At 36.4% G+C, this 57,671-nt stretch carries 54 protein-coding genes and 1 pseudogene (1 of these 55 running past the window's edge); 39 read left to right on the top strand and 16 right to left on the bottom strand.

What is annotated here, in order from left to right:
* The 3 genes from BAQ44_RS26500 to BAQ44_RS26490 form a co-directional block, all read left to right on the top strand.
* On the top strand, window positions 1-563 hold the end of the coding sequence (locus tag BAQ44_RS26500; RefSeq protein ID WP_071724687.1) for an isopeptide-forming domain-containing fimbrial protein. 2,464 nt of this gene lie to the left of the window's left edge; 563 of the gene's 3,027 nt are visible here — the last part of the coding sequence; its start codon lies beyond the left edge, outside the window; the stop codon is at window positions 561-563.
* A 23-nt stretch (window positions 564-586) separates the two neighbouring features.
* Window positions 587-2,287 (top strand): SpaH/EbpB family LPXTG-anchored major pilin, encoded by a 1,701-nt coding sequence (locus tag BAQ44_RS26495; RefSeq protein ID WP_071724685.1) that lies wholly within the window; start codon window positions 587-589, stop codon window positions 2,285-2,287.
* Window positions 2,288-2,397: 110 nt separating this feature from the next.
* Window positions 2,398-3,216, top strand: coding sequence for a class C sortase (locus BAQ44_RS26490; RefSeq protein ID WP_071724683.1), 819 nt, complete (start codon window positions 2,398-2,400; stop codon window positions 3,214-3,216).
* A gap of 50 nt (window positions 3,217-3,266) precedes the next feature.
* Here BAQ44_RS26490 and BAQ44_RS26485 read toward each other — a convergent pair whose 3' ends face one another.
* The 3 genes from BAQ44_RS26485 to BAQ44_RS26475 form a co-directional block, all read right to left on the bottom strand.
* Window positions 3,267-3,647 (bottom strand): VOC family protein, encoded by a 381-nt coding sequence (locus BAQ44_RS26485; RefSeq protein ID WP_071724682.1) that lies wholly within the window; start codon window positions 3,645-3,647, stop codon window positions 3,267-3,269.
* 42 nt (window positions 3,648-3,689) lie between these two features.
* Complete coding sequence (locus BAQ44_RS26480; RefSeq protein WP_071724681.1) at window positions 3,690-4,847, bottom strand: acyltransferase; 1,158 nt, start codon at window positions 4,845-4,847, stop codon at window positions 3,690-3,692.
* A 249-nt stretch (window positions 4,848-5,096) separates the two neighbouring features.
* Window positions 5,097-6,314, bottom strand: coding sequence for a dicarboxylate/amino acid:cation symporter (locus tag BAQ44_RS26475; protein WP_061679350.1), 1,218 nt, complete (start codon window positions 6,312-6,314; stop codon window positions 5,097-5,099).
* Window positions 6,315-6,536: 222 nt separating this feature from the next.
* Here BAQ44_RS26475 and BAQ44_RS26470 point away from each other — a divergent pair, with 222 nt between their 5' ends.
* The 3 genes from BAQ44_RS26470 to BAQ44_RS26460 are packed head-to-tail and all read left to right on the top strand — an operon-like array spanning window position 6,537 to window position 8,482.
* Window positions 6,537-6,839: a PTS sugar transporter subunit IIB gene (locus BAQ44_RS26470; protein ID WP_071724679.1), complete on the top strand. Its 303-nt coding sequence runs from the start codon at window positions 6,537-6,539 to the stop codon at window positions 6,837-6,839.
* Window positions 6,840-6,853: 14 nt separating this feature from the next.
* Complete coding sequence (gene celB / locus BAQ44_RS26465) at window positions 6,854-8,155, top strand: PTS cellobiose transporter subunit IIC (RefSeq protein ID WP_063262265.1); 1,302 nt, start codon at window positions 6,854-6,856, stop codon at window positions 8,153-8,155.
* Window positions 8,156-8,164: 9 nt separating this feature from the next.
* Complete coding sequence (locus BAQ44_RS26460; RefSeq protein WP_000379646.1) at window positions 8,165-8,482, top strand: PTS sugar transporter subunit IIA; 318 nt, start codon at window positions 8,165-8,167, stop codon at window positions 8,480-8,482.
* A gap of 232 nt (window positions 8,483-8,714) precedes the next feature.
* Here the strand turns inward: BAQ44_RS26460 and speD are convergent, their stop codons facing one another.
* Window positions 8,715-9,086, bottom strand: coding sequence for an adenosylmethionine decarboxylase (gene speD, locus BAQ44_RS26450; RefSeq protein WP_071724677.1), 372 nt, complete (start codon window positions 9,084-9,086; stop codon window positions 8,715-8,717).
* An 18-nt stretch (window positions 9,087-9,104) separates the two neighbouring features.
* The gene (locus BAQ44_RS26445; RefSeq protein ID WP_071724675.1) at window positions 9,105-10,262 is read right to left on the bottom strand and encodes a polyamine aminopropyltransferase; all 1,158 of its coding nucleotides are present in this window, start codon (window positions 10,260-10,262) and stop codon (window positions 9,105-9,107) included.
* 416 nt (window positions 10,263-10,678) lie between these two features.
* Between BAQ44_RS26445 and BAQ44_RS26440 the strand changes: the two genes are divergently transcribed.
* The 5 genes from BAQ44_RS26440 (at window position 10,679) to chbG (ending at window position 14,894) form a co-directional block, all read left to right on the top strand.
* Complete coding sequence (locus BAQ44_RS26440) at window positions 10,679-10,981, top strand: PTS sugar transporter subunit IIB (protein WP_001023569.1); 303 nt, start codon at window positions 10,679-10,681, stop codon at window positions 10,979-10,981.
* 16 nt (window positions 10,982-10,997) lie between these two features.
* Window positions 10,998-12,305 carry a PTS cellobiose transporter subunit IIC gene (celB, locus tag BAQ44_RS26435; RefSeq protein WP_063262262.1) on the top strand — a complete coding sequence of 436 codons (1,308 nt, stop codon included), beginning with the start codon at window positions 10,998-11,000 and terminating at the stop codon, window positions 12,303-12,305.
* Between the two features lie 183 nt (window positions 12,306-12,488).
* Window positions 12,489-12,812 carry a PTS lactose/cellobiose transporter subunit IIA gene (locus BAQ44_RS26430; protein WP_000989050.1) on the top strand — a complete coding sequence of 108 codons (324 nt, stop codon included), beginning with the start codon at window positions 12,489-12,491 and terminating at the stop codon, window positions 12,810-12,812.
* A gap of 3 nt (window positions 12,813-12,815) precedes the next feature.
* The gene (celF, locus tag BAQ44_RS26425) at window positions 12,816-14,141 is read left to right on the top strand and encodes a 6-phospho-beta-glucosidase (RefSeq protein WP_000145768.1); all 1,326 of its coding nucleotides are present in this window, start codon (window positions 12,816-12,818) and stop codon (window positions 14,139-14,141) included.
* A 48-nt stretch (window positions 14,142-14,189) separates the two neighbouring features.
* Window positions 14,190-14,894: a chitin disaccharide deacetylase gene (gene chbG / locus BAQ44_RS26420; protein ID WP_071724673.1), complete on the top strand. Its 705-nt coding sequence runs from the start codon at window positions 14,190-14,192 to the stop codon at window positions 14,892-14,894.
* Between the two features lie 41 nt (window positions 14,895-14,935).
* Here chbG and BAQ44_RS26415 read toward each other — a convergent pair whose 3' ends face one another.
* Window positions 14,936-16,117 carry a chromate transporter gene (locus BAQ44_RS26415; protein WP_071724669.1) on the bottom strand — a complete coding sequence of 394 codons (1,182 nt, stop codon included), beginning with the start codon at window positions 16,115-16,117 and terminating at the stop codon, window positions 14,936-14,938.
* Window positions 16,118-16,306: 189 nt separating this feature from the next.
* On the opposite strand from BAQ44_RS26415, the gene exsM reads away from it, so the two are divergent.
* A complete protein-coding gene (gene exsM / locus BAQ44_RS26410) occupies window positions 16,307-16,720 on the top strand; it encodes an exosporium regulatory protein ExsM (protein WP_071724668.1) in 414 nt (137 codons plus the stop codon).
* A 141-nt stretch (window positions 16,721-16,861) separates the two neighbouring features.
* On the opposite strand, the gene BAQ44_RS26405 is transcribed toward exsM, so the two are convergent.
* The 3 genes from BAQ44_RS26405 to BAQ44_RS26395 form a co-directional block, all read right to left on the bottom strand.
* Complete coding sequence (locus BAQ44_RS26405; protein WP_063262258.1) at window positions 16,862-19,537, bottom strand: sigma-54-dependent transcriptional regulator; 2,676 nt, start codon at window positions 19,535-19,537, stop codon at window positions 16,862-16,864.
* 104 nt (window positions 19,538-19,641) lie between these two features.
* Window positions 19,642-20,379 carry a polysaccharide deacetylase family protein gene (locus tag BAQ44_RS26400; protein ID WP_071724667.1) on the bottom strand — a complete coding sequence of 246 codons (738 nt, stop codon included), beginning with the start codon at window positions 20,377-20,379 and terminating at the stop codon, window positions 19,642-19,644.
* A gap of 207 nt (window positions 20,380-20,586) precedes the next feature.
* Window positions 20,587-21,660 carry a UDP-N-acetylglucosamine--undecaprenyl-phosphate N-acetylglucosaminephosphotransferase TagO gene (locus tag BAQ44_RS26395; RefSeq protein ID WP_061679337.1) on the bottom strand — a complete coding sequence of 358 codons (1,074 nt, stop codon included), beginning with the start codon at window positions 21,658-21,660 and terminating at the stop codon, window positions 20,587-20,589.
* Between the two features lie 521 nt (window positions 21,661-22,181).
* Between BAQ44_RS26395 and BAQ44_RS26385 the strand changes: the two genes are divergently transcribed.
* Both BAQ44_RS26385 and wecB read left to right on the top strand, forming a co-directional pair.
* Window positions 22,182-23,552: a UDP-glucose dehydrogenase family protein gene (locus BAQ44_RS26385; protein WP_084669650.1), complete on the top strand. Its 1,371-nt coding sequence runs from the start codon at window positions 22,182-22,184 to the stop codon at window positions 23,550-23,552.
* A 74-nt stretch (window positions 23,553-23,626) separates the two neighbouring features.
* Window positions 23,627-24,742 carry a non-hydrolyzing UDP-N-acetylglucosamine 2-epimerase gene (wecB, locus tag BAQ44_RS26380; RefSeq protein ID WP_071724664.1) on the top strand — a complete coding sequence of 372 codons (1,116 nt, stop codon included), beginning with the start codon at window positions 23,627-23,629 and terminating at the stop codon, window positions 24,740-24,742.
* Window positions 24,743-24,782: 40 nt separating this feature from the next.
* On the opposite strand, the gene BAQ44_RS26375 is transcribed toward wecB, so the two are convergent.
* Window positions 24,783-25,910, bottom strand: coding sequence for an LCP family protein (locus tag BAQ44_RS26375; protein WP_063262256.1), 1,128 nt, complete (start codon window positions 25,908-25,910; stop codon window positions 24,783-24,785).
* Window positions 25,911-25,984: 74 nt separating this feature from the next.
* The gene (locus BAQ44_RS26370) at window positions 25,985-26,620 is read right to left on the bottom strand and encodes a YigZ family protein (RefSeq protein WP_071724663.1); all 636 of its coding nucleotides are present in this window, start codon (window positions 26,618-26,620) and stop codon (window positions 25,985-25,987) included.
* A 239-nt stretch (window positions 26,621-26,859) separates the two neighbouring features.
* Here BAQ44_RS26370 and BAQ44_RS26365 point away from each other — a divergent pair, with 239 nt between their 5' ends.
* The 16 genes from BAQ44_RS26365 (at window position 26,860) to BAQ44_RS26285 (ending at window position 45,081) form a co-directional block, all read left to right on the top strand.
* On the top strand, window positions 26,860-27,702 hold the full coding sequence (locus BAQ44_RS26365) for a DegV family protein (RefSeq protein WP_061679332.1): 843 nt from the start codon (window positions 26,860-26,862) through the stop codon (window positions 27,700-27,702).
* A 171-nt stretch (window positions 27,703-27,873) separates the two neighbouring features.
* Window positions 27,874-28,188, top strand: a complete 315-nt coding sequence (locus BAQ44_RS26360; RefSeq protein WP_000400858.1) for a winged helix-turn-helix transcriptional regulator — start codon at window positions 27,874-27,876, stop codon at window positions 28,186-28,188.
* Between the two features lie 252 nt (window positions 28,189-28,440).
* Window positions 28,441-29,733, top strand: coding sequence for a C40 family peptidase (locus BAQ44_RS26355; protein WP_071724661.1), 1,293 nt, complete (start codon window positions 28,441-28,443; stop codon window positions 29,731-29,733).
* A gap of 127 nt (window positions 29,734-29,860) precedes the next feature.
* Window positions 29,861-31,210 carry an ATP-dependent helicase ComFA gene (comFA, locus tag BAQ44_RS26350; RefSeq protein WP_071724660.1) on the top strand — a complete coding sequence of 450 codons (1,350 nt, stop codon included), beginning with the start codon at window positions 29,861-29,863 and terminating at the stop codon, window positions 31,208-31,210.
* A complete protein-coding gene (locus BAQ44_RS26345) occupies window positions 31,210-31,914 on the top strand; it encodes a ComFC family protein (protein ID WP_071724658.1) in 705 nt (234 codons plus the stop codon). The genes comFA and BAQ44_RS26345 overlap by 1 nt, the downstream gene beginning before the upstream one ends.
* 126 nt (window positions 31,915-32,040) lie before the next feature.
* Complete coding sequence (gene cspC, locus BAQ44_RS26340) at window positions 32,041-32,238, top strand: cold shock protein CspC (RefSeq protein ID WP_001990088.1); 198 nt, start codon at window positions 32,041-32,043, stop codon at window positions 32,236-32,238.
* Between the two features lie 320 nt (window positions 32,239-32,558).
* The gene (hpf, locus tag BAQ44_RS26335) at window positions 32,559-33,101 is read left to right on the top strand and encodes a ribosome hibernation-promoting factor, HPF/YfiA family (RefSeq protein ID WP_000671193.1); all 543 of its coding nucleotides are present in this window, start codon (window positions 32,559-32,561) and stop codon (window positions 33,099-33,101) included.
* A 274-nt stretch (window positions 33,102-33,375) separates the two neighbouring features.
* Window positions 33,376-35,883: a preprotein translocase subunit SecA gene (gene secA / locus BAQ44_RS26325; RefSeq protein WP_061679328.1), complete on the top strand. Its 2,508-nt coding sequence runs from the start codon at window positions 33,376-33,378 to the stop codon at window positions 35,881-35,883.
* A gap of 134 nt (window positions 35,884-36,017) precedes the next feature.
* Window positions 36,018-37,116, top strand: a protein-coding gene (gene prfB, locus BAQ44_RS26320) for a peptide chain release factor 2 (protein WP_097863750.1) whose coding sequence is annotated in 2 segments (ribosomal slippage) — window positions 36,018-36,089 and window positions 36,091-37,116 — 1,098 coding nt in all. Because the reading frame shifts where the segments join, the coding sequence is not laid out codon by codon here.
* 584 nt (window positions 37,117-37,700) lie between these two features.
* Window positions 37,701-38,024: a cytochrome c551 gene (cccB, locus tag BAQ44_RS26315; RefSeq protein WP_000727965.1), complete on the top strand. Its 324-nt coding sequence runs from the start codon at window positions 37,701-37,703 to the stop codon at window positions 38,022-38,024.
* A 317-nt stretch (window positions 38,025-38,341) separates the two neighbouring features.
* Window positions 38,342-39,028, top strand: coding sequence for a cell division ATP-binding protein FtsE (gene ftsE, locus BAQ44_RS26310; protein WP_071724655.1), 687 nt, complete (start codon window positions 38,342-38,344; stop codon window positions 39,026-39,028).
* Window positions 39,018-39,911 carry a permease-like cell division protein FtsX gene (gene ftsX, locus BAQ44_RS26305; RefSeq protein ID WP_000645023.1) on the top strand — a complete coding sequence of 298 codons (894 nt, stop codon included), beginning with the start codon at window positions 39,018-39,020 and terminating at the stop codon, window positions 39,909-39,911. The genes ftsE and ftsX overlap by 11 nt, the downstream gene beginning before the upstream one ends.
* 118 nt (window positions 39,912-40,029) lie before the next feature.
* Entirely contained in the window at window positions 40,030-41,466 is a 1,437-nt protein-coding gene (locus BAQ44_RS26300; protein WP_080349976.1) for a S41 family peptidase, read from the top strand.
* Window positions 41,467-41,575: 109 nt separating this feature from the next.
* Window positions 41,576-42,760 (top strand): PDZ domain-containing protein, encoded by a 1,185-nt coding sequence (locus tag BAQ44_RS26295; RefSeq protein WP_116758421.1) that lies wholly within the window; start codon window positions 41,576-41,578, stop codon window positions 42,758-42,760.
* Window positions 42,761-42,988: 228 nt separating this feature from the next.
* Window positions 42,989-44,704 (top strand): ABC transporter ATP-binding protein, encoded by a 1,716-nt coding sequence (locus BAQ44_RS26290; RefSeq protein ID WP_071724650.1) that lies wholly within the window; start codon window positions 42,989-42,991, stop codon window positions 44,702-44,704.
* Window positions 44,705-44,769: 65 nt separating this feature from the next.
* Window positions 44,770-45,081 carry a heavy metal-binding domain-containing protein gene (locus BAQ44_RS26285; RefSeq protein WP_000637523.1) on the top strand — a complete coding sequence of 104 codons (312 nt, stop codon included), beginning with the start codon at window positions 44,770-44,772 and terminating at the stop codon, window positions 45,079-45,081.
* A gap of 113 nt (window positions 45,082-45,194) precedes the next feature.
* Here the strand turns inward: BAQ44_RS26285 and BAQ44_RS26280 are convergent.
* The 4 genes and pseudogenes from BAQ44_RS26280 to BAQ44_RS26265 all read right to left on the bottom strand — a co-directional run.
* Window positions 45,195-45,854, bottom strand: a pseudogene (locus BAQ44_RS26280) (ATP-binding cassette domain-containing protein); the annotation flags it as partial.
* Window positions 45,848-46,393 carry a flavodoxin family protein gene (locus tag BAQ44_RS26275; protein ID WP_071724649.1) on the bottom strand — a complete coding sequence of 182 codons (546 nt, stop codon included), beginning with the start codon at window positions 46,391-46,393 and terminating at the stop codon, window positions 45,848-45,850. The gene BAQ44_RS26275 and the pseudogene BAQ44_RS26280, both read right to left, overlap by 7 nt.
* 4 nt (window positions 46,394-46,397) lie before the next feature.
* Window positions 46,398-46,766, bottom strand: a complete 369-nt coding sequence (locus BAQ44_RS26270; protein WP_001219208.1) for a MerR family transcriptional regulator — start codon at window positions 46,764-46,766, stop codon at window positions 46,398-46,400.
* Window positions 46,767-46,817: 51 nt separating this feature from the next.
* Window positions 46,818-47,711, bottom strand: coding sequence for a LysR family transcriptional regulator (locus BAQ44_RS26265; RefSeq protein ID WP_071724647.1), 894 nt, complete (start codon window positions 47,709-47,711; stop codon window positions 46,818-46,820).
* Window positions 47,712-47,863: 152 nt separating this feature from the next.
* Here BAQ44_RS26265 and BAQ44_RS26260 point away from each other — a divergent pair, with 152 nt between their 5' ends.
* The 8 genes from BAQ44_RS26260 (at window position 47,864) to BAQ44_RS26225 (ending at window position 52,073) form a co-directional block, all read left to right on the top strand.
* Entirely contained in the window at window positions 47,864-48,886 is a 1,023-nt protein-coding gene (locus BAQ44_RS26260) for a YeiH family protein (protein ID WP_061679318.1), read from the top strand.
* A gap of 235 nt (window positions 48,887-49,121) precedes the next feature.
* Window positions 49,122-49,319 (top strand): helix-turn-helix transcriptional regulator, encoded by a 198-nt coding sequence (locus tag BAQ44_RS26255; protein WP_061679317.1) that lies wholly within the window; start codon window positions 49,122-49,124, stop codon window positions 49,317-49,319.
* Between the two features lie 11 nt (window positions 49,320-49,330).
* Complete coding sequence (locus BAQ44_RS26250; protein ID WP_071724645.1) at window positions 49,331-49,720, top strand: hypothetical protein; 390 nt, start codon at window positions 49,331-49,333, stop codon at window positions 49,718-49,720.
* Window positions 49,721-49,738: 18 nt separating this feature from the next.
* Entirely contained in the window at window positions 49,739-49,960 is a 222-nt protein-coding gene (locus BAQ44_RS26245) for a hypothetical protein (protein WP_029440982.1), read from the top strand.
* Complete coding sequence (locus BAQ44_RS26240) at window positions 49,957-50,349, top strand: ATPase (protein ID WP_071724643.1); 393 nt, start codon at window positions 49,957-49,959, stop codon at window positions 50,347-50,349. The genes BAQ44_RS26245 and BAQ44_RS26240 overlap by 4 nt, the downstream gene beginning before the upstream one ends.
* 17 nt (window positions 50,350-50,366) lie before the next feature.
* Window positions 50,367-50,594: a hypothetical protein gene (locus BAQ44_RS26235; protein ID WP_000524124.1), complete on the top strand. Its 228-nt coding sequence runs from the start codon at window positions 50,367-50,369 to the stop codon at window positions 50,592-50,594.
* 100 nt (window positions 50,595-50,694) lie between these two features.
* Entirely contained in the window at window positions 50,695-51,456 is a 762-nt protein-coding gene (locus tag BAQ44_RS26230) for a MerR family transcriptional regulator (RefSeq protein ID WP_071724641.1), read from the top strand.
* On the top strand, window positions 51,453-52,073 hold the full coding sequence (locus BAQ44_RS26225; protein ID WP_071724639.1) for a hypothetical protein: 621 nt from the start codon (window positions 51,453-51,455) through the stop codon (window positions 52,071-52,073). Before BAQ44_RS26230 ends, BAQ44_RS26225 begins: the two co-directional genes overlap by 4 nt.
* A gap of 20 nt (window positions 52,074-52,093) precedes the next feature.
* Here BAQ44_RS26225 and BAQ44_RS26220 read toward each other — a convergent pair whose 3' ends face one another.
* Window positions 52,094-53,506, bottom strand: coding sequence for an HTH domain-containing protein (locus BAQ44_RS26220; protein ID WP_084669648.1), 1,413 nt, complete (start codon window positions 53,504-53,506; stop codon window positions 52,094-52,096).
* 218 nt (window positions 53,507-53,724) lie between these two features.
* Here BAQ44_RS26220 and BAQ44_RS26215 point away from each other — a divergent pair.
* Window positions 53,725-57,671 (top strand): leucine-rich repeat domain-containing protein (locus tag BAQ44_RS26215; protein WP_071724632.1); only part of this gene is annotated, 3,947 nt, incomplete at its 3' end.

The following is a 57,671-nucleotide window of genomic DNA, read 5'->3' as shown; positions in this document are numbered from 1 at the left end:
GAAAAATAATAGGGAAACTCGGAGACATTCAAGATACAGAATGGCATACAATCGTATTTCAAGTGAAGATAAAAGATGGTTATGAAGATAAGAAAATACTGAACGTAGGTACGGTAACAGGAGATAATATTTCTCCCCAAAAACCGTCGGTAGAAATAGCGGTGGAACCTCCTCCGTCAGGGAAGATTGAAATTGAAAAAGTAGACGCAAAGGATCATACATTGAAACTGAAAAATGCAGAGTTTCAAATTATTGATAAAGATGGCAAGGTAGTTGGAACTTTAATAACCGACGAAAATGGGAAAGCAATTTCTGAACCGCTAGTATTCGGTAAATATGAAATTAAAGAAATAAAAGCACCGACAGGTTACATGATTTTGAAAGAGTCAATCCAGGTAGAACTTACATCACCTTTGCAAAAGTTGAAAGTAGAGAACAACAAGAGTGAATGGGTCATTCCGAATACAGGAGGATTTGGAACGAATCTTATTTACTTATTTAGCACATTACTCATTGTGTTAACGCTACTTCTCTATTTCCGAAAAGGGGACAGTAATTTATAAAATATAAAGGGGGCAATACAAGTATGAAAAAGGTATTTAGTATGGTTTTAGCATTTATATTAATGTTTTCAACGTTGCCAAGCGCATTTGCAGCGAACGAGGTTAAAACGAAGGGATCTTTAACAATTCACAAATATGCGCATGAAAAAGATGGGCAAAAAGGTGAAGAAGGAACTGGTGAACCTGGCCAGAAAGTTCCTGAAGGGGCAACACCGATAAAAGGAGTAAAGTATGAAGTTGTAAAAATTGCAAATTTTAAAGTGATTGAAAGAAATGGAGAAATCGTAAAAGAAGCTGTTGAGAAAGTTGACAATGCAACGCCTATTAGCGACGTAACAGGTGATGATGGTACAGTAACTTTTAAGGACCTTCCAATCGGCCGTTACTTAGTGAAAGAAGTTAGTGGTCCAGATAACGTAAATATAAATACAGAGCCATATACAATTGATATTCCAATGACTGATAAAGAGGGTAAAAAGTTAAACTACGATGTTCATATTTATCCGAAAAATGAAATCAAGCGTGGAGCAGTAGAATTAACGAAAGTAGACGATGCAGGCAAGCCATTAAAAGATGTAGAATTCACGTTATATCACAAAGGTACTGATAAAGTAGTAGTAGATAAAGCAGGAAAAGAATTAACGGGTTTAAAGACAGATAAGGATGGTAAAATCCGTGTTGACGGTTTATTGTATGGAGAATATTACTTCAAAGAGTCAAAAGCGCTAGAAGGATATGTTTTAGATCCTAAAAAATATGAATTCAAAGTTGAAAAATCAGGTGCATTCCCGAAAGATGGTCAAGCAGGCTATGGGGAAATTGTAAAACTAGATAAAATTACAAACTATAAAAAACCGACAATTGATAAGAAGATTAATGGTAATTTAAATGGTTTACCAATTAACGTAGATGAAGAATTCACATATGACATTAAGACGACATTACCAGGTGATATTCATAAATACAAAAAATATGTGATAACAGATAATGTCGATCCGAAATTAACAATTATTGGTACGCCAATTGTTACAATTGATGGTGAAAAGGTATCTTCTGACGTAGTGAAAGTAACACTAGGTGAAAAGACTCCTGCAGGTCAATTAGTAACAGTTACTGTAGAGAATTTTAAAGCTTTAGAAGGTAAAAAAGAACTGCACTTACAAATTAAGGCGAAAGTAAATGGAGATATTAACGGCGGAACAGAAATAAAAAATATAGCAAAAATTGATTATGAAACTGGTGATGAAGTAACGCCGCCAGACGAGGAAACAACAACGCCCCCTGTAACGGTTATAGTAACTGATGGTAAAATTTCATTGAAAAAAATTGACGGTGACACTAAAGAAGCTTTAAAAGGTGCAAAATTCGAATTACGAAAAGATGGTAAAGTTGTGAAAGTAAAAGGTGTTGACGTTGTTGGTGTAACTGATGAAGCGGGTATGATTAATTGGGGCAACATCCCTTACGGTGAATACGAAATCGTCGAAATTGAAGCACCAACTTATAAGAATGATAAAGGTGAAGTGAAATCTTATCAAAAATTAAGAGAAGCTATTAAAGTAACAATTAATAAAGATAACCAAACAGTAAATTTAACTGTAGAAAATAATAAGAGTGGCTGGATCCTTCCTGCAACAGGTGGAATTGGGACAATCCTCTTCACAGTAGTTGGCCTTGTATTAATGGGCGCAGCGTTCATGTTCTTAAGAAGAAAAGCTCAATAAGCGTACGAGTATAGGGGGAAAAGAGGGAGAAAGAATATCTTCCTCTTTTCGCTATTTATGGGCAGTAGTGAGATAAGTGAAACCACATATGCATAATAAAGGGGTATATTATGAAACGTAATATTATTTTTGGATGCATCTTTTTAGTGGGACTTAGTATTTTTTTATACCCGACGGTGAGTAATTGGTTAGCGACAAGAGCGCATTATTCTGAAGTAAGTACATATGACAAAAAGGTGAAAGAGCTGCAAAGTGAAGAGATTGCACGTAAAGAAAAAGAAGCGAAAGAGTACAATGAGAAACTACAAAATGAGAGACAGACTGTTACAGATCCATTTAGCTCAGAGGGAAGTGGAAATTCTAGTTCTTATGTAGATATGTTGAATGTAGGAGAAGTAATGGGCTATGTAGAAATTCCTAAAATTAATGTGAAGCTTCCTATATATCATGGGACGTCTGAGGATGTTTTAAGTAGAGGGGTAGGTCATATAGAGAATTCCTCCTTGCCAGTTGGTGGAGATGGAACACATTCTATTTTGACTGGGCATAGGGGATTACCATCTGCTGTACTATTTACAGATCTGGATAAATTAGAAGAGTCGGATGTTTTTTATATTCATTCTTTAGATAAAGTATTGGCATATAAGGTAGATCAAATTAAAGTAGTGCTCCCAGAAGAAACGGATGATTTAACAGTTGCTGAAAATCAAGATTATGTGACGTTAATTACATGTACGCCATATGGTGTGAACACGCATAGGTTGCTCGTTCGAGGACACCGTGTTCCTTATGATCAAAAAGAAAAAGAAGAGATTAAGGAAGTTGTTGGAGTAGATAAACGAATGATAGGAGCAGGCGCTATTATTGTAGGCGCATTTCTATTCGCTTTATATAGAAGAAAGAAGCGTAAAGTTATAGAGAAAATATAAAATGGTTCTCCTTTCAATTGATATCCATGAAAGGAGAACCATTTTTTCTGTTACTTGCGTTGCATTACCGCAAAGTAATTGTTTTCATTATCAGCAAAGTTAAATGCTCTACCAGTAGGTAAATCTACAACTTGTCCAACTGTAACATTTTTCTCAGAAAGATCTTTATACAGTTGATCTAAGTTATTAGAGAAGAACATAAGTGAAGGCGTATGTAAGTTTAATTCAGGTTGCATCTTCGCAATTAACGCTTTATCGTGAAGGACGATGCTGGTGCCTCCTTCTTTCGTTGGTGCAATTTCAATCCAGCGAAAGCCTTGTCCGTTATTTTCTTCCGCAATAATTTGGAATCCTACTGTCTCAGTCCAAAATTGTACTGCTTCATCTTGATTATTTACATATAACATAATTTGTCCAATTTGATTAATCATAGGTGTGTCCTACTTTCTTTTCTTGTATGGAATTCTATTATATCAAAGATATGGTTTGAATACCTTTTCGTGATTTTTTCGAAGTATAATCTTAGCCCATCTCACATTTTTCGTAGGTGAAGGTCCTGCAATCCACGTATGAAATGGTAGTGTACTGCAAATGACCATTGCTGAAATTGAGATTGTGGCCGTTATTATAAATAATAATAGGCTATATATTATTGTGTTTTCTTGCAGTGTGAATAAAGAAAGAAATTTTGTACATAGTTGCAAGAAGAAAAAGTGAGCTAAATAAGCACCGTACGTGTAATTCCCGATAAATCGTAAAGCTTTATATAAGAAACCGCGTCGCTGTACGATTGTAATAGACAGCACGTAAAGTATAATAATTTCGCATACGATATATAAAAACATAGACGGTTTTAAATAAGTCGAAACGGTTAAATGAATCGAGTTGGCTCCGTAAAAACTAAATAACTCATAATTGATGAATAGAAATAAGATGAAAAATAACATTGTTATAAGCGGGATATGTTTCATGACAAATGTACGCCACGTTTTGAGTGCTACAGCAGCGATTCCTCCCATGACGAAATAGAATGAGTAGAAGAAGAAGGAACGATCTGTATAATGTAAAATGGTTGAGCTAGTCAATTTCTCTCCATTAAAAATGTAGTGAGAAGAATACCACATTAAGAGGAAATATAGAGAAGCAAAGATGGTCATATATTTATATATGTCTTTTTTATTTTCTGTTCGTTTTTGAAACCAATAAAATAGTGTGCACAGCAAAGGGAACAATAAGTGAATTTGGAACATCATAATCACGTACCAAAGATGGGGCGCGGCTGTTCCGAGTAATAAACTTTTGATTCCGCTTTGTAGTGTAATCATATCGTTTGTTGTTAATAAGTAAAGAATAGACCAGAAGAAATAAGGAATGAGTAAATGTGCGGCTTTTTCATAAATGTATTCTGTGTAGGCTAGTTGCTTCGTATATTGCCGAATTAAGTGAAAGCCGACGATAAATATGAATGCAGGTGCTGAAAATTTTGCAAGGTTAAATAGCATCCCCATAATAAGGGATTGCTCAAGTAAAACATTTCCTTGATTCATTGTATATAATAAGGAACTTTGCAAAACGACAGCAAGAAATGCAATACTTTGCAAAACTTTAAATTCTGGTGCGCTTTGAGTCATTAGATCCATCTCCTTTTCCATACATGATTATAGTACGGAGAATGGATGATGGGTGTGGAATATTTGTGAAGATTATAACAAATTTGTGGCGGAATAGATTATATCGACGATTTTTCGGATATATCGTTCATAACGTCAAATATATCAAAGATTTTTTCAATATATCGACGTTTCGACAAGGGATATCGACTTATCAACAAATAACGACAAAAAGAGGATGCTCCAAATGAGCATCCTCTTTCTATTTTATTAAGCAAATTTGTTTTTGATCCAGTTCTTACCTTCTACAAGGCGAGCTGTCATTACGGCACAAGCGTTATCTGCTGTTACGTTTAACACTGTTGCAGGAGGATCAATGATTGTACTAATTGCTGCGATAATGGGCAATGCTTCTGGCGGGAAGCCGTATAGAGAAACGATTAACATTTCACCAATCATACCACCACCTGGAATAGCGCCCATTACTGTTCCTACTAAAAGAGAAACAACAAGTGCAATTGCTAATGTTTTCGGTCCTTCGAATTCCATGTTGAAAATACCGAATAAGAAAGCGATTTTTAGTACGCCGCCTAAAACAGATCCGTCTTTATGAAGTGTAGATCCAAGAAGGACAACTGTTTCACGAACGTCAGAAGAGATACCCATTTTCTTCGTTGCTTCCAAGTTCGCTGGAATACTAGCAGCACTACTACAAGTTGCAAGTGATGTAACTGTAGGGGATACCATGTTCTTCCAAAATACTTGTACACCTTGTTTACGACCTGCAAGGTATGCATAGAACGTGAAGAATACAAAGAAGTAAATTAGAGACGCTGGATAGTATACCATTGCTGCTCGGAAGTAAGTTCCAAGAAGTTGTGGTCCGAATTCACCAACTAATGCTGCGAAGTAAGCAGCAAGTCCGATTGGAGCGTAGTACATAATGAATGATACAACTTTCATTGAAATTTCTGCACCAGCTTGTAAGAATGTAGCGAATGGTTTTCCTTTTTCACCAACTGCTGAAGTTGCAACCCCCATTAAAATAGAGAAGAAAATAAGAGCTAACATATTTTCACGAGATAGTAACTTTGAGAAGTCAGATACTGTTATAATACCAACGATTTGATCTGCAACACTAACTGCTTTTTCAGCTTTATCAGGCTGCGTTAGTTCCAATACAACACCTTGTGCTGGCGGGAATACTTTCACGACAATAATCATAAAAATAGCAGCTAAAATACTCGTAAATAAGAAAGTCCCAGCCATGCTAGACATAATTTTACCAAAACGTTTTAATCCATCCATATTAGCAATAGATGACGCGATGCTAAAGAACACTAAAGGTACAACAATCGTAAACATTAAGTTTAAGAAAATGTCACCAAGCGGCTTTAAAGCAACTGCATCGGCACCCATGAAATAACCAATGAAACCACCAATTAGGATAGAAGATAATAAAATAAGTGGAAAGCGATATGCCTTCATAAATATATCCTCCTATCAATTAAAAAATCATACTGAATTATTATAGCGAGTTAGAGTCCTCTTTACTAGGAGAATAATGATAGATAGAATAGCGTGAAAACCGAGAAATTTTTGTTTTTAAGCTCGGCATACAGCAGGCAATCTAGACATATATATTTGTAACCTAGTGGCGGCAAGGGATGCGTCGTAATTTAGGTTTGGAAAAAGGGGGAGGGAAACGGAATGAATATTTTACTTTGCTGTGCAGCGGGAATGTCTTCCAGTTTGATTGTTACAAAAATGGAGAAAGCAGCAGAGGCAAAAGGAATAGAGGTAAAGATTTGGGCAGTATCAGGTTCTGAAGTAAATAGTCACATAGATGAAGCTGATGTGCTTTTACTTGGACCGCAAGTACGTTATTTATTACCGAAAATGAAAGAATTATGTAAGGAGAAGGGCGTACCTGTTGAGGTCATTCAATCTGCCCATTACGGGCTTTGTAATGGAGAAGCTATCTTACAAGCAGCTTTGTCAATGAAACCATGAGGAGAGTGGGATAGATGATACGGTTTTTAGAGAAATATGTAATGCCGGTAGCAGGAAAAGTTGCAGAACAGAGGCATTTGCTAGCAATTCGTGATGGACTTGTATTGACGATGCCTTTCTTAATTATAGGATCATTTTTCCTCATCATTAGTGCTTTACCAATACCAGGTTATAATGATTTTATGGCAGGTTTGTTTGGGGAGAATTGGCAGAGGGCTTTGGGGTATCCAGTTAGTGCAACTTTTAATATAATGGCTTTAATAGCTGTTTTTGGAATCGCTTACAGACTTGGAGAATATTATAAAGTGGACGCTTTAGCATCCGGGGCATTGTCGCTTGTGACGTTTTTACTTGCGACGCCATTTCAAGTTGCATATATTATACCAAGTACAAAAGAGAGTGTACTTGTAGAAGGTGCTATCCCAGCTGCGTTAATGGGAAGCCAAGGGTTATTTGTAGCAATGATTATTGCACTTATATCTACTGAACTTTATCGGTTTATTGTACAAAAAAAGATCATTATAAAGATGCCAGAGACAGTTCCGCCAGCTGTGACACGTTCATTTGCCGCGCTTGTTCCAGGATTTATTGTTGTAACGGTTATTTGGATTTTACGCCTAATTATAGAAAATACTTCTTTTGGCAGTATCCATAATATTGTGGGGCAAATTTTACAGGAACCACTTAGTGTACTTGGTGCTAGTCTTTGGGGTGCAATAATAGCTGTTATTCTCGTTCATGTTCTTTGGTCATGTGGAATTCATGGAGCTACTATTGTTGGTGGTGTAATGAGTCCAGTTTGGTTGTCGTTAATGGATCAAAACCGAATTGCTTACCAAGCAGGGCAAGATATACCAAATACGATTACTGCCCAGTTTTTTGATTTATGGATTTATATGGGCGGATCTGGTGCGACACTTGCTTTAGTTATTGGAATGTTATTGTTTGCACGAAGTCAGCAATTAAAAAGTTTAGGTAGATTGTCAATTGCACCTGGTATATTTAATATTAATGAGATGGTAACTTTTGGTATGCCGATTGTCATGAACCCAATTTTACTAATTCCATTTATATTGGTTCCGGTTGTGTTAACGATTGTTTCTTACTTTGCAATGGAATGGGGATTAGTTGCTCGTCCGAGCGGGGCTGCTGTTCCTTGGACGACACCAATTCTATTTAGTGGATATTTAGGATCGGGCGGGAAAATTTCAGGTGTTGTGTTACAACTTGTTAACTTTGCGCTTGCATTCTTCATTTATTTACCGTTCTTAAAAATATGGGATAAACAAAAAGTGGCGGAAGAAAAGGGGGAGTAAAGAACTAAAATGGATACGATAGAGACAAAGGCTTTTCATTTAATTTTGCATGGGGGAAATGCGAGAAGTTGTTCAATGGAAGCAATTGATTGTGCAAAGCGTGGAGAGTTTACAGAAGCGGAAGCGAAATTACAAGAAGCGTTAGAGGAATTAAAAGAGGCGCACCGTGTACAAACGGAGCTCATACAGAAAGAAGCTGGTGGTGAAAAGACCGAAGTTACCCTTCTGATGGTGCACGCGCAAGATCATTTAATGAATGCGATTACGGTGAAGGAATTAGCGAGTGAATTTGTAGAATTATATAGGAAGATGTCAGTATCGGAATGAACCTTGCGTATGCAAGGTTTTTTTATGTTTTGTAAAGATACTTTCATTATTACTTGCGTCGTTTGTGGTTTATGATGACGTTATATTGGAAACGAAAAATCACAAAACTAAATCATCAATTAAGATGAATAAATTATGTATGTGTGCGTACCATCAGTGGAGTGTTATGAGCTCCACTGATGGTATTTTCATATTAACAAACCTCCTTGTTCGTGGAAAATGGGAATGGTAATTAATCGATAGTAACAAATTCTCCTACACCACGAATTAATTTTTTTATATGCATACGCTCTGGTTTTAATACGCTTATTATAGAATCAATGGCTTCTTGAGGATCGACAGATGTGCCACAAGTATAACAATCAATTGCTGCAAATCTCTTTTCAGGATAAGTGTGAATAGAGAGATGGCTTTCTGATAATAAAAGTAATACCGTTACTCCATATGGGTGGAATTCTTTGTTATTTACATTTAAAACGTGAGCACCAGAGCGATTCGCAGCATCTATTAGATGATGCTCTAAAAAATGAACATCATTTAATAGAGAAAAATCCACACCCCATAAATCTACTATTATATGACGCCCGAACGTAGAATATTCCATATATTTATACCCTCCTTGTCAAAACTCCATTTCTATTTGATAGCAATGATGTAGGGTAAGATTAGATTCAGAATTTAAAACGGCATGGTTACGGTGTTCTAAAACTTCTTCTTTAAATTGAAACAAAGGAGCAAGAAGAGAAGGTAATGTTCGAGGAGTTGGAACAACATATAATTGCTCAATTTGATCGAGTACATAGGCAGAGTTAGCAGCGATATGAAATCCCCAGTCAGTTCCGAAAGAAGGGACAATTGTATGATAACTTTTCACAGTTAATCCGGCATGTTCAATTGTGTTACCGATACCCCAATATACAAGAGGTGCATCAGCAGGTGAATTAGATTGACAGACGAATGCCCCATCTTCTGTTAAAAACGTAGCTATACGAGCAAATAGTTCACTTGTATATAAAGTACTTAATAATTCCGTCGCTGGATCAGGAAAATCAATAATAATTACATCATATAAAGAGGAAGGAGAGTTCAGAAATTCTTTTGCGTCACATACATGTACATTTGCACGCTCATCAAAAAATGCACGTTGGTTTAAAGAAACTAATTCTGGAACATTGCGAGCCATCGTAATCATTTCTTCGTCTAAGTCGACAAGGTCTACATGTAGAACTGTTTCATATTTTAAAACCTCTCTTAAAGCAAGACCGTCGCCACCGCCTAAGATGAGAACGCGTTTAGGATCTATTACCTTTGACATAATCGGATGAACAAGTGCTTCATGATAAATTTGCTCATCGACGGAACTAAATTGTAGTTGCTTATCCAAATATAGACGAATGTCGCTTACTTGGAGTAAATTAATGTTTTGATAATTACTTTTTTTTTCAAATAAACTTGTATGTTCACCAGTTTGTATTTCTTTTAGAGAAATTTCATCCCATACATCTAAGCTTTGTGAATTTGTGGGTACTATTATTACATTTTCCGATTGTACTTGCTTGTCATGCTCATCGTGTTTATCTGATTTAGCCGGTTCGTCAGGTCTGTCTTGTTTATCAGGTCTGTCTTGTTTGTCCTGTTTGTCTTGTTTCTCTTGCTTGTCCTGTTGATCTAGTGTATCCGTGTTGGGATTTAATTCAGAATCCTCTTCTTGTTTATACCATTTATTTGGAACCTGTATTCTATAAATCTTCATTCTATTCTTTTTTCTATGCTTTGGCATTGGAATCCCCTTTCAAAATACTTTATTTTCTTCTATTCTATGTAATTTAATAGAGTTTGACTGGACAATAACTAGACGAGTGTCTTCAATAGGTATTTGTTTTTGATTTGAGTTGAAATATAATATTTTTACGCTTTTTTTAAAAAAATTACTGTGTTTTTGTTTTAAACACAACTAGACAACTAAACACTAATCTATTTTCATACAGTTATGTGTTAAAAGCGTGTTGTTTTATAACACACTGTGTGTTTTTGGGGTGACACACTAATTGAAAGCGTTAACACACAAAGAAAACAGTCGAAAAAGTGCTGATTTTAGTGGTTTTGAAAAGTTGGCACGCTAATTGCATTAATAAATAGCGTAAAGAAAAATAAATAAAACATAAATTTTTTATACTACACAAGGGGGATTTTCAAATGAATATTTTATTATGTTGCTCAGCAGGGATGTCTACAAGTTTACTAGTTACAAAAATGGAAGCGGCTGCAAAAGCTCGCGGTCTAGAAGGAAAGATTTGGGCTGTATCTGGGGATGCAGTAAAAACAAATATCGATCAAGCAGATGTATTATTACTAGGACCACAAGTTCGTTACATGCTTTCTTCAATGAAAACGCTTGCTGATGAGAGAAATGTTGGAATCGATGTTATTAATCCAATGCACTACGGCATGATGAATGGAGAAGCAGTTTTAGATCACGCATTAACACTTAAAAAATAATTAGGGGGGAAGCAAAATGCAAAAGTTTATTGCATTTATGGAGAAGTATATTGTTCCTGTCGCTGGTAAAATCGGATCGCAACGTCACTTAGCTGCGATCCGTGATGGATTTATTGCAGTTATGCCACTTATTTTAGTTGGTGCACTGGCATCACTAATTAATGGTTTTCCGTCTGAAGTTTTCCAAGATTTCATGAAAGGTTTGTTTGGTGAAACGTGGAAACAAGTTGGCGGTGGAATGTGGACTGGTTCTTTCGCAATTCTAGCACTAATCATAGCATTTACAACAAGTTATAACTTAGCAAAATCTTACGGCGTTGATGGTTTGTCAGCAGGTATTATTTCATTTGGTGCGTTAATTATTCTTACGCCAACAACACCGAAAGAAGGCGGATTGAACTTAGCTTGGACAGGTGCACAAGGGCTATTCGTAGCAATTATCGTGGCACTTCTTGTTACTGAGGTATTCCGTTTCTTTGTACAAAGAAACATTACTTTTAAAATGCCTGATGGAGTACCACCAGCAGTTTTAAGATCTTTCGCAGCTATAGTTCCAGCATTTGTTATCTTAACAGTAGTTGCAGGTATTCAATTAGCAGTGAAATTAGCTGGTACAAGTGTTCATGAATTTATTTTTAATACGATTCAATCACCACTGCAAAGTTTAGCAGGGACATTACCAAGTGCAATTATCATTGTAATCCTTGTTCATCTTCTTTGGTTCTTCGGTTTACATGGGCCAAATATCGTTGGTGGTATTATTGAGCCATTATACTTACCGGCATTAGAGAAAAACATGAATTTATTCAAAGGTGGTACATCTGCATTTGATGTTCCAAACATTGTTACAAAACCATTCTTTGATACTTTCGTATATCTTGGTGGTTCTGGTGCAACATTAGCGTTCTTAGTCGTTGTATTACTTGTAGCGAAAAGTGCGCAATTACGCGGTGTATCTCGTTTATCAATTGGTCCTGGTGCATTCAACATTAACGAACCAGTAATCTTTGGTACACCAATTATTTTAAATCCAATTTTATTCTTACCGTTTATCATAACACCAATTGTATTAGTAATTACTTCTTATACAGCTATATCTATTGGTTGGGTACCAAAAACAGTTGTGATGATCCCATGGGCAACACCACCAATTATTAGTGGTTATCTTGTAACAGGTGGACATCTTTCAGGTGCACTCCTACAGTTATTCAACTTTGTAATTGCGATGGTAATCTACTATCCATTCGTTGTATTATGCGACCGTTCTGTTGTTCGTACTGAAAAAGCAGCAGCACAAGGAAATAACAACTCTGTACCTATGTAACATAGTAATTGTTCTCACAGATAGTGTTATCTGTGAGAACAATCACCTTTATATCATGTTCAGAAAGATGAGAACCATCTACAAGAACACCAAACTATCATTCATAAAATAATAATGTAATAGAAATGTTCAAACTGAAGGGGTATTTCAATCGGTTGAACCATAATAGAGAGGGCGGTAATTATGATGACTACAGCAGAACAAATTCCATTTCAATTAATTTTAAATAGTGGTAATGCACGAAGCTTTGCAATGGAGGCACTTCAATTTGCCAAACAGGGGAAAATGGCAGAGGCTGATGAAGCGATGGTAAAGGCGAAAGAAGCGATTAATGAAGCGCATCATTTCCAAACAGAGCTCATACAATCAGAAGCAAGAGGAGAAAAAACAGAGATTAGTGTTCTTTTAATTCACGCACAAGATCATTTAATGAATGCGATTACAGTGAAAGAATTAGCAGCAGAATTTATTGACCTTTATAAAAAGTTAGAAGCGAAAGGGGAATAAAGCATGACTGGAATTAAAATTGCTACAATCGGCGGTGGATCTAGTTATACACCAGAGTTAATTGAAGGATTTATTAAGCGTTATGATGAGCTTCCTGTTCGTGAAATTTGGTTAGTAGATATTGAGGCAGGAAAAGAAAAGTTAGAAATCGTTGGTAACTTAGCGAAACGTATGGTGAAAAAATCTGGTTTACCAATCGAGGTACATTTAACACTTGATCGCCGTGAAGCATTAAAAGGTGCTGATTTCGTAACAACGCAGCTTCGCGTAGGTTTATTAGAAGCTCGTGCAAAAGATGAAGCAATCCCGTTAAAATATGATGTAATCGGTCAGGAAACGAATGGTCCTGGTGGTTTATTCAAAGCGCTGAGAACGATTCCTGTTATTTTAGATATTTGTAAGGATATGGAGGAGCTTTGTCCGAATGCATGGTTAATTAACTTCGCGAACCCAGCTGGTATGGTAACAGAAGCTGTCCTTCGTTATACAAATATTCAAAGAGTAGTTGGTCTATGTAACGTTCCAATCGGAATCCGCATGGGTCTTGCAAGATTACTTGAAGTAGATGCGAGTCGTGTCCACGTTGATTTCGCAGGTTTAAATCATATGGTATACGGACTAGATGTATATTTAGATGGCGTAAGTGTAATGGATCGTGTGTTAGAGCTTGTAACAGATCCAGAAAAGCAAATTACGATGGAAAATATTGCAGCGCTTAACTGGGAGCCAGACTTTATTCGCGGCCTTCGCGCAATTCCATGTCCATACCACCGTTATTACTACAAAACACGTGAAATGTTAGAAGAAGAGAAAGAAGCTTCAGTTGAAAAAGGTACACGTGCAGAAGTAGTAAAACAATTAGAAGATGATTTATTCGAATTATATAAAGACCCGAACTTAGATATTAAACCACCACAATTAGAAAAACGTGGCGGCGCTTATTATAGTGACGCAGCATGTAGTTTAATTACGTCTATTTACAATAATAAAGGTGATATCCAGCCTGTTAATACACGAAACAACGGAACAATTGCAAGCTTACCACATGATTCAGCTGTTGAAGTGAACTGTATTATTACGAAAGAAGGTCCAAAACCAATTGCGGTTGGAGATCTTCCAGTACCAGTTCGCGGTTTAGTACAGCAAATTAAATCATTTGAGCGCACAACAATTGAAGCTGCTGTTACAGGTGATTATCATAAAGCGCTGCTTGCTATGACAATTAATCCACTTGTACCATCAGATAAAGTTGCAAAACAAATTTTAGATGAAATGTTGGAAGCTCATAAAGAATATCTTCCACAGTTCTTCAAAAAGGTAGAAAAATAAAGCGGCGCTATTTAGCCCGCTTTTTTTATTCTATTAGGAGGTATTACGATGATTAAGTTAATTGTAAATGCAGATGATTTCGGTCTTACAGAGGGTACAAATTACGGCATTATTGATGGGCATATAAATGGACTTGTAAATTCAACGACGATGATGATGAATATGCCAGGGACAGAGCATGCGGTACGCTTAGCGAAAGAGCATAACCTACTCGGAGTAGGCGTACATCTCGTATTAACAGCAGGAGAACCACTTCTTGGAGATGTACCATCACTTGTAAGTAGCGATGGATTGTTTCATAAACAAAGCGTCGTATGGAAAGGGAATGTAAATCCAGAAGAAGTTGAGAGAGAGTGGACTGCTCAAATTGAGAAATTCCTATCTTATGGATTAACACCAACTCATTTAGATAGTCACCATCACGTGCACGGCTTACCGATTTTGCACGATGTTCTTGAGAGATTAGCGGCTACATATAATGTTCCGATTCGTCGTTGTGAGAAAGAGCGAGCGGTACGCCCATTTTCTGACGTATTTTACAGTGACTTTTACGCGGATGGTGTGACGGAAGATTACTTTGTGAAGTTAAAAGAAAGAGTACAAGATGAACAAACGGTAGAAATTATGGTTCATCCAGCTTATATTGATCCAGAGCTTGTGAAGCGTTCTTCTTACGTAATGGATCGTGTGAAAGAATTGCGTATTTTAACGGAGAGCAAGTTGCCTGAAGGAATAGAACTTGTGAAGTTTTAATAGAAAAACGACGGCTATATCATGCCGTCGTTTTTTTGTACTTACAAGATGGATAGAATATATCCGCCGAAGGCTCCGAGTATAACGATAACCCAAGGTGGTGTTTTCCAAAAAGCGAGCAAGCAAAATAGAAGAGACGCAAAAACAAAATCTACAGCGTTCATAATGGTGCTTGTCCAAATAGGATCATAAAAAGCTGCTAATAAAATACCAACAACAGCTGCATTGACCCCAAGTAGTGCACCTTGTATGAAAGGTATTTTTCTTACACTATCCCAAAATGGTAAAACACCAATAACGAGTAAGAAAGCAGGAAGAAAGATCGCGATTGTTGCGAGTGTGGCTCCAAGCGTCCCATTTAACACTGCTCCTATATAAGAGGCGAATGTAAATAGTGGGCCTGGTACGGCTTGTGTTAATCCGTATCCAGCTAGGAACTGTTCTTTCGTCAGCATTCCGTTTTGTACGAACTCACCTTCAAGAAGGGGAAGCACGACGTGTCCGCCTCCAAATACAAGTGCACCAGAGCGATAAAAACTATCAAATAAAGCGATGTAATAGGAGAACGGTCTTAATATTGGTAGCAGCAGTAATAGTCCAAAGAATAAGACGAGACAAGAAACTGCTATCTTTTTTGAAATAGGTACTTTTATATGTTGAGATTGGCTAATTGGTTGGTTGCGATATAAAAACCAGCCGATAAAGCCAGATATTATAATGAGGATAACTTGTGTCCAGCTACTTGGCCATAATAAGGCGATTGCGGCAGTTACAATCGCAATCGTCGCGCGATTTCGGTCTGGCGTTAATTTTTGCGCCATTCCCCATATGGCATGAGCAACAATAGCGACTGCTACAAGTTTTAGCCCGTGAATCCAGCCAGCACTTCCAAGATCGAACTGATTAAGGAACGAGGCGAAGAAAACCAAAACAAGCACAGACGGTAAAGTGAATCCGATCCATGAAATAATAGCTCCTAATACCCCGCCCCTTAATAATCCAATCCCCATACCGACTTGACTGCTAGCAGGGCCAGGAAGGAATTGGCATAGTGCTACTAAATCTCCATAGCTTCTTTCATCCATCCATTTTCTTTTTTGTACGTATTCGTGGTGGAAATAGCCGAGATGGGCGACAGGACCACCAAATGAAGTAAGTCCTAATTTAAATGAGACGAGAAAAATCTCTAATAATGTGCGAAAAGTGTATGTGTTATTTTCCAAAATGACCTCCTAGGATGTTTTTCTAAGTGCATTATACAAGAGGTAGTAAAGCAAAAGGAACGATTCTAATGTAAAGATTGTGTGAATCTTTTCTTCGTAATTAAAACTTGAAAAAGTCATAAATGATTATGTATAAACCATAAAGTAGTAGAAGTAGTGCTGGGAAATTTATATAAGGAGAATGCCCGTATGACAACACATTTCTTTGCGAGGTTAACAGGCAAGAGGGAAATACCTCCTGTAAATACAGAAGCTTATGGCGTAACAGAGTTTATATTTAGTGATGATTTAAAGAAATTACAATATCGGGTCATATTGAAAAACATCGAAAAAGTTACATCATGCCAAATTCATTTAGGGAAAGCGGATCAAATTGGTCCAGTTGTTTTGAATTTGTTTGGTCCGCTAAAGCAAGGTATTAGTGTAAGTGAAGGAGTCGTGACCGGTGTAGTCAATGTGGAGGATTTTGAAGGGCCTTTACAGGGGCGAGCGTTTGATAACTTACTTCAAGAAATCATTCAGGCGAATGTATATGTAAATGTGTATACGAAGTCCAATAAGAAGGGCGAAATCAGGGGGAGAATCAGGAAAGTAAAGAAGTAGAAAAAAGGCTGTCCATATTTTGGAACAGCCTTTTTTGCTATTAGGTGCAAATTGTAGCGATTATTGCCGGTAAATCGATATATTTGAAAAAGCGCTGATATAATTCGTGTTACGGTCGATATACTTAAACAACTGCCTCGATTAATTTTTTACAGGCTGATTTTTAATGAAGAAGTCCATGACATAAAACACTTCGTCATCAGGTATTTGTATTTCAAATGTATTTTCAATTGGTTGTAATGCTTTTTTCACTTTCATATACATCCAGTACTCATCTTGTCTTCGTTTTTCTTTATCTGGATGAGGGAGGAGGCTTTCTCCTTTTTGAAGACGGTCAACCATACAGCTCATATGCAGAATTACACCCATTAAGCTGTCGGGAGTTAGCTGTAAGGAAATTAATTCTTGAATTGTATTTAATGCGTAACGAATTGTTTTAATAAGTAATGCTCCGTCGTTCCGCTGCATTTGTTGTTCAAGAATATCAGCCATTTTTGCATATGTTTCTTCATACGTAATTAATTCTTGAATTGGCTGAATCGCTGTGTAGTTTACAATGTCTTGGAAATGATATGTCAAGCATGGCACTTGCACATCGAAATTTGTGACGATACAAATGATATTCCGCTCTTTTTTTATGTTCTCAATCATTTTTGTTAAATCTTTTTCATGGACGATACTAATCGGAATAATTTCAATTAAGTCTTTGTCAAATCGCAAATAGTTCTCTAACATTTTTTGAATAGCTAAAGCGCTGCCTTCCCCAGTTAAACAAGCTGTCAAAATAACAGATTTCATTGGTGATAGCGGCTTTTTCTTTTCTTCTTGTACGTTTAAGTAAAACGGTGTTAAGTTCTTCACTGTTTCATATAATGCATCTAACGAGTAGCCGAGCTGTGCTTTTCGAGCTGCTTCTAGTGCATGTGGGGTGCTTGTCATGGAAAGAACACGTACCGGGATTTTGAACTCAGTTTCTAATATATCCCCAATATAAGCGAGAGAGCCCATATCAACGAGTAAGAGAAGCCCATTTACATTTTGGAGTGTTTTCATATACACTTTCACACGCTCTAGGAAATCTTTCGGCGATTCATGTAACGGCATATCAATACCAGTTACTTCTTCAATGCCGAGAAGTTCGTTTGCGACGTTTGCCATCTCTGTTGCGATGCCGTTACCGTGCGCTAATATTAATACTTTTACTTCTGTTTGTGAGGCAGGAATTGGATCAACAACGAAGAACATTGTTAAAAAGCCTGCTTCATCAATAGGCATTGTTATTTGTAATTCATCCTCCAGTAGTTGAATGCATTGCATCGCTACGGAAAAAGCTTCTTTATATTTTGTACGAATTTGATTTAATTGTGGGTGATGAATTTGTTTTCCAGCTTGCAAACGTTGTAGAGTTGTCTGTACATGTAAGCTTAAAGCGAGAAATACTTTTTCGTCAAACGTCTTAGATAAATGCTTCTCAGCAAGTAACGCAATTTTTTCGCAAACGGAAACGATATTACGATCCACAATTTTAAAAACATTTTCATGACTTGTTTTTTTAGAAATTTGGTTAAAATATTGTACGAAAAAGCTTTGAATATCATTTTCTATTAGTAATTCTAATTCGTCCTCTTCAATACCGCGAGCTTGAAGTTCTTCATATTTATAATCAATATAATCGTATATAGAAGATTGTTTTTCATTTTCTATTTTATGATTACTCCAACCTTCATTACCCGTAAATACAAATGTTTCATTTGGTATTTGGTATAGATGACGGCTCTTTCTTTCAATGAATAGCCCTTCTTTCATATACCAAGGTAAATCTGTACTTGAAACATAGACAGAATCACGTTTCTTTGTCACGAAGTCAGAATAGGCTTTCGCACAGGCAATTTGTACATCCGTTTTTAATTGACCGATGTTATTGGGACAATTGTAAAAGACGAAGGCACGCATTGTATTCGGGCTAACGTGAATTTCTTTTCGCAGACGTATCGCTTCGTTTGTGAAAAATAGTTGCAGTAAAGCAAATCGTTCTTTATGTGTACGCTCACGAAGTGGTGGTAGCGTAACGGTCATCGGTATACGTCTTGTAAATGTTTTTAATAAAAATGAATTTGGTTCTTCTGTTGTTGCAGTAATGATTAGTACTTGTGCTTTACGCTCGTTTTCTGTTTCTCCAAGGCGGCGGTATACCCCGCGGTCAATAAAGGTGAAAAGCATTTCTTGTCCCTCTGGAGGAAGACGATGTACTTCATCTAAGAAAAGGATCCCTTCATGTGCTTTTTCAATTAACCCTTTTTGATCACTTGCCCCTGTATAAGCTCCTTTTTTAATCCCAAATAACTGCCCCAGTAGTAGCTGTGGATTATTTGCGTAATCAGCACAGTTAAAGACGATAAATGGTGCATTTTTAGGAAGCTGTTCAACTTCAATTGCATATTCGTGCATTAAAGAAGCGAACATAGATTTTCCGACTCCTGTTTCTCCTAGCAGCAAAGTATGCATACCGTTGGGAGGATAGAGAATAGAAGCTTTCGCTTTTTCGATTGCGATTTTAAGGCTTGTATTTTCAATTGCAAATGTATCTAATGAAGTTGTTTCCTTTGAATGCGTTTCCAACGAAGCGTTCGTTTCTATATAAAAACGAACAGGACGCGTATTTGTTTTTAATAAACGTTTATCTTTTACAAGTTTGTTTAAGTCGCTACTTACATTGGCGCGATCTAGTTGCAACAGGGTAGCGAGTTCTGATGCGGTTACACCTTCTGTATAATTGCCTTCTTGTATTGCGTTAAAAATGAGATCTATTCGTTTCATTTCTATTCACCTCGAAACTTCATCACTATTTAAAATTTTACACAAAAATGGGAAGGGTGGGAAGAGAAAAATAAAACAGCTTTAGCATATAGGCACTAAAGCTGTTACAATCTTGTGTCTTTCCAAAAGTTCACTTCGAGATGGGAAGACGGATTATAGGGAAGAAGTTTGTATCCTTGTGACTGTAAGTAATCAATTACTTGTGGCAGTATTTGTACGGTTACACTCGAATCATGCATTAAAATCACTTCGACTTGTTCATCGCTCTGATTACGTACTCTTTCTAATATGGCAGAAGGATTGTCATAGCTTTTCCAGTCATATGTATCGATTGTCCAATCCCACATTTTATACTGGGCGGATACAAGTGCATCACGGTAATTCTTTTTTAAGTAAGGCATGCTACCGTACGGGACACGAACGAGATGTGTATTTAATTTTGTAACTTGCTGAACAATGGTTTGTGTTTGTTCCATTTCTGTAATTAAAGCAGATGGATCACCAGTATAAAGGCGTTTTACATCGTGTGACATACTGTGAAGTCCGATATAATGTCCGTCTTTAATTAATCGTTGCATTGTTTTTTTATAATGTGGCACTTTTCCACCAATAACAAAGAAAGTTGCTTTTCCGTTCTTTTCTTTTAAGATGTTTAAAATTTGCGTAGTATATTTGTTTGGTCCGTCATCAAATGTTAAGTACGCGATTTTTTGGATAGGAGAGGTAGTTTCAGTATTTGGATGATGTTCAGCAGGAATCATTGTAGTTGCCCTTGCATGAGATGACGCGTACATAGTAATTGTTAAAAATAAAATAATGTATTGAAATACTCGCTTGATCATAACATTCACCCTCAGTTTGACAATCAAGATGTAAAAAAGAAAATATAATCCTTTTCTTATTATGTATATCTTTCTCCAATAGTGGGACTCTCAAACAAACTATATTTTGGAAATATGAAATGAGGAGTAAAAAATAAAAAATAGCATCCTCTTATAAGAAAGAGGATGCTATTTGAATATTTCATAATTGTAAAGGCTATACTACAATTAGTCTTCGCGTTTTTTCACTTTTTTATAGAAGGAAATAAGTGGTTTGTAACGTTCATGTACAAGCCCAATTACTTCAGCAATAATCTCTGTAAAGAAGATTAAAACGAAAAGAAGAATAATGGATAACCATAATGTCGCACTAGAGAAAATGATTGCATTTACACTAAAGAAAATACCAAATGCGTATATAATTAGTACCGTTTTACGATGAGAGAAGCCCATTGCAAGTAAACGGTGATGTAAATGCGATTTATCTGGTGCTGAAATAGGTTTTTTATTTACGATACGGCGGATAATTGCAAATGTCGTATCAAATACAGGTACGCCTAAAATGATAACTGGAACGATAAAGCTGAATAACGTTACACTTTTGTATAATCCAAGTAACGATATGACAGAAATACAGTATCCTAAAAATAGTGCGCCTGTATCTCCCATGAAAATTTTTGCTGGATGGAAGTTGTAGAATAAAAATCCAATTGTACTTGCTAATGTAATTAATGCTAGTGGTAAAATAATAGCAGCTCCAGTGCCCCATGGGCTAGTGAAGGCCATATATGCTAGCGTTGCAAGTACGATAGATGAAATACCAGCAGATAACCCATCTAAGCCATCAATTAAGTTGATTGCATTTGTAATACCTACAATCCAAAATACTGTAATTGGATAAGCAAGCCATCCCAGTTCAGTATCCCCGAGGATTGGAATATATAATATTTGCACTAATAATCCACTTTTTACAATCATCATGGCAACTAATAGTTGTCCACCGAATTTTACCTTCGCAGATAACTCGTACATATCATCTAAAATACCGATGATTACAATGATAATCGCACCTAGCGTTATCGATAACATTCTTTGTTCATATAAGCCGCCGACAACAAATCCTACAGCTACACCAATGAATATCGCTAATCCGCCAAGACGAGGCATAATTTTTTGGTGCACTTTACGCGCGTTTGGCTTATCTGTTGCTCCTATTTTAAAAGCTAACTTAATAACTAAAGGAGTAACGACGAGTACAGTGATGAAAGATGCCAAAATGGCATAAATCACTTGTGAGTCCATTAATACCCCACCCTTTTATAGTCTAACGTAATTTTTTTAAAATGTATTTATCTGAAAATTATGATGTTTATTTACAGGCTCATAACATATGGTATCACAAAAAGATTAGAATTCAATCTTTTTTTCTTTGTACGGCAAATGGAAGCAGATAGAATATATGACAATTGTATACAGAATGTTGAATCGTTTGAGAAGGTTAATCGTATTGGGCTTTGGAATATGACATTTTTTCTATTTCTTCGATAGTGAATACTTTTATTTCAGTATTATAAGTGTTACACGTAGAAATGAGTAAATCCCGTGTTAAAATGTGGGAATTTATCTGCATGAACGGGCAGTAAGGTTTCCGCCTCAAAATTTAGTTGGGGATGAATGCCCTCACTGAATAAAGTTGCATTACATATTCTTGCATGCAATTTTACAAAAACTTAAAAAAGAATGGAAAAAGTAATTCATATAATAAAGAAGTAAAGGAGTTTTCTCATTTTTAATGTGAGAGGGGGAAGCACAGGGAGAATTCTATGTATTCGTATATTTTCTATTGTATATTCCTGTGCGAAAAGGAAATGAAAATTACGATAATTGGTACCGGATACGTTGGATTGATTACAGGAGTAGGATTGGCAATGTTAGGCCATTCAGTCACATGTTTTGATATAAATGATGAGAAAATTGAACGGATAAAGCAAGGGGATTTGCCTATTTATGAAGCGGGTTTATATGAATTAATAAATGATGCGTGTGAGAATGATTGTTTAACTTTTACAACAAGTAGGGTAAAAGCATTTTACGATGCAGAATTTATATTTATTGCAGTTGGAACTCCATCTTTATTAGATGGGACAGCGGATTTAACATATATTCGAAGTGCTTGTGATGATATCGGAACATATGCGACGAACGACATTACTGTCGTTACGAAAAGTACGGTTCCTGTAGGTACAAATGATGTTATGAGAGGATGGATTGAGGAAAAATTACAAAATAGATATGAATTACATATCGTATCGAATCCAGAATTTCTAAGGGAAGGTTCAGGAATTTACGATTTTTTTCAGGGAGATCGTATTGTAATTGGAGCAGATAATGAGGCAGCGGCACGAAAAGTGGAGAATTTGTATAGTGAATTACGCTTGAAAATGTATGTTACAGATATAAAAAGTGCAGAGATGATTAAATATGCATCGAATGCTTTTTTAGCGACAAAAATTAGTTTTATCAATGAAATTTCAAATATATGTGAGAAGGTAGGAGCCGATGTATTAGACGTTGCACAAGGGATGGGAATGGATAAGAGAATTGGGGCGTCATTTTTAAATGCGGGTATTGGTTATGGGGGATCGTGTTTTCCGAAAGATACGAAGGCCCTTGTGCAAATTGCAGGGAATGTGGCGCATGATTTTCGTTTGTTAAAAGCAGTCATTGAAGTGAATAATAAACAACAGTTGTTATTGATTGAGAAAGCGAAGAAAGTATTAAATATGAACAAGAAACGGATTGCGGTGCTGGGAGCGGCATTTAAACCGAATACGGATGATATAAGAGACGCACCGTCTCTTATTATGATACAAGAATTAATTCATATAGGTGCGGACGTAGTTCTATATGATCCGAAGGCGATTCCAAATATGAAAAACATCTTTGGAGAGACTATACAATATAGCGAATGTATAGATGAATCGATTAGAGGGGCGTGTGCGGCTTTTATCATGACAGAATGGGAGGCTATCCGAGCTTATCCGTTAGAAAAGTACGAACAACTTATGAGAGAGCCTATTTTATTCGATGGAAGAAATTGTTATACTGTTGAGGATGTCAAGAAACAAGGGATAGATTATTATTCGGTTGGAAGAGAAAGTATTTGTAAGAGAGACTTATCCATTATTCGTTAAAAAGGTATGTATTCATGTATATTCTTATATGTCATAATAGAATTTGTAACTAGTGAAAGAAAAGAGGCAATGAAATGACTGAACGTTTAAAAGTAATGACAATTTTCGGGACACGTCCAGAAGCAATTAAAATGGCACCTCTTGTGTTAGAGTTGCAAAAGCATCCAGACAAAATTGAATCGATTGTGACTGTAACAGCACAGCATCGTCAAATGTTAGATCAAGTATTAAGTATCTTTGGAATTACGCCAGATTTCGATTTGAATATTATGAAGGATCGCCAAACTTTAATTGATATTACAACGCGTGGGTTAGAAGGTTTAGATAAAGTAATGAAAGAAGCAAAGCCGGATATCGTACTTGTACATGGTGATACAACGACAACATTTATTGCAAGTTTAGCTGCTTTCTATAATCAAATTCCAGTAGGTCATGTCGAGGCAGGACTTCGTACATGGGATAAATATTCTCCATACCCAGAAGAAATGAATCGCCAACTAACAGGTGTAATGGCAGATCTTCATTTCTCACCTACATCAAAATCAGCAACGAACTTACAGAAAGAAAATAAAGATGAGTCACGCATTTTCATAACAGGAAATACAGCGATTGACGCACTAAAAACGACTGTAAAAGAAACATATAGTCATCCTGTACTAGAGAAACTTGGAAGTGATCGTCTTGTACTTATGACAGCTCACCGTCGTGAAAACTTAGGAGAGCCAATGCGTAATATGTTCCGTGCAATTAAACGTCTTGTTGATAAGCATGAAGACGTACAAGTTGTGTATCCTGTTCATATGAACCCTGTTGTTCGTGAAACAGCGAATGATATTCTAGGCGATCATGGTCGTATTCATTTAATTGAGCCGTTAGATGTAATTGATTTCCACAATGTTGCAGCTCGTTCATACTTAATGTTAACTGACTCTGGTGGTGTACAAGAGGAAGCACCGTCACTAGGTGTACCGGTTCTTGTTCTTCGTGATACAACAGAGCGTCCAGAAGGTATTGAAGCAGGTACATTGAAATTAGCAGGAACAGACGAAGAGACAATCTTTGGTCTTGCTGATGAATTGTTATCAGATAAAGAAGCTCATGATAAGATGTCAAAAGCATCTAATCCTTACGGTGATGGCCGTGCATCAGAGCGTATTGTAGAAGCAATTTTACAACACTTTAATAAGTAAATAAAAAAGAGCCAAATCGTATACGATTTGGCTCCTTTTGTTATTGCTGATTTCTCATAATCCACTCTGCATGAGCATTCGTAGAAGGAGGTGGCTCAATTGGTGTTTTGTTCTGATTCTGGTTTTGGTTCGTTTCTTTCTTTACTTTTTCGTTAGAGTTAGGATTTGATTCGGTTTTTGTAGTTGGATTTTCTTGAGTGTTCGCTTTTTCTCCTAACTCTTTTTTAATTTCGTTACGTACTGTCTCTACACCGATTGGATCTGGAAGGAAGTAATAAATACCGCCTATTTTTTTGTCTTCTCCTTCGAGTTTGAGTGTTTGTATTGTAGAAGGATCAAACCCAGATAGTTTATTGTAAAGAGCAAGTCCGTCTGAAATAGGAATATCAGTTTTTATATATTTTCCAACGACTGTCGTTAAATCTTTAATTTTAAATACAGTAGAGGCTGAATTTAGTTTTTGAGCAACAGCTGCTAGTAATTGTCTTTGTCTAGCGGCCCGACCATAATCGCCGTTTGGATCCTGCTTTCGCATACGTACGTATGCGAGTGCTTCTTCACCATTTAAGTCTTGTTGTCCTTGCTTAAATTCGATTTTTTTGTAGTAATCCATGTCCGAACGCTCCCAAAAATCGAATGGGACATCAACGGTAACACCGCCAACAGCATCAACAATACCTTTAAAGCCTTGGAAATCAATTTTAATATAATGGTCTACAGGAACTTTTAGAAAACCTTCGACCGTTTTGATTGCCATTTCTTCTCCGCCGTAAGCATGTGCAGCGTTAATTTTGTCCTCTTTGTTCTTACCAACAATTGGAACGCGACTATCACGAGGGATACTCATAAGCGAAATCTTTTTCGTTTTAGGATTGACTGTCGCAAACATTAATGAATCTGTACGACCGTTTTGACCGTCCGTTGCATAATCTTCTATACCCATAATGAGGAGTGTAAAAGGCTCTTTTGTAATTTCTACATCTTCGGTTCTCAAGTCCGATTTTTGACGAGTAAAACCACTATACATCCCCATGAGAGAAGAGTAGGAATTTAATATATAAAGTCCTACACCGCCAAATAAAAATACGAAAATAAGGAAGTAGAAAAACTTTCTTCTTCGTTTCTTTTTTATTCTGCTATTTTGGAGATGATAATAACGTTCTTCCATATATAATCTCCTTAGTTCATTTGTAGGGAAGTAATTCACTACATTAATCTTTAGAGGTGATAATATAGTTATTCTTAGATAACATCTTGTTCTAAGTACAACATATCTCCTTCTGTAATTGTACATTTCCCATTTGTTAATTCAATCATCCAATCTGTGAATGCTTGTTTTCCATCTTCTTCTACATACGTATCAAATGTGACATTTTCGAGATAATGTATATCTTTAATGGCATATTTCGAATTACGTAATTCATTTTCAATTTTGCCAAGTAATGTGTAATCAATTTCGGTCTGCATAACACGCATTAGTTTTCGCTGAACGACACCAATATGATTAATACCCTCACTTGTACATTTTCCATATGCGCGAATTAATCCACCTGCGCCAAGTTTGATGCCGCCAAAATAGCGAGTAACGACAACGACGGTATCTTTTAAACCGCGTTTTTTTAGGACCTCTAACATAGGTACACCAGCTGTGCCGCTAGGTTCTCCATCATCATTTGCTTTTTGGATTTGATCTTGTTCGCCAATCAAATACGCAGAACAATTATGTGTGGCATTCCAATTTTGTTTTTTTATTTTTTGTATAAATTCTTGAGCTTCTTCTTCAGTTGTAGCTCTGCTAACATAACAGATAAATCTTGATTTTTGAATGACAATTTCGTGTTCACCGTAGTCTTTGATTGTTAAATATTGTAATAACACTCGTATACGCCCCTATCTATCAAAATGACTAGTACTTTACATTTTAAAAGCGGGCGTTTTTATATTCAAACATTTTTTATAAATAAGCTGAAATTTTTGGTGAGTATTTCACCTTTTTGTTGTAATTTGTCGAGGTGGTTAGTATAATTTCAAATCGGCATTTTCATGTATGGATGCACCATTTTTAGTTTTCGTGTAAACTTAGGGAATAAAAACTTTTTTATAAGGCAGGTACGCAAATGAAAACAGCTATTGTTACTGATAGTACAGCATATATACCGAAGCATATTCGTGATGAACTCAATATATATATGATTCCATTAAACGTTGTATTTGGAACGGAATCTTATCAAGAAGAAGCTGAAATTTCAGTAGATGATTTCTATGTAAAAGTACGTGAGCAAGAAGAACTTCCGAAAACTTCTCAGCCAGCAATCGGAAAGTTTGTTGAGTTATTTGAAGAACTATCGAAGGATTATGATGCGGTTATTAGCATTCATCTTTCAAGTGGGATTAGTGGTACATATCAAACGGCAACGACAGCCGGGCAAATGGTAGAGGGTATTGATGTATATACGTACGACTCTGAAATTAGCTGTGAAGTACAAGGATTCTATGTACGTGAAGGGGCAAAATTAGCAAGCGAAGGAAAAGATCCGAAAGAGATCGTTGCCCGTTTTGATGAAATGAAGAAAACGATGGACGCTTATTTTGTAGTAGATGATTTACATCATTTACAACGTGGCGGACGATTAAATAGTGCGCAAGCCTTCATTGGTAGTTTGTTACAAGTGAAGCCCGTTTTATATTTTAGAGATAAAATCATTATTCCATTTGAAAAGATTCGTACACGTAAAAAGGCGTTAAAACGAATTGTTGAAATTTTTGATGAGCAAGCAAGTAAAGGTGTACCTATGGAAGCAGTTATCATTCATGCACAACGTGAAGAGGAAGCGAATGAATGGAAGGCAGAATTAGAAGCAAAATATCCTCATGTCACAATCCGCACAGGTTATTTCGGTGCTGTAATTGGTACGCATTTAGGTGAAGGTGCGCTAGGTCTTGGGTGGTATACGAAGTAATAAGATATAAAAAGCTCTCTTTTTAAGAGGGTTTTTTTACGGATATTTTACGTGTAGTTGACAAGTTAATATTTGGAAATGGTAAAATGTACGTAAAATAAATTAACGAGGAAAGTTTTATAACTTACTTTTTACAAGAGACTATATTATAATGGAGGAGAGGTGAAACATATGGAGCATAATTCTTGTTTATGTCCAAAGTTTGAGTCAGCTTTTACTTTGCTTAGTAAGAAATGGACTGGCTTAATTATTAAATCTTTGCTTGAAGAGTCAAAACGTTTTAGAGAAATCGCAGATATTATACCAAATATGAGCGATCGTATGTTGTCAGAGCGTTTAAAGGAATTGGAAAGCGAAGGCATTGTAGTTCGTAATGTTTATCCAGAAGTACCAGTTCGAATCGAGTACGGCTTAACTGAAAAAGGGAAAGCATTAGAAAGTGTTATGGATGAAGTCCAAAATTGGGCTGAGAAATGGATGAAATAACGTTTTGATTTCATTTGTATTAGTGTATGTAACAAAACGTAAGGGAAACCTTGCGTTTTTTTTTTGCTTATAAAAAGCTTTTAAAATTCTACACACATATACAAAAATATGCATATTTTGAGATAGAGTTACATATAATATTACATTTGTTTTACAATAGCGTAACATTAGCAAAAAAAATCCCGAATTATGGTATAAATTTTATAGGTTATATACGGAAAAAAGACAAAAGAAAGCGGTGTAAAAAATAAAATGAAAAAGCTAAAAATGGCATCTTGCGCATTAGTTGCAGGGTTAATGTTTTCAGGACTAACACCAAATGTATTTGCAGAAGATAAAATTACTGACGTGAAATCACAAATTAATACACAAAATGACACTTTACATAAACAACAACAAGAACGTGATGAATTACAAAAACAAATGAATGACTTAAACAAAACAATTCAAGGTTTAGATAAGTCTGTTCAAGAGAATGCTTCAAAGCTTGATGAAACAACGAAAAAAGTTGCTGATACGGAGCAATTAATCGAAAATAAAAATAAAGATATTGCAGAACTACAAACGAAAATTGCAAAACGTGAAGAGTTATTAAGAAAACGTTTAGTTGCGCTTCAAGAACAACCAAACACAAATGTTGTAACAGAAGTTCTTGTAAACTCTAAAAACGTTGCAGATCTAGTTGATCGTTTAGCTTCTGTTTCTAAAATTCTTGAGTCTGATGAAGATATCATGAAAACACAACAAGAAGATCAAGCGAACGTGAAAAAAGACGTTGAAACGGTAAAAACAAAGCAAAAAGAATTAAAAGAAGCACAAGCTCAAATTGAAACTGCTAAGAAAGAACTTGACGCTGAAAAAGCGAAAAAATCAACAGCAGTAAATGATTTAAGCGGCAAAATGGATACAGTTGTAACTTCAATGACAAGTACGGAAAGTCAATTGAAAGATCTTGAAAAACAAGCACTGCAATTACAACGTATTGCTGAACAAGAAGCACAAGAAAAAGCTGCACAAGAAGCTGCTGCTCAAAAACAAGCAGAGCAAGCTGCTAAAGATGCGCAAGCTCAACCAGCACAAGCGGCACCTGCTCAGCCAGCAGCACCAGCTCAAAAAGAAGAACCTAAAAAAGAAGAGCCTAAAAAAGAAGCACCTAAGCAAGAAACGAAAAAACCAGAGCCAGCACCAGGCCCAGCTCCAGCTCCTGGCGTAATTGGTAAAGCACAACAATATTTAGGTTTACCGTATGTTTGGGGAAGTGCATCTCCATCAAACGGTGGTTTTGACTGTAGTGGATTTATTTCTTACGTCTTCGGTGTAGGACGTCAAGACGTTGCAGGTTACTGGAATTCAGTTTCTAAAGTAAGTAGCCCACAACCTGGAGATTTAGTATTCTTCCAAGGTACTTATAAGCCAGGTCCATCTCACATCGGTATTTATGTTGGTAATGGCCAAATGATTCATGCTGGTGATAAAGGGATTGCTTACGCTAGCTTAAGCAGTAGCTACAACCAAAAACATTTCTTAGGATACGGTAGATTCTAGGATTTATAAACGAATAAAACATGTGTATAAAGTCGATAGCTTACTATTTTATAAGTAGGTTATCGGCTTTTTTGAGTTTTTACGAGATTATGAGAAGGGTTTATAGTAGTGCTGGAGGTGGTTGCTGATGCTTGCTGGAAAACAGTTGCTATTAGAAGAACTTTCTTCAGATTTACGGAGAGAATTAAGTGATCTGAAAAAGAAGGGAGAGGTCGTATGTGTACAAGGCATAAAAAAGAAGCCTTCTAAATATATATGTCAGCGCTGCGGAAATATAGAGCAGCGACTATTTGCATCATTTTCATGTAAAAGGTGCAGTAAAGTGTGTACGTATTGCCGGAAGTGTATCACGATGGGAAGAGTTAGTGAATGTACTGTACTCGTTCGTGGGATCGCGGAAAGAAAAGGTGAAACAAGTTTAAATTCGTTACAGTGGAACGGAACTTTGTCTACTGGTCAGGAGTTGGCCGCGCAAGGTGTTATAGAAGCGATTAAGCAGAAAGAATCTTTTTTTATTTGGGCTGTATGCGGGGCTGGAAAAACAGAAATGTTATTTTACGGTATTGCAAAGGTACTTCAAAAAGGAGAAAGAGTTTGTATTGCAACGCCAAGAACAGACGTTGTACTGGAATTAGCACCGAGATTACAAGAAGTGTTTCCTAATATAAATGTAGCTGCTTTATACGGAGGGAGTGTAGATCGTGAAAAAGATGCAGCGTTAGTCGTTGCAACGACGCATCAATTGTTACGTTATTATAGAGCGTTTCATGTCATGATTGTAGATGAGATTGATGCCTTCCCGTATCATGCAGATCAAATGTTACAGTATGCAGTGCAACAAGCGATGAAAGAGAAAGCGGCACGTATTTATTTAACGGCAACTCCCGATGAAAAGTGGAAACGTAATTTCAGAAGTGGAAAGCAAAAAGGTATCATTGTCTCTGGACGATATCATCGTCATCCGTTACCAGTTCCTCTATTTTGCTGGTGCGGAAATTGGAAGAAAAGCCTCCATCATAAAAAAATCCCTCGAGTTTTACTACAATGGTTAGAAATGTACGTAAACAAAAAACATCCTATTTTTTTATTTGTTCCTCATGTGCGATATATAGAAGAAATGAGCCTATTATTGAAAGTGTTGGATCATAGAATCGATGGTGTACATGCAGAAGATCCGATGAGAAAAGAAAAAGTAGCAGCTTTCAGAAAGGGAGAAATTCCATTATTAGTTACAACAACAATTTTAGAGAGAGGAGTAACTGTGAAGAATTTACAAGTTGCGGTGTTAGGGGCGGAAGAAGAAATCTTTTCGGAAAGTGCACTCGTACAAATTGCAGGCCGAGCAGGTCGTAGTTTTGAAGAACCGTATGGCGAGGTCGTTTATTTTCATTACGGTAAGACAGAGGCGATGGTACGTGCGAAAAAACATATTCAAAGTATGAACAAAAAGGCAAAAGAACAAGGATTAATCGATTGATGCATTGTCTACTTTGCGATGAGTATATATTGGAAACAGTTAGTTGGTACACCTTCTTTGTAAAGCCTCATAAAAAATATATATGTGATAGATGTGAGCAGAAACTTTCCTATATTATAGGAGACATTTGTATGGAATGTGGGCGACCTTTAGAGGGCTTGCCTTCCGAATATAAAGAAAATGATATTTGTGTAGATTGCATAAGATGGATAAACAAGGAGAAATATCGTCCTTTTAAAAATCGTTCTTTGCACGTGTACGATGATGAGATGAAAGAAATAGTAGCACAGTTTAAGTTTCGGGGGGATGCAGAGTTAGTTCATATTTTTCATCGATCTTTTCGGGAGTTATTTCAAAAGCATTTTACGAGTGTTTCAAGTGTTATTGCTGTTCCACTTAGTAGGGAACGGGAATATGAACGTGGTTTTAATCAGGCAGAGTTATTAGCAGCTTGTTTACCTGTCAAAATTTCTTATCCATCATTAAGAAGAAGAGAAACAGAAAAGCAAAGTAAGAAGAAACGTAAAGAAAGGCTTTCGGGAAGTAATCCTTTTTATTTTCAGGGAGAAGATATGTTTCATGACCAACATATCTTACTCGTTGACGATGTATATACGACAGGAATTACAGTTAGGCAAATTGGAAGTCTTTTATACGATAGAGGAGCAAGGGAAGTTTCTAGTTTGACGCTCTGTAGAAGTTGATCTGTAACTGTCGAAAGGGATAATAAAAAGGCGATAAGTCTCCTTTGACTTCGTAAGTTGTCATTCGTTATAGTCAAAGTATGGGGCGAATGCCCTGATTTTTAGAGTGAAGGGAATGGAATGAACATGCAAGGAAGAGTGAAATGGTTCAATGCAGAAAAGGGATTTGGGTTTATTGAGCGTGAAGATGGTGATGATGTGTTTGTTCATTTTTCTGCTATTCAACAAGATGGATATAAGTCATTAGAAGAAGGGCAACAAGTTGAGTTTGACATTGTAGATGGAGCACGTGGACCACAAGCAGCTAATGTTGTAAAACTGTAGGAATATTGTTTTTGGGAAGAGAAAGCTGCGTTTGTGGCAACGTTATATATATGGTAGAACCTCTTGTTTTTTACAGGGGGTTTTTGTTATGAATCAAGTTGTCAAAAAATTGTTTCTTTTCTGTAACGAATTGTCCACAGTTATATTCGTTATTCACGATGTTAATAGGATAAAATAAAGATAGAAACGATGCATCTTTTCATTTCAACAAAAAACGATAAAAAAATCGCAATTCCACTAATTTTTTTAAAAAAGTTAGAAGGAGTTTTTAAGCCAATGTCGAAATTATAGTACATAGGCTTGAAAGGAGGAATTCATCTATGAAATTCAACATTCGTGGTGAAAATATTGAAGTAACTCCAGCATTAAAGGAATATGTAGAGAAAAAACTAAGTAAGTTAGAGCGTTATTTTGATACATTCCCAGAGATTAAAGTTAATTTAAAAGTATACTCTGACAAGCAACGTGTCGAGGTAACAATTCCATTTACTGATTTATTACTTCGTGCAGAAGAAACTAATAGCGATATGTACGCTGCTATCGATTTAGTAGTTGATAAACTTGAGCGACAAATTCGTAAACATAAAACAAAGGTAAATCGTAAGTTACGTGAGAAAGGTTCTGTGAAAACGAACTTTATCCTTCCAGAAGCAGTAGCTGTTCTGGATGCGGTAGAAGAGGATGAATTAGAACTTGTACGTACAAAACGATTCGATTTAAAACCGATGGACGTCGAAGAAGCGATCCTACAAATGGATATGCTAGGACATAATTTCTTCGTCTTCACAAATGCTGATACAAATGAAACTAATGTTGTATACGGCCGTAAAGATGGGAAATACGGTTTAATCGAAACTAAATAATAATTCAAAAGCGCAGCCGAAATGGCTGCGCTTTTTTTGCTGAAAATAGATTTTTTTAAAAAGTTTCCTTAATTTAGAACGAGACATTCGGCCGATTGTTGTCATAGTTATAAAACAAGTGTTACAATTATCATTAGGTATATACATTTTAGTTTTTTTAATTAGGAGAAAAATTGGCATAACATACATTTGATTTTTATAACGACTGATTGTAATAGAAAAAGAAAAAACAATCGGAAGTTTTATTTTAATAAAAAAGAGGAGCGTATTTCCTATGATCGGTATTTTAAAAAAGGTATTTGATGTAAATCAACGCCAAATTAAACGTATGCAGAAGACAGTTGAGCAAATTGATGCATTAGAATCATCTATTAAGCCACTAACAGATGAACAATTAAAAGGAAAGACGCTTGAATTTAAAGAACGTCTAACAAAAGGTGAGACAGTAGATGATCTACTACCTGAAGCTTTTGCGGTTGTTCGTGAAGCTGCGACTCGTGTTCTTGGAATGCGTCCGTATGGCGTACAGTTAATGGGTGGTATTGCCTTACATGAAGGGAATATCTCTGAGATGAAAACGGGTGAAGGTAAAACGTTAACATCTACATTACCTGTATATTTAAATGCTTTAACAGGAAAAGGTGTTCACGTTGTTACAGTCAATGAATACTTAGCACAACGTGATGCGAACGAAATGGGACAACTTCACGAGTTCCTTGGCTTAACAGTAGGAATTAACTTAAACAGTATGTCACGCGAAGAGAAACAAGAGGCTTATGCTGCTGATATTACGTATAGCACAAATAATGAGCTTGGATTCGATTACTTACGTGACAACATGGTTTTATATAGAGAACAGTGCGTTCAGCGTCCACTTCATTTTGCTATTATCGATGAAGTCGATTCTATCTTAGTCGATGAAGCGCGTACGCCGCTTATTATTTCAGGACAAGCACAAAAATCAACAGAGCTATATATGTTTGCAAATGCATTCGTTCGTACATTAGAAAATGAAAAAGAATATTCATTTGATGTGAAAACGAAAAATGTAATGTTAACAGAAGATGGTATTACGAAAGCTGAGAAAGCTTTCCATATTGAAAACTTATTCGATTTAAAACATGTAGCACTTCTTCACCATATTAATCAGGCGCTTCGTGCACACGTTGTTATGCATCTTGATACAGATTATGTTGTACAAGAAGGCGAAATCGTAATTGTAGACCAATTCACTGGTCGTCTTATGAAAGGTCGTCGTTATAGCGAAGGTTTACATCAAGCTATTGAAGCAAAAGAAGGCGTAGAAATTCAAAATGAAAGTATGACACTCGCAACAATTACGTTCCAGAACTATTTCCGTATGTATGAAAAGTTATCTGGTATGACTGGTACAGCGAAAACGGAAGAAGAAGAATTCCGTAGTATTTACAATATGAATGTTATCGTAATTCCAACGAACAAAGATATTATTCGTGATGACCGTGCTGATTTAATCTTCAAATCAATGGAAGGTAAATTCAATGCAGTTGTTGAGGATATTGTAAATCGTCATAAACAAGGGCAACCTATTCTTGTTGGTACAGTTGCAATTGAAACGTCAGAGCTTATTTCAAAAATGTTAACACGTAAAGGTGTACGCCATAACATTTTAAACGCGAAAAACCATGCGCGTGAAGCAGATATCATTGCAGAAGCTGGTATGAAAGGTGCTGTAACGATTGCGACGAATATGGCTGGTCGTGGTACGGATATTAAGCTTGGAGACGATATTAAAAACGTTGGTCTAGCAGTTATCGGTACAGAGCGTCACGAAAGTCGTCGTATTGATAATCAGTTACGTGGTCGTGCTGGTCGTCAAGGGGACCCTGGTGTAACGCAGTTCTACTTGTCTATGGAAGATGAACTAATGCGCCGCTTCGGTTCTGACAATATGAAAGCGATGATGGATCGTCTTGGTATGGATGATTCACAGCCAATTGAAAGTAAAATGGTTTCTCGTGCGGTAGAATCTGCACAAAAACGTGTAGAAGGAAATAACTATGATGCACGTAAGCAGTTACTGCAGTACGATGATGTACTTCGTCAGCAACGTGAAGTTATTTACAAACAGCGTCAAGAAGTAATGGATTCTGAGAACTTACGCAGTATTATTGAAGGTATGATGAAATCCACGGTAGAACGTGCTGTTGCGCTTCATACTCAAGAGGAAATTGAAGAAGATTGGAACATTAAAGGTCTTGTTGACTACTTAAATACAAACCTTCTGCAAGAAGGCGATGTAAAAGAAGAAGAGTTACGTCGTCTTGCTCCAGAGGAAATGAGCGAGCCAATTATCGCGAAATTAATAGAGCGTTACAACGACAAAGAAAAGCTTCTGCCAGAAGAGCAAATGCGTGAGTTCGAAAAAGTTGTTGTATTCCGTGTAGTAGATACGAAATGGACAGAGCATATTGATGCGATGGATCACCTTCGTGAAGGTATTCATTTACGTGCTTACGGTCAAATTGATCCACTTCGTGAGTATCAAATGGAAGGGTTCGCAATGTTCGAGTCAATGATTGCTTCTATTGAAGAGGAAATCTCTCGTTACATTATGAAAGCTGAAATTGAACAAAACTTAGAGCGTCAAGAAGTTGTCCAAGGTGAAGCTGTTCATCCATCTAGTGATGGCGAAGAGGCGAAGAAAAAACCAGTTGTAAAAGGTGACCAAGTGGGCCGTAACGATTTATGTAAATGTGGTAGTGGCAAGAAATATAAAAACTGCTGTGGCATTGTAAGCTAATAAAAAATGCGGCTGCTGAATTCAGCTTGTTTTGCAAATTATAATAAAAAGGATTAAACTCTCTCCCTAGTAAGTGGAGAGAGTTTCCCTTGTTTTCATACGAAAGTAACAGCAATTACATAGAGGTGAAGGAAATGGAATTAGTAGAAATTAGACAAGAATTAGAGAAAATGGCTAAGAGATTAGCGGCTTTTAGGGGGTCTCTTTGACCTTCCTACTAAGGAAAAACAAATTGCAGAATTAGAAGAGACAATGATGGGTGCTGGATTTTGGGATGACCAACAAGGCGCACAAGTTGTAATTAACGAAGCTAATGCACTGAAAGAGATGGTTGGAAAGTTCCGTCAGTTAGATGAAACATTCGAAAATTTAGAAATCACGCATGAGCTTTTAAAAGAAGAGTATGATGAAGATTTACATGAGGAGCTTGAATCGGAAGTGAAAGGCTTAATTCAAGAAATGAATGAGTATGAGCTTCAGTTACTACTAAGCGATCCTTATGATAAAAATAACGCGATTTTAGAATTACACCCAGGTGCTGGTGGAACAGAGTCACAAGACTGGGGTTCTATGCTATTACGTATGTACACACGTTGGGCTGAAAAACGTGGATTTAAAGTAGAAACGGTTGACTACTTACCAGGTGATGAGGCTGGTATTAAGAGTGTTACTTTATTAATTAAAGGTCATAACGCTTACGGTTACTTGAAAGCAGAGAAAGGTGTACATCGTCTTGTGCGTATTTCACCATTCGATTCTTCAGGCCGTCGTCATACATCGTTCGTATCTTGTGAAGTTGTACCTGAGTTCAATGATGAAGTTGAAATTGAAATACGTTCAGAGGACTTGAAAATTGATACGTACCGTGCAAGTGGTGCAGGTGGACAGCATATTAATACGACAGACTCAGCAGTTCGTATTACACATACACCTACAAACACAGTTGTAACGTGTCAGTCAGAGCGTTCACAGATTAAAAACCGTGAGCACGCGATGAAAATGTTAAAAGCGAAATTATACCAAAAGAAATTAGAAGAGCAACAAGCAGAATTAGATGAAATTCGCGGTGAACAAAAAGAAATCGGATGGGGTAGCCAAATTCGTTCTTACGTATTCCACCCGTATTCTCTTGTGAAAGACCACCGTACAAATACAGAGGTTGGTAACGTGCAAGCAGTTATGGATGGAGAAATTGATCCATTTATTGATGCTTACTTACGTTCTCGCATCTAATAAAGTGAAACTTTAATCAGTGGGGGACATCCCCACTGATTATTAGCCTTCACCAATCGGGCTTTTACGGACAGTTGATTCCGCACCTAACTTCTTTGCTTTCGCTGAATTTTGAGTTGGGGATCTTACTGCCCGTTAATGCGGGGTAAGTGAAAAAAAGCCAACAGAGTTGTCGGCGTATGCTGAGGGTAATCGAGGATATAAAGAATTTGATTTTATTTCTATAAATGAAGTAAAGAGGAAGAGAAGTTGGAAACGACAACTTCTCTTTTTGATGGGATTATATGTAGCATATAATGTTGTATATTGTTTTGTAAAAAGAAGAGAATAGTAAAACAGAGCGGCAATAGAGTAAGACTTTAACAGAATTTTTCTGATTTTCTGTTCAAAAAGAATTCTTTATAGAAGTTTTTACGTTGTTCACAGAATTGAAACAACTTATGAAAGCTTTATATTATCAGGATTCTTACTGTATTTTTGAAGAATATGAAATATACCTTAGTTTTTCTATATAAAGATAATGCTTATAATGAAAATGAGTGTGTTAGGAATGAAAAGAATATCAACAATGGGGAGCGATAGAAGTGAAAAAGAAATTGTTGGCTATTGCGCTAGGAACATCAGTTGTTTTTGCTTTAGGAGCATGTGGAAATAAAGAAGAGAGTAAGCCTTCGAAACAATCTGCAAGCACGGATAGCGCAGAGCAAATTTACCAAAAAAGTTGTATAGGCTGTCATGCGAAAGATTTATCGGGAGCAACTGGACCAGATTTACGAAAAGTGGGACAGAAATATGATGCAGCAGAGATTGAAAAGATTATTGAAAAAGGTCGCGGTTCCATGTCACCAGGAATTATTCAAGGTGAGGATGCGAAAAAAGTAGCTGAGTGGTTAGCTGAACATAAATAAAAAGGGTAAAATGGACGAGTTGATTACATAATCTTATCCCAAAATGATTTTGGGTAAGAACTATGGCAGCTCGTTTCCTTTTTTTGGAGTGTAACATAACTGTAACAAAATTGTATCCGAACTGGAAACCGTTTGATGTTACAATGGGGTTTGTAGAATTTTGCTGAAATATATTACATAGTAGTATTGCTTATAAAAAGATTGTAAGTAGACTACCTTCAACAAGAGTGGTTAAGCGAGAATAAAAGGTTATCTTTTATTTTTAGATGTACAGAAAAGTATTTCGAAAAAAATCATTAAGTATTGGGTGATAAATAATGATAAAAATGACGAATGTTTATAAGGAGTACCCGAATGGTATGAAAGCCATTGCTGGTCTCACAGTTAACATTAAACAAGGTGAGTTTGTATACGTAGTTGGACCGAGTGGAGCCGGGAAATCTACATTTATTAAAATGATGTATCGTGAAGAGAAGCCATCTACAGGATCGATTAATGTAAATGGACTTGTTATTGAAACATTAGCAGAAAGAGATGTTCCATATTTCCGTCGTCAATTAGGCGTAATTTTCCAAGATTTTAAATTGCTACCTAAGTTAACGGTATATGAGAATGTTGCGTTTGCCTTAGAGGTAATTGAAGAAGAAAAAGAAGCTATTCGCGAGCGTGTAACAGAAGTTTTAGGTCTTGTAGGTCTTGAAGATCGTGCAGACGCACTTCCAAGTGAACTTTCAGGCGGAGAGCAGCAACGTGTTGCGATTGCGAGAGCAATTGTTAATAGACCAAAGGTTGTAATTGCCGATGAGCCAACAGGTAACTTAGATATTGAAACAGCTCTTGATATTATGAAGATTTTCACACGCATCAATGAACGCGGTACAACGATCGTTATGGCGACACATAACGCAGATATCGTAAATACAATCCGTCATCGTGTAATCGCGATTGAAGGCGGAAAAATTGTTCGAGATGAGATTGAGGGAGGATACGGATATGAAGGCTAAGACCCTTAGTCGACATTTGCGAGAAGGTGTAAAGAATCTATCACGTAACGGATGGATGACGTTTGCTTCTGTTAGTGCAGTAACAGTTACATTATTACTTGTAGGTGTCTTTTTAACAGCGATAATGAATATGAACCATTTTGCGACGAAAGTAGAGCAAGATGTAGAGATTCGTGTACACATTGATCCAGCAGCAAAAGAAGCTGATCAAAAGAAATTAGAAGATGATATGAGTAAGGTTGCAAAAGTAGACTCTATTAAATATTCTTCTAAAGAAGAAGAGCTAAAACGCTTAATTAAAAGCTTAGGTGATAGCGGAAAAACGTTTGAGTTATTTGAACAAGATAACCCACTTAAAAACGTATTCATTGTAAAAGCAAAAGAACCAACAGATACAGCGACAATCGCGAAAAAGATTGAGAAAATGCAGTTTGTAAGTAATGTTCAATATGGTAAAGGGCAAGTTGAAAAATTATTTGATACTGTAAAAACAGGACGTAATATCGGTATTGCGTTAATTGCAGGTCTTTTATTCACAGCGATGTTCTTAATCTCTAACACAATTAAAATTACAATTTATGCTCGTAGTACAGAAATCGAAATTATGAAACTGGTAGGTGCAACAAACTGGTTTATTCGTTGGCCATTCTTATTAGAGGGATTATTCTTAGGAGTATTAGGATCAATTATTCCAATTGGCCTAATTCTAGTTACGTATAATTCATTACAAAGTGTGTTTAACGAAAAACTTGGCGGAACAATTTTCGAACTTCTACCATACAGTCCTTTCGTGTTCCAATTAGCTGGTTTATTAGTGTTAATCGGGGCTTTAATCGGTATGTGGGGAAGTGTAATGTCAATTCGTCGCTTCTTAAAAGTATAAAAAGTTGCAAACATAATTCGTACAAGCTTATCATATAGTAGAAATAGGTAAAGGCATCACACACTGTGTGATGCCTTTTGCTACACCACCTGTGTGTTTTGGAAAGGGGAATTCCGCATTGAAACGTAGAGTTGCAATTATTGGAATGGTTGTTGCATTTTTAATTGGTGCTGGCGGAATGTTTGCAGGTATGTCTTTATTTGGGGTTAACCCAGCAGAAGTAACGCAAACAATTTCGAGTGGAAACGCTAGCACCGCGCAAGGGAATTTGGCAAAAATTAATGAGGCGTATGCACTAATTGATTCACGTTATGTGGAAGACGTGAAGGATGACAAGTTAGTCGAAGGTGCAATACAAGGCATGTTGTCTACGCTGAAGGACCCTTATTCCACGTATATGGATAAAGAAACGGCTAAACAGTTTAGTGAATCACTTGATCCTGAGCTAGAGGGGATCGGGGCTGAGGTGAACAAAACGGACGGTAAGCTTATTATCGTATCTCCAATTAAAGGCTCACCGGCAGAAAAGATTGGAATTAAACCGAATGACCAAATTTTATCTGTAGATGGAAATAGTGTGAAAGATTTATCACGTGAAGAAGCAGTATTAAAGATTCGTGGTAAAAAAGGAACGACTGTCGCGATTGAAATTAAGCGTGCAGGAGTAGCTGATCCGATTGTATTTAAAATTAAGCGTGAAAAAATTCCAATCTTCACTGTGTTCAGTTCTGTGAAACAAGAGAGCGGAAAAGATATCGGTTATATGCAAATCACTTCTTTTGCTGAAAATACGGCGAAAGAATTTAAGGATCAGTTAAAAGAGTTAGAGAAGAAAAATATCAAAGGCTTAGTTATTGACGTGCGTGGTAATCCTGGTGGCTACTTAAATAGTGTAGAAGAGATACTAGGGGAAATTATGACGGATAAAAAGCCGATGCTACAAGTAGAGCAACGAAATGGTGAGAAAAAGAAATTCTCTACGGAACTGAAAGAGAAAAAGCCATATCCAATTTCAGTATTAATTGATAACGGAAGTGCTTCTGCCTCAGAGATTTTAGCGGGTGCGCTAAAAGAGGGAGAAGGTTACGATTTAATTGGTGAAAAAACGTTTGGTAAAGGCACTGTTCAGCAAGCTGTTCCATTTAAAGATGGTAGCAACATTAAATTAACGATGTTTAAATGGTTAACACCGGATGGAAACTGGATTCATAAAAAAGGAATCGCGCCAACAGTAGAAGTGAAGCAACCAGATTATTATCATGCTACACCAATTCAAATTGAAAAAACACTTTCATACAATTCAAATGATGTGCAAGTAAAACACGCGCAAGAAATGCTTAAGAGCCTAGGATATGTACCGGGGCGTGAAGATGGATACTTTAGTAAAGAGACAGAATCAGCGCTGAAAGCATTCCAAAATGCGAATGAGATGGAAGCGACAGGACAGCTAGATAAAAAGACAGCTGAGGCGATTCAAACTAAAATTATTGAAAAAATCCGTTCTGGAGAAAATGATCTACAATTACAGTCCGCATTAAAATTAATAGCGAAATAAAAAGAAATACAGGCAGTTTGCTGCCTGTATTTTTTTGTGTTAAACAAACGTTTGTCTAGTTATGATAATATAAAAAGAAAGAATGATATAAATGGTGGTGAATGGGTTCGTGGAGGCATGGATTTTTGAAATAATGCGGGCAGTTGGACGTTTTTTCTTACACCCTGCTGTCTATGTATTTTTAATAAGTAGTATCTTCGTTGGATACTTACGTATGTTACGTGAACGAAAGGATTTTTCCTTTAAAGTTTATGATATTTGGTTTGAACTGCGAACATCTCTATTCGCAGGAGTTAAATACGGATTAATCGTATCTATTATTACGATTGGACTTGGACTTGTTGTTTCTAAAGCAAGCTTATGGGTCATCTTATTATGGACGTTTCTATTTGGATTAACTTCTATGTATCGATATTTATCAGTAGCTTATACGTTTAGTATCGCGATTGTATGCGTTCTATTATCTTCTAAGCTACCAGTTTCCTTCTTACAGCTTGGAGAGGGTGAAGAGAATACGATTGTATCTCTTGCTATTTTACTAGGCGTCATGCTCGTTGTAGAGGGCTTGTTGATTTCTAAAAATGCAGTAGGATATTCGACGCCGAAGATTAGGAAGGGTAAGCGCGGATTAAAGATTGGTTTACACGAATCAAAGCGTTTATGGATCGTTCCTATTTTTATTCTTGTACCAGGTGACGCGGTAACACAATTTATTTCATGGTGGCCTGTCGTTTCAATAGGTTCAGATACATATTCTCTATTCCTCGTTCCATTTTTAATTGGATTTATGAGAAGGATTAGAAGCTATGAGCCAACGGAAGCTTTATTATTTACAGGAAGACGTGTGTATGGATTAGCAGGACTTGTGCTTGTTTTAGGAATCGCAAGTTATTGGTGGCACGTACTTGCCATTATCGCGATGGGAGTTGCGATGCTTGGACGTTTCACGATTTCCATGCAAGAAAAAATTGCCGATGAAACAAGACCGGCGTATTTCGCTGCACGTAATGATGGACTTGTTGTATTAGATACAATCCCAAATACAATTGGGGCAGAGCTGAATTTGCTGCCTGGAGAAGTGATTACGAAAGTAAATGGAGTCATTCCAAGAAGTGCTGAGGAATTTTATGATGCGCTTCAAACGAAGACGACAGGAGCATTTTGTAAGTTAGAAGTATTAGATACAAATGGAGAGCTTCGCCTTGCCCAAACGGCATTATACGCTGGGGGACATCATGAATTAGGTGTTGTGTTTGTTCAGCAGGAGCATGAGTGGGATTCGGAAGCGATGTAATAGAAGAAAGGGTATCACCTTGTGGTGATACCTTTTTTGGTTGTGAGGGGGTGGGGGTGGTAGTAAATGAGATTTGTATCGGCGATTATTCAAATATATCGACTTTCCGGCAAAAAACGACAACTAGCGCAAACATTCTTTTTAGTTTCATAGACGGATAACTTGAATAATTATTTGATAATGGTTATCATTTAGAGGTGTTTTAATTTTGGAAAATGGAGGTAAGATATGCTACGTAAATTTTTTTCTTACTATAAACCGTATAAAGGTTTATTTATACTCGACTTTTCTTGCGCAGTTGTCGCAGGGTTATTAGAACTTGGCTTCCCGCTTATCGTAAATCAATTTATTGATAAGTTATTGCCAGGGCAAAACTGGACGCTTATTTTATGGGCTTGTTTCGGTTTACTTGCAGTGTATATTTTAAATGCAGGCTTACAATACGTCGTTACATATTGGGGACATATGCTTGGCGTTAACATTGAAACGGATATGAGGCAGAAATTATTTGATCACATTCAAAAGCTATCATTCAGATTTTTTGACAATAATAAAACAGGTCATTTAATTTCACGTCTTACAAACGACTTAATGGAAATTGGGGAAATTGCTCACCATGGGCCAGAAGATTTATTTATCGCTGTTATGACTTTAGTTGGGGCATTCTCATTTATGATGATGATCAACTGGAAGTTAGCGTTATTAACGTTCTTCGTCATTCCATTCTTATTATGGTTAGCACTTTACTTCAACAAAAAAATGACAGGTACGTTTAGACGTTTATTCTCAGATGTTGCTGATTTCAATGCATGTATTGAGAACAACGTTGGTGGTATCCGCGTTGTACAAGCATTTGGAAATGAAAAGTTTGAGAAAGAGCAATTTGCTGTTAACAACGCTCGTTTCCGTACAACGAAATTAATGGCCTATAAAATTATGGCGTTAAATTCGTCGATTAGTTATATGCTCATGCGTCTCGTAACGCTATTCGTCTTAATATGCGGTACATGGTTTGTTCTGCAAGGTGAATTAACGTACGGTGGATTTATCGGATTCGTTTTATTAACGAATATTTTCTTCCGTCCAATTGAAAAAATTAATGCGGTAATTGAAAGCTATCCGAAAGGAATCGCTGGTTTTAAGAGATATGTAGAGCTTCTTGAAACAGAGCCAGATATTGTAGACTCTAAAGATGCGATGGAAGTTAAACATGTACATGGTGATATTCAATATAGCAACATTACGTTCGGATATGAAAATAAAGACCCGATTTTAAATGATATTAGTTTGAAAATACATGCAGGTGAAACAGTTGCGTTCGTAGGACCATCAGGAGCAGGGAAAACAACGTTATGTAGTTTACTCCCACGCTTTTATGAGCAAGCATCTGGTTCAATCCAAATTGATGGTATTGATACGAAAGATATGACGTTATCTTCACTTCGTAAGCAAATTGGAATTGTGCAGCAAGATGTGTTCTTATTCTCAGGAACAATTCGTGAAAATATCGCTTACGGAAACTTAAAGGCGTCAGAAGCTGAAATTTGGCAGGCAGTAAAACGTGCGCAGTTAGAAGACTTAATTTACTCACAACCAGACGGTTTAGATACTGTTATCGGTGAGCGTGGTGTGAAACTTTCTGGTGGACAGAAGCAACGTCTAGCGATTGCTCGTATGTTCTTGAAAAACCCGCCAATTTTAATATTAGATGAAGCGACTTCTGCATTAGATACAGAGACGGAACTAGCGATTCAAAAATCACTTGCTGAACTATCTGTCGGCCGTACAACATTAGTTATCGCCCATAGACTTGCAACGATTAAAAATGCAGATCGTATCGTCGTTGTAAATAAAGATGGTATTGCAGAACAAGGTTCGCATGATGAACTAATTGAGCAAGGCGGAGGATATAGCCGCTTATATGAAGCTCAGTTCAGTTCGTAAATATAATTTCTGCTGAATTAGTGCACCATAAGTAAGTGAAAATCTTATATGGGAGGCTATGAAGCATGATTGTAACAACAACGTCTACAATTCAAGGGAAAGAAATTATTGAGTATATCGATATCGTCAATGGAGAAGCGATTATGGGCGCGAATATCGTTCGTGACCTTTTCGCTTCTGTCCGTGACGTTGTCGGTGGTCGTGCAGGCGCTTATGAAAGTAAATTAAAAGAAGCGCGCGACATTGCAATGGAAGAGATGAAAACTTTCGCAAGACAAAAAAATGCGAATGCAATTGTTGGTATCGACGTGGATTATGAAGTAGTTCGCGAAGGAATGCTAATGGTTGCAGTGAGCGGGACTGCTGTCCGTATTTAAAGTAAAAAGCCGTGCTGATGCACGGCTTTTTACTTTTATTGATGCTATTCTATGTCGAAGCTTCAATATTTCTTGGGAAATGTGGAAGGCCTTGTCGACATATAGGGAAGACTTTAGAGCGCTTCTTTACATTTCCGGATTTGAATTAATAATGTTTCGTATTCTTGTTCGAGAGATGGGATATCATCATGATGATTTCGTATGGAAATTCGGCCGATGATTTCTGTTAATTTTGTTTGTAATCGTAATAATTCTTGTTCAGTAACGTTTACAGAATCCCCAGTCGTTCTTTTGGTGTATTGCTCGTAATTACCGTGGAATACTCTAGGTTCACTCTCATCTACTTGTAGAATATGGTCGGCAACAGAGCGAATAAAGGCACGGTCATGGCTAATGAAAAGTATTGTGCCAGGATACTCTTGTAACATGCTTTCTAATTCTTCTTGTGTTGCTAAGTCTAAATAGTTTGTCGGTTCATCAAGCAGAAGCATATTATAGTTTCCTAAAAATACTTTTGCGAGTGCAACCTTCATTCGTTCACCACCGCTTAGAACGTGCACAGGTTTATGAACATCTTCACGGCGGAATAGGAGCCTTGCAAGTATTGTTCGAACGAACGATTCAGTATAATTTGTTTCTTCTAGAACGTTTTCTAAAATAGTTTTATCTGTTTTTAAAATGGATAATGTTTGTTCGAAGTATCCAATTTTACAACTTTTTGAAAGCTGCATGCCACGCTCGTTTGCGAGGAGCATGTTGAACAAAGTTATTTTTGCTTGTGATTTTTGAATTCGTTATTATACAGTTGTGCCTTTGCTAGTGCTTCAGCATCATTTTTGATTTCATCCAATCCATTCGCATCCCCAATAACATACCCTTCAAATGATGAACCAACAAAATCAAAGATGTATTGAAACTGAGCGATAAGCGGTAATGCTTTCAGCTTTGGATTGTCTCCGCCAACGATGACAACGTACATTTTTTTGTCTTTCATTTTTTCTTTGAAATGAAGGGATGTATCACGCAAGCTTTGTGACCAGCGATCGACGAAGTTTTTCATATGACCGCTCATTCCGTACCAGTATAGCGGTGTAGCAAAGATAATTGTGTCGTGCTCTAACATATGCTCGATTAACTGCTCGTAGTCATCATTTACAGGTTGGAATCCTTCTGCATCATGGCGCTGATCTATGATTGGGTGGACGATATGATTACGCAAGTAAATTTGTTCTGTTTCAATTCCATCAATCACCATATGTGTTAAAGCTTCTGTATTTCCGTTTTGTCTTGAACTGCCATGTATAACAAACATGTAATCATCCCTTTTCTTTTGTTTGCTTTAGGAGTGAAACGTGTTTTTGCAAATTCGTTTGAATGCTAGAAAGTAATGAGATTTGCTTCGTTACTTCATTAAGTTTATCTTCATAAAGCGTAAGGATACTGCTGCAAGGATTTTCGTACAGGTGCGGCTCTATTTCGAGGCAGCGCAGCATCCTTTCCGTCTCTTCTAAATTTAAGCCAATTTGTAAGTACATTTGAATAAGCTCCACCTTTTCAATGGCACTTTCATCAAAGTCACGGTAGCCATTTGCAAGGCGCTTAGAAGGGAGTAATCCCTTTTCTTCATAATGTCTTAGTGATCTTTCGCTAACCCCGGTTTCTTTTGATAATTCTCCAATTCGCAATGTGTTTCACTCCCTTTACATGTATTGTAAACCTTCACACTAATGTGAAGGTCAATGCTGTTTTTTCGCAAAAGAGTCTACATGATTTAAAAACACCTGAATGGCTTTAGACAGGATGAAGTATTTGCCGCGCACGATGGAGAATGGGCGAATTAGTTGTTCATTTGGAACTTCGACGTGGAATAGCTCTTTTGCCAGTAGCTCTTTTCGTACAGTCCAATCAGAAAGTATAGCGATGCCAAGCCCGGCACTAACTGCTTCCTTTACGCTTTGGATACTACTAAATGTAAAGAATCGTTTCATTTTCAAATGGTGTTGATGAATAAAGCGGTCACTATAAGCGCGTGTACCAGAACCACTTTCTCTTAATACCCATACTTGATCTTGGAGTGTACTTTCATTTATTTCATTTGTGCGGAGCAGTGGATGATTTGGAGGGACGACGAGCTTCATTTCATCTTGCATAAACGTTTCAACGTCAACATCGGCGTATACGACTTGCCCTTCCACCAAGCCAATATCAATTTGATTAGAGCGAAGGCTTTGCAAAACGTCTTCTGTATTTGAGATAAAGGTATGAACTTCGACGTGTGGATTTTCATTCGCATAGTTAGCCAGTATTTTTGGAAGTAAGTATTCGCCAATTGTAAAACTAGCGCCGATGCGAAGATTTCCTGTTACAACGTTATGTAGTTCGTTAATTTCTTGCTTAGCATCTTCATAAAGAGAGAGCATTTGCTTAGCATGTATATATAATATGTTTCCAGCCTCCGTTACTTGAACGTGCTTCGGAGAGCGCTGAATAAGTGTAGTGCCAAATTCGTTTTCTAAGTTGCGTATATGCATACTTACGCCGGGTTGTGAAAGGTTTAATAATTCTGCTGCACGGGAGAAGTGTTTCTGTTCAACGACAGTAACAAAAATTTTTAAAATGTCTACGTTCATGTAATGGTCTCCTTTCGTTTTTCTTTCATCTTATCATAAGTATTTCTGATGATAGAGATTCAATATTGATATTAAACTTATTATAGAAACTCTCTTATAATGTAAGTAGAAAGAACATGCATGTTCCAATACGATTATTGGAGTGGTTCAAAATGGAACAAACACTTGTTATACAAAAGAAGAAGGGCTTTGGATTTTCGCAAGGAATTGGGATTACACTATTAATCGCAATTGCGGCGAAATATTTAGCAGAGCTTCCGTTTTTAAATATTATGGGACAATTAGTCATTGCTATTCTAATTGGGATGGTTTGGCGTGCGGCAATTGGAGTCCCGCAAGAAGCGATAGCTGGAACGAACTTTGCGAGTAAGAAGTTACTTCGCTTCGGGATTATCTTACTTGGAATGCGATTAAATCTTGTTGATATTGCGAAGGCAGGGCCGAAAGTATTGGTCATCGCAGCGGTTGTTATTACATTTACGATTTTCGTTGTATATGGACTAACGAAAGTATTTAAAGTAGAGAAGAAGCTAGGGATTTTAACAGCGTGCGGAACTGCAATTTGCGGCGCGGCTGCGGTCGTGGCAATTGCGCCGCAAGTGAAGGCGAAAGATGAGGAAACGGCAGTCGGCGCAGCGATTATTGCAATTTTAGGTACAATATTTACACTTATTTATACGCTATTATACCCAGTGCTTGGCTTCTCACCGTACGGTTACGGTGTATTCTCAGGTGCGACGCTGCACGAAATCGCTCATGTCATCGCAGCTGCGGCGCCAGGAGGAAGTACGGCTGTAGACATCGCAGTTATCGTGAAATTAACGCGCGTAGCAATGCTTGTGCCAGTAGCGATTTTAATTGGATTATGGTTTGGTAAGAGTGAAGGAAGCGAGGAAAAAAAATCGTGGCGCGACCTTCCGATTCCGTGGTTCATCTTCGGATTTTTAGCGATGAGTGCAGTGCATTCGCTCGGGGTTATACCAGAAGTTGTTGCTGGATACATTGTTGTCATTGCTTATATGCTTATTGCAATGGCGATGGCGGGGCTTGGTTTAAATGTAGAGTTTAAAACGTTCCGTAAGTTAGGAAGTAAAGCATTCATGGCGGGGCTAATCGGCTCGGTTTGCCTTTCTATTCTTGGATACGTTCTTGTATATGCGTTAGGATTTATGTAGTAGGAAAAAGCTGCTCCCAAAGGTACTTGGGGCAGCTTTTTCTTATGATTATAGTGCTACGGATGTCGATATATTAAAAAAATCGCCGATAAAAATTGAGTTACGCTTGCTTGTACGTTGTTAGAGAAGATGCTCAGTGAAACGTTTTTCTAAAATTTGTAAAGATATCTTTACTTGTAACTGGAAAATATTTATAATTAAAGTAAAGATATCTTTACTTTCGAAGGTGGAGCTTATGGGTGTGAAAAATACAATAAAAGAGTTAAGAAAGCAACATCATATAACGCAAGTTGAAATGGCAAAGGCGATGCAGGTGACGCGGCAGACAATTGTGGCGATTGAAAACCATCATTATAACCCGAGTCTAGAGTTATCCTTAAAAATCGCCAAATATTTTGGGGTGAAGGTGGAGGAAATATTTACGCTAGAGTAAGGGGAGAAAAAATGGAAGATACTAAAAAGTTATTGATTGGTGCGACTATTGGATTGTTTTTGGGAGACATTGTAGTTCATATTATGAATCCGGCTATACCAATTTTACCGCTCGTAGTGAGTAACGTTTTAGCAATTGTATTTTTGATAGTGTATGCGTATTACAAAAAGCGTAAGTACAAAAAAGAAGAACTTCCAGATATAGATGAGCGAGTAAATGAAAATATAAAAAAATATGTAAATGTCTCATTTGTATTCGCGTTTCTATTGTTTATTGTTTATATTGTTGCGAGTAAAGCAATAGGCAGAGCTGTTATACCAGTGCAAGAAATATTTATGATATGTAGTTCCTTATTTGCGGGTAGTCTTATCATAGGAGTCATGATAGGGAAACGAGCATAGTGATAGGAGGAATGAAAAATGCAAGATGAGTTTGAGAGATTTCAGTCAGATAAAGCGTTTAAATATGTAGGGTTATTTTTTACGATTAGTTTAGCGATATGGAGTTTGTATAATTTAATTGTTGATGGAAATGCTGGTATGCCGTTTGTTTTGTTTGTACTAGGGCAGTGGGTGTATTTTCTTGTGAACTATTGGCCGAAGTGGAAATATAGAAATCAAAAAGAGGTCGATCATGTATGAGTAAACAAGATATTACACGGTTCATAGGAAGTTTATTTTTAGCAGGTCTTATTTTAAATGCGAGTTTAATGATTTTAAGTATTTCGTGGGGAACAATCTTCATATCGAATGTAGCACTAGTCATTTTATATGGCATTGCGGAATATAGAGAACAGAAGCGTTTGAAAGAAGAGGGAGTGCCGTCGATTGATGAGCGAGTCGTGAACAAGATGAAGTCATATTTTACGATTAGTATGACAAGCTTCGTTTTTTTGTTCATTATGTATCTTTGTGTAAATAAGTATTTAGATAGGCAAGTCGTACATGTAAATGAGTTATTATATATTGCTATTTTGGGTTTATTAATAAGTATGGCATCGACGAGTGTGTTAGCAACAAGGAATAGATAGAAAAAAGGGGAACTGGGATGGGATTACCGGTATTATGTGTTGCTACGGCTATTTTTGCTTTGTTTTGGGGAATGCAGAACTTCTCTCGTAATCCAGTACCAAGTATTTGTATTATGCTTGGTACTGTAGGTTTATCATATTATTTATTAGTTTCAGCTCATTATCATAAAACAGCAACGAGTGTTGTTGTTGGAGCACTTATTTTATTTTGTGGGCGCGCTGTACAAAAAGGATTATTTCCGTAAAAGCTGTTTATACAAAGAGTATAAACAGCTTTTTGTATTTTTTTTACAAAAGCCTTGAAAGTTACGTAACGTCATCTTTTATAATGAAGGGGAAGAGGTGATGGTAGTGATTTCAATACAACAATTGACGAAAGAAACAGGGGTAACAGTACGTACATTACGTTATTATGATCAAATAGATTTATTAAAGCCGAGCGGGAAAACAGAAGGTGGGCATCGTTTATATAGTGAAGCGGATGTAATACGTTTGCAGCAGATTTTATTTTTAAAGGAAATGGGATTTTCATTAAAAGAGTCTGCGAATATGTTAGTAAAAGGTGAGCTTAATTTAAAGGATTCACTTGAAAAACAACTTCGATTTGTACAGGAAGAACAAAAGAAATTCAATCGAATGGAGCGTGTTTTACAAGCTGTTGTTTATTCAGTAGATGTGGAGGGAGAACTTGATTGGAAAGTTATGTTTGAACTGATTCAGCTTTCGAAACAGTCGTCTCGTATACGTGAAATATTTCAAAATGAAGTATTTTCAAAGGAAGAACAAAAATTACTTCATAATTTGCCAAATATGAGTGAAGAAGATCCGAATGTTTTAGAGTGGGTAGATTTATTAAAGCAGTTTCGTACTTTTATGAAAGATGGTAAAGAAACTGCAAGTGATGAGGTACAAGGGGCAACGAAGAAATTAATGCAGAAGTGTTTAGAAATGGCTAATGGTGATGAGGCGTTTTTAGATAAGTTATGGGAAGTTAGAAAATCGAAGGAAGATTCACAGAAAATGAGCATGTATCCAATTGAAGAAGAACTTTTATTGTATATGGATGAAGCTTTTCGTATATATGATGAAAAGGAGAGGGATAAATGAGTATACTCGCAGAATATCGTTGGTATTTTTTAATTGGGGCAGAGATTGTATTTTGGTTATCGGCTATCGGTTTCTTTTTACTTCGTTACGGATTCCGTTTGAAGAAGGCAAGCTTTATTATGGGGATTGTACTACTCCTAAATGAAGTGTTCATTTTAACCTTAGGAGTAGTGGATTATTATCAAACAGGGAAGTTCTCTAACTTTCAGATCATTACTGTAATCATTTTATTGTATGCAGTTTTCTACGGAAAAAAGGATTTGAAGAAGCTTGATATATTTGCGCAAAAGCTAGTTGCGAAATGGAGGAATGAACCAGCGCCGGTTATGGAAGAACACATAGAATTAACAGGTATGGCTTATGCGAAGCAGGAAATAAAAAATTGGGTATTACATCTTGTTTTATTCATTGGTGTGCACATATTCTTTTTCTTCGCGTATGGGCTTATTCCATTTGAACAGTGGGGCAATTGGTTAGAGTCAGGAATCGTTTTAAATAAAACTGCGAGTCGAGTGAGCCAAGTGTGGGCACTTATATTTTTAATTGATACAGCGATTTCATTTTCATATGTTTTTTTCCCGAAGAAGGAGAAAGGAAAAGAGAAGCTACTTTCGTAGAGGAAAGTAGCTTTTTTTTGTTATGCGTTTTCTAAAGCCTTTGGAATAATTGAAAAGTCCTGCTCATCAATATCAATTGGGAATGAAATGATAGGGATGTCGCAATCAATATTACTTGGGCATACTCCGATAGAGATGATGCAATCGAAGTTCTGCTTTTGTTCTGTTAGTAAAGAAGATACTTCTCTTAATGTATTGATGCTTGTAACAGAATAGTAAGGTGATAAAGCAGTTAATTTCTTTTTCGCATATAAATCTAAACCGCCGCCTGTTGTGCATAGAAGTAACATCTTTTTAGGTAGCGATTTCTTTTTAGGCTCTGAAATACTAAAGAGATAAGTTGCTAGGTAATTTAATATATGTTCGGAGATCTGCGCATCTTTACCATAGATTAATCTATTTACAATTTTACGGGTTATCGTATAGTAATAAAAAATTTTAGGCTTTAAATCTTGTAATTGTGGATGATAAATATGTATATTTAATCTTCTGAATGTATAAAAACGAAATACGAGCCATTTTAAATCTAGAACAATCTTCTCTTGTGAACATGTGAAAACAAAATGTTGAGAAAGTTCTTCTAAAATGATTGGAATGAACTTATCGAATTTTGTTGTGTTCAGCGGAAATTGATGCTCGAAATGTAGCGCGCTTATTACACAGCAATGTAAATAAATAATCTCAGGGAATAGAAGTTTATTACCTGTTAAATTCTCAATTTGCTCGATAAGGCTAGAAATAGATTCGGCATATGGATTTTTTAATAGAAAGGAAAAATCATGTTCTAAACTTGCAATAAATTGCTTATGGCGATAACGAATAATACATGTAAGTAATAAACAATGGATTCGTTTGTAGCCAATATCAGAAAGTGTACCGGTATTTCTTTCTATTAGTTGTATTGTATATTTTGTTATTGAGATATCTTGTTCGTGAAATAAAAGTTGCAATCCATTACTATACTGTGTAGTTAAATAGGCATAGTGACAAATTAATTTCCTAATACGTAGTTCATCACCTTCTAATCGAATAGGCTGTTTTGTTAAAGTCACATCGCACTCAGAAAACTGAAGGCGAAGTGTTTGTAATAAAGATTGGCAATAACTTTCGCTTACGTTAAGTGTGCTAGCAATCTTTGCTACTGTTAATCCATTTGGATAGTTAAGTATAAGTTGAAGAATTTGAAAAAAGTATAAATCTTGTTTGTTTTGTATGCTTTGTTTTCCTTCTTTTAAATTTAGATGATTAATTTTGATCCCCTTTCCTCGTGAAGATAAAATGATGTTTTCCCCATATGTATTTTTTAAAAGGGTTAAATAATTTGAAACGCTTCGTTTACTGCATTGTAATTCTTCGGATATTTTTTGAACGGTAGTCCAATCGTGTTGGGTTAATAAAAAACTTAATAATTGCTGAATTTGCTGTTGCTTCATTGTCATCGCTACACCTTGTGTATATTTTGGTAAATCAACTAAATTTTAGATTAATATGGATACTTTTGTAAATAATTTTAACTGAATTAATACTCTTCCAAATATTATGAAGTTGCGTTATCTAATGCAAAAACACAATAAAATTCAATACGAAATGTTCGATACAATTCATGTGTTTGTATATATGACAATTCAACTCACGGAGGGGTAGAAGCAAAATGGGTAAGAAAAAAAATAGACACATGAAGAAGATTACATCGACAGTATGTACAATTGGGATTTTGAGTGCATCTGTTACACACGGATATGCTGCGGAGATAAATAATAAACAACAGCAGTATGATCGATTGCAGGTTGCTGAAATGGATAAAGGTTCAAAAAATGATCTTAAACTGGATCTTAATACAATATTCCCAGATAGCGCATTAAAAAATGCTGTGAAAAAAAAGATGGGGATTACTAGCGATGAGGTAACGCCAGAACAATTAAGTAATGTACGTGACGTACTAGATTTAAGTGGTAAAGGCGTTACAAACTTTGAAGGTTTACAATATTTAACCGGATTAAATGCTTTATATATAAAAAATTCTAATCTCACAGAAGTACCTCAACAAGTATTAGAACTAAAAGAATTGAAAATTTTAGATCTATCCCGCAATTCAATTACAACAATTCCAGATAACATGTCCTTTAATAAATTAAGAGTACTAGATTTATCGTATAACAAAATAACAGAAGTACCAGATAGTGTATGGGAGCTACCTAAATTACAAGCGTTACTACTATCGAATAATAAAATTAAAAAAATTCCTGAACAAAAATCTAAGTTTTTAGATCTTCGTATTTTAGATTTGGCTAATAATGAACTGGAAACATTATCTGTAGGTTTATTACATGACTTAGCAAGACTTGAAGTTTTAAATATTCAAGGTGGGAATAATAAAAAGCTAGACTTAGCAGATGTGAAGTTGCTAAAAGGCCTAGTTGGCTTGAAAGTATTAGAACTAAATTCAGATGTAAGCCCTGAAGAGATTAACAAACAACTAAAAGTTGGTGTGTTAAAAGTAAAAGGGAATCAGGTTGGCTTAATTTCAGTGAATGGTTTAACAGTTTTAACATTAAGCGAAAATGATCCGGTATTTACGATGACTGGTGAAAAAAATATGTATATAGAAGCTGGGAAAGCTACCCAAATTCCAACTGGTACAGTTACAGCTACTAAAGGGTTATTAGAGAGTATTACGAAAAAGAATATATTAAAGTTAGATTTATTATCAAAAGAAGTAAATGGTCCATTAGTAGATGGCAAAAATGGGACTATAAACTATAAGACACTAAATACAGGAAAACCTACACCAGGTTCATATATTATTGATTACAATATTTTAGTGAAAAAATCATTCTTAAGCAAAATTCCGCTTATTGGAATATTAGGAGATATATTTGCAGGTGATGTAGAAAAATTAGTCGATACAAGAAACGTAATTGTAGTTGATGTAACATCGCCAACGATTGGTATAGACGAAATTGAAGTTGATGATCCATCTACATTAACAGATGAAAAGCTAAAAGAATTATTAAAGGTTAAAGACGATGTTTCTAAAAATGTTGCAATTCAATATGACAAAGATTTGAAAAACTTAGCATCAGCTGAAGAAGAAGTTACTTTTACAGTTCAAGACGAATACGACAATATTAACGTGAAGAAAGTAATAGTAAAATCTGCTGCCAATAACCAAGCGCCAGAAATTACAGCGAAAGATTCCATTTTAGCTAAAGTTGGAGACGAAGTAGATGTAATAAAAGCATCAGAAGCGAAAGCGATGGATAAAGAAGATGGAATTTTAACGAGTAAAATTCAAGTTGAAGGTACAGTAGATACACAAAAAGTTGGCACGCAAAAAGTTGCATTAAAGGTAACTGATAAACATAATGCGACAACGACTAAAGATGTTGAAGTACGTGTAATTCGTATTAAAGATAAAGTAACAGTAAATCAAAAAGACCTAGATAGTAATAACTTTGATTCTAAAAAACTTGTAGAAGGTTTAAAAAATGAAGATAAGGTAACTACAAAAGTAAATAACGGTAAAATCGAAGTAACCGTAACAGATAAAAATGGTCATCAGGTAACCGGAGATGTAACTCCTGAAATTAATGGAAAACCATCTATTGAAGCAAAAGATAAAGTATTTGTGGAAAAAGATAAAAAAGACTTCGATGTGAAAAAAGAAGCGAAGGTAAAAGTAATTGATGCAGAAGACGGTAACTTAACAGATAAAGCTGTAGTAGAAGGTACTGTAGAGCTAGATAAAACTGGTGAACAAAAGGTAAAAGTGACAATAACAGATAAAGATGGAGAAACAGCGGAAAAAGAGATTACGGTGAATGTCATCGAAATTCGAGATGATATTGAAGTAAATAAAAAAGACATCGTTGACGGTAAAGTCAATGAAGACGCAATCGACAAAACAAAAGTTGTAGAAGGGTTACAAGAGAAAGATAAAGAGGACGTAACAGTAGAAATCACAGTAGACGAAGAGAACGACAAAGGAAAAGTGGCTGTGAAGGATAAAGAAGGAAATGTAGTAAGTGAAAAAGAAATCAAGGTGAAAGTAACGAACGAAAAGCCAGAAATTAAAGTAGAAAAAGAAGAATTGTTCGTAGAAAAGGACAAAAAAGACTTCGACTTGAAGAAAGAAGCGAAAGTAACAGTAATAGATAAAGAAGATGGAGATTTAACGGATCAAGCGGAAGTAAAAGATTTCGATATAAAAACAGTCGGTGAACAGAAAGCGAAAGTAACAGTAACAGATAAAGCTGGCGAAACAGTAAATAAAGAGATTACCGTGAATGTCATTGAAATTCAAGATGAAATCGAAGTAAATAAAAAAGATATCGTTGACGGAAAAGTAAAAGACGAAGCAATCGATAAAGAAAAAGTGGTAGACGGATTAAATAAGGATAGTAAAGAAAAAGTAACAGTAGAAATCACAGTGGACGAAGAGACAGGCAAAGGGAAAGTCACTGTGAAAGATAAAGAAGGCAACGTAGTAAGTGAAAAGGAAGTAAAAGTTAAAACGATAACAGAAATAGCGAAAATCAACGCAGTACCAACGATTGAAGCAAAAGATAAAGTGTTAGCTTTCGTAAGAGATCAAGTAGATGCGAAGTATGTAGTTGAAAAATCAGGAGCGAAAGCAATAGATAAAGAAGATGGCGATTTAACAGCGAAGATTGAAGTAGAAGGCAAAGCTGATACAAGCAAAATAGGCGAAACGAAAGTAAAGCTGAAAGTAACAGATAGCCAAGGCGCAACAGGAACGAAAGAAGTAACAGTGAAAGTTGTGAAAATCAACGAAGTAATCGAAGTGAAAGAAAAAGATATCGTTGATGGAAAAGTAACAGACGACAAAATCGATAAAGAGAAAATCGGTGAAGGTTTAGGCGAGAAAGACAAGGTTGAAATCATCGTTGGAGAAGAAGGTAAAGGAAAAGTTGTCATCAAAGATGAGAATGACGAAATCATCGGTGAAAAAGAAGTAACGGTGGAAGTAAAAGATGATAATAAAGTTATCAACGAAAAGCCAGTAATTAAAGTTGGAAAAGAAGAAGTATTTGTAGAAAAAGATAAGAAAGACTTCGACTTGAAAAAAGAAGCAAAAGTAACGGTAACGGATACAGAAGATGGTGATTTAACGGATCAAGCGAAAGTAGAAGGTTTAGAAATTGGTGAAACAGGTGAACAAAAAGCGAAAGTAACAGTAACAGATAAAGCTGGCGAAATAGTAGAAGCAAATATTACTGTGAACGTAATTGAGATTCAAAATGAAATCGAAGTTAATAAAGAAGATATCGATAAAGGCAAAGTGAAAGAAGACAAAATCGATAAAGAAAAAGTAATAGATGGATTAAATAAAGAAACGAAAGAAAAAGTAAATGTAGAAATTACAGTGGACGAAGAGAACGGCAAAGGAAAAGTCACTGTGAAGGATAAAGAAGGCAACTTAATTAGTGAAAAAGAAGTAATAGTGAAAGTGAAAGACGACCAAGGTGGTAAGGATGACCAAGGCGGCAAAGATGACCAAGGCGGCAAAGATGACCAAGGCGGCAAGGATGACCAAGGTGGCAAAGACGACCAAGGCAGCAAAGACGATCAGAATGG

Origin of the sequence: Bacillus mobilis (genome assembly GCF_001884045.1) — a bacterium.
Classification (GTDB): domain Bacteria; phylum Bacillota; class Bacilli; order Bacillales; family Bacillaceae_G; genus Bacillus_A; species Bacillus_A mobilis.
This window is presented reverse-complemented; position numbering and strand designations above follow the sequence as displayed.

What these genes read in the sequence shown, in the direction of transcription:
- BAQ44_RS26250 (WP_071724645.1), top strand. Translation starts at nt 49,331, where the DNA reads ATGGAAGATACTAAAAAGTTATTGATTGGTGCGACTATTGGATTGTTT.
- BAQ44_RS26485 (WP_071724682.1), bottom strand. Translation starts at nt 3,647, where the DNA reads ATGATTAATCAAATTGGACAAATTATGTTATATGTAAATAATCAAGAT.
- BAQ44_RS26405 (WP_063262258.1), bottom strand. Translation starts at nt 19,537, where the DNA reads ATGAAACGAATAGATCTCATTTTTAACGCAATACAAGAAGGCAATTAT.
- BAQ44_RS26220 (WP_084669648.1), bottom strand. Translation starts at nt 53,506, where the DNA reads ATGAAGCAACAGCAAATTCAGCAATTATTAAGTTTTTTATTAACCCAA.
- BAQ44_RS26355 (WP_071724661.1), top strand. Translation starts at nt 28,441, where the DNA reads ATGAAAAAGCTAAAAATGGCATCTTGCGCATTAGTTGCAGGGTTAATG.
- BAQ44_RS26395 (WP_061679337.1), bottom strand. Translation starts at nt 21,660, where the DNA reads ATGGACTCACAAGTGATTTATGCCATTTTGGCATCTTTCATCACTGTA.
- BAQ44_RS26360 (WP_000400858.1), top strand. Translation starts at nt 27,874, where the DNA reads ATGGAGCATAATTCTTGTTTATGTCCAAAGTTTGAGTCAGCTTTTACT.
- BAQ44_RS26365 (WP_061679332.1), top strand. Translation starts at nt 26,860, where the DNA reads ATGAAAACAGCTATTGTTACTGATAGTACAGCATATATACCGAAGCAT.
- speD (WP_071724677.1), bottom strand. Translation starts at nt 9,086, where the DNA reads ATGGAATATTCTACGTTCGGGCGTCATATAATAGTAGATTTATGGGGT.
- BAQ44_RS26460 (WP_000379646.1), top strand. Translation starts at nt 8,165, where the DNA reads ATGGATACGATAGAGACAAAGGCTTTTCATTTAATTTTGCATGGGGGA.
- ftsE (WP_071724655.1), top strand. Translation starts at nt 38,342, where the DNA reads ATGATAAAAATGACGAATGTTTATAAGGAGTACCCGAATGGTATGAAA.
- BAQ44_RS26400 (WP_071724667.1), bottom strand. Translation starts at nt 20,379, where the DNA reads ATGATCAAGCGAGTATTTCAATACATTATTTTATTTTTAACAATTACT.
- BAQ44_RS26440 (WP_001023569.1), top strand. Translation starts at nt 10,679, where the DNA reads ATGAATATTTTATTATGTTGCTCAGCAGGGATGTCTACAAGTTTACTA.
- cspC (WP_001990088.1), top strand. Translation starts at nt 32,041, where the DNA reads ATGCAAGGAAGAGTGAAATGGTTCAATGCAGAAAAGGGATTTGGGTTT.
- wecB (WP_071724664.1), top strand. Translation starts at nt 23,627, where the DNA reads ATGACTGAACGTTTAAAAGTAATGACAATTTTCGGGACACGTCCAGAA.
- hpf (WP_000671193.1), top strand. Translation starts at nt 32,559, where the DNA reads ATGAAATTCAACATTCGTGGTGAAAATATTGAAGTAACTCCAGCATTA.
- BAQ44_RS26480 (WP_071724681.1), bottom strand. Translation starts at nt 4,847, where the DNA reads ATGACTCAAAGCGCACCAGAATTTAAAGTTTTGCAAAGTATTGCATTT.
- BAQ44_RS26260 (WP_061679318.1), top strand. Translation starts at nt 47,864, where the DNA reads ATGGAACAAACACTTGTTATACAAAAGAAGAAGGGCTTTGGATTTTCG.
- BAQ44_RS26375 (WP_063262256.1), bottom strand. Translation starts at nt 25,910, where the DNA reads ATGGAAGAACGTTATTATCATCTCCAAAATAGCAGAATAAAAAAGAAA.
- chbG (WP_071724673.1), top strand. Translation starts at nt 14,190, where the DNA reads ATGATTAAGTTAATTGTAAATGCAGATGATTTCGGTCTTACAGAGGGT.
- celF (WP_000145768.1), top strand. Translation starts at nt 12,816, where the DNA reads ATGACTGGAATTAAAATTGCTACAATCGGCGGTGGATCTAGTTATACA.
- celB (WP_063262265.1), top strand. Translation starts at nt 6,854, where the DNA reads ATGATACGGTTTTTAGAGAAATATGTAATGCCGGTAGCAGGAAAAGTT.
- BAQ44_RS26255 (WP_061679317.1), top strand. Translation starts at nt 49,122, where the DNA reads ATGGGTGTGAAAAATACAATAAAAGAGTTAAGAAAGCAACATCATATA.
- BAQ44_RS26290 (WP_071724650.1), top strand. Translation starts at nt 42,989, where the DNA reads ATGCTACGTAAATTTTTTTCTTACTATAAACCGTATAAAGGTTTATTT.
- BAQ44_RS26385 (WP_084669650.1), top strand. Translation starts at nt 22,182, where the DNA reads ATGTATTCGTATATTTTCTATTGTATATTCCTGTGCGAAAAGGAAATG.
- BAQ44_RS26345 (WP_071724658.1), top strand. Translation starts at nt 31,210, where the DNA reads ATGCATTGTCTACTTTGCGATGAGTATATATTGGAAACAGTTAGTTGG.
- comFA (WP_071724660.1), top strand. Translation starts at nt 29,861, where the DNA reads ATGCTTGCTGGAAAACAGTTGCTATTAGAAGAACTTTCTTCAGATTTA.
- BAQ44_RS26240 (WP_071724643.1), top strand. Translation starts at nt 49,957, where the DNA reads ATGAGTAAACAAGATATTACACGGTTCATAGGAAGTTTATTTTTAGCA.
- BAQ44_RS26490 (WP_071724683.1), top strand. Translation starts at nt 2,398, where the DNA reads ATGAAACGTAATATTATTTTTGGATGCATCTTTTTAGTGGGACTTAGT.
- BAQ44_RS26430 (WP_000989050.1), top strand. Translation starts at nt 12,489, where the DNA reads ATGATGACTACAGCAGAACAAATTCCATTTCAATTAATTTTAAATAGT.
- BAQ44_RS26470 (WP_071724679.1), top strand. Translation starts at nt 6,537, where the DNA reads ATGAATATTTTACTTTGCTGTGCAGCGGGAATGTCTTCCAGTTTGATT.
- BAQ44_RS26225 (WP_071724639.1), top strand. Translation starts at nt 51,453, where the DNA reads ATGAGTATACTCGCAGAATATCGTTGGTATTTTTTAATTGGGGCAGAG.
- BAQ44_RS26475 (WP_061679350.1), bottom strand. Translation starts at nt 6,314, where the DNA reads ATGAAGGCATATCGCTTTCCACTTATTTTATTATCTTCTATCCTAATT.
- BAQ44_RS26265 (WP_071724647.1), bottom strand. Translation starts at nt 47,711, where the DNA reads ATGAACGTAGACATTTTAAAAATTTTTGTTACTGTCGTTGAACAGAAA.
- celB (WP_063262262.1), top strand. Translation starts at nt 10,998, where the DNA reads ATGCAAAAGTTTATTGCATTTATGGAGAAGTATATTGTTCCTGTCGCT.
- secA (WP_061679328.1), top strand. Translation starts at nt 33,376, where the DNA reads ATGATCGGTATTTTAAAAAAGGTATTTGATGTAAATCAACGCCAAATT.
- ftsX (WP_000645023.1), top strand. Translation starts at nt 39,018, where the DNA reads ATGAAGGCTAAGACCCTTAGTCGACATTTGCGAGAAGGTGTAAAGAAT.
- BAQ44_RS26285 (WP_000637523.1), top strand. Translation starts at nt 44,770, where the DNA reads ATGATTGTAACAACAACGTCTACAATTCAAGGGAAAGAAATTATTGAG.
- exsM (WP_071724668.1), top strand. Translation starts at nt 16,307, where the DNA reads ATGACAACACATTTCTTTGCGAGGTTAACAGGCAAGAGGGAAATACCT.
- BAQ44_RS26230 (WP_071724641.1), top strand. Translation starts at nt 50,695, where the DNA reads ATGGTAGTGATTTCAATACAACAATTGACGAAAGAAACAGGGGTAACA.
- BAQ44_RS26245 (WP_029440982.1), top strand. Translation starts at nt 49,739, where the DNA reads ATGCAAGATGAGTTTGAGAGATTTCAGTCAGATAAAGCGTTTAAATAT.
- BAQ44_RS26495 (WP_071724685.1), top strand. Translation starts at nt 587, where the DNA reads ATGAAAAAGGTATTTAGTATGGTTTTAGCATTTATATTAATGTTTTCA.
- BAQ44_RS26275 (WP_071724649.1), bottom strand. Translation starts at nt 46,393, where the DNA reads ATGTTTGTTATACATGGCAGTTCAAGACAAAACGGAAATACAGAAGCT.
- BAQ44_RS26445 (WP_071724675.1), bottom strand. Translation starts at nt 10,262, where the DNA reads ATGCCAAAGCATAGAAAAAAGAATAGAATGAAGATTTATAGAATACAG.
- BAQ44_RS26235 (WP_000524124.1), top strand. Translation starts at nt 50,367, where the DNA reads ATGGGATTACCGGTATTATGTGTTGCTACGGCTATTTTTGCTTTGTTT.